The organism is Pseudoalteromonas sp. PA2MD11, assembly GCF_017808125.1.
In the GTDB taxonomy this organism is placed as follows: Bacteria; Pseudomonadota; Gammaproteobacteria; order Enterobacterales; family Alteromonadaceae; genus Pseudoalteromonas; species Pseudoalteromonas simplex.
On the sequence record NZ_JADKNF010000014.1, the window covers coordinates 57,672 to 115,342 of the forward strand.

Sequence of the window (57,671 nt, forward strand, 5' to 3'; positions counted from 1 at the left end):
GCGTTACTAGCGTAGTGTGTGATGAGACTTTATAAATCTACTAAATCTAAAAAGGGTCAGGTCTTTCTTTTTGCCTTTAATCTAGTCCAATATTGTTTATAAGCAATGGTCTAATAGAAGTTCTCAACGTGTAGGGCATTTTACGATGGGCAAGCACAAACTTCAGAATGGATTTAAATCGGCAAAGTGTTACTTCAATTTGGCAAATCTAAAGCGATAGCAAGCCGAAAATTTACGCTATTTGTCGAGCAAAAAAAAGAATTGGGTGATTATTTTCAATTACACTATTCGCGTGTAAGTAAGATAGTGGCAAAAGGAAAGATCTGACCCATGTGTGGAAACATTATATCTCAAAGGGCTATATGAGCGTTCAACATTGCCTTCAGGAAATGTTGAACACAAATACTATGTTGGGAGTACGGATGCTAAGCAAAGTAAAACTTTATATACGCATAAGGACCATCTAGGCTCTACCGTGACGGTAACAGACGCGAATGGCAGTGTTATTCAGCACATAAACTATGATGCGTGGGGGAAACAAAATCGGTTCTATACTAGTAGCTCATTAGTTTCTTTGTTGAATCAACAAAGCCCCGTGGAAAGTAAAGGTTATACAGGTCACAAAGAAATATCGGATTTAGGTATTATCCATATGAACGGTCGGATCTACGATCCAACCTTGGGGAGATTCCTTCAAGCTGACCCACATATTCAGGCTCCGATGAATAGCCAGAACTACAACCGTTATTCTTATGTTCTAAATAACCCGATGAGCTATACAGATCCGAGTGGGTATTTCTTTAAATCTCTCAAAAAGTTTGTGAAAAAGTATTGGAAAACGATTGTTCAAATAGGCATTACAGTGATGACTGCTGGAGCTGGGTTAGCTTGGGCAATTGCAGGTGGTGCATTATCTGGTTATGTTGCAACTGGCTCTCTAAAGGGGGCATTAGTTGGTGCATTTAGCGGGGCGCTTTTCTACGGTGCTGGTGAGTTAATTGCCAATAACGGGATACAAAATATACTTGGAAAAGGGCTTATTCGGGGATGGCTGGGGGAATAAGCAGTGTCCTTTCTGGCGGTAAGTTTGGACATGGTTTTGCTGCCGCAGGCGTATCAAGTATGGCAGGAGGCAAGATTTATGCAGCCTTCAAGGATACGGGTGCAAGAGTTGTTGCTGCTGTTGTCGGTGGTACAGTTATTCAGGTTACAGGAGGTAAGTTTGCTAACGGTGCTTTAACTGCTGCATTCATGAAAGCGTATAATGACGCCAACCACCCTAAGTTTGAATCACCTGATGCTCCACTGGCTAAGTGGTTCAGAAGTATTGCTGATGGAGCGGCTCAACTTAGAAGTTCAATAGAAGGGGTAATGAGCGATATTGGTAACGATATATCTAATACAATGAGTTCTTTAGCTGAAGACCCTGCTAGAACTGCTGTCAATACTGTCGCAATAGCAGGTGCGGGAACTTGTGCATTTACTGCTGGGGCCGGATGTGCCTTAGCCGCCACTGCTGCAACAGTAGGAGCTAGTGATATGCTGGAGCAAACAACTGGGTATGATCCAGTACAACGAGGTACCGAAAAAGCTTTCATGGGGGCTGGCATGGATGCAGAAACTGCGAGGCAAGCTGCGGCTATTGGCGTAAATGTTCCCGGAGCTTTAACTGGAGCTGGTGCTACAACAAATATGTTCAGAGCATTAAGTGTTAACCAAACTATTAGCGCCTCTAGCGCTGCAAACGCATACTTATCAGCTTATAGCGTTAATGCTGCACAACGGGGGGTTCAGGAAATTGATTCGATTAATTACTATAGCTTTATTTGTTTGTTTTATTATCTCTTGTGGAGAAGGTAGGAAGTACTATCTTGCTACAGGGAAAGTGACCGACATATCTTGTGAAGATATTTGGAGGTCAAGTAACGTATTAAATATACGAGTAGTAAGTAAGGAGTTTGAATCTCCAATAAACTTTACTTCAAAATTGTGGAATGTTGATTGCTCTCAAGTTTCGAAGTTAATAAGCAAAGAGCAAGAAATTGAGTTTCAATATGAAAAGGCTGGAAGAAAGGGACCAGTATTGGTTTATTTAAAAGTTGAAGATGTTGTAGTTGTGGATAATAAATAACAGATCAGCAAGGAAACAGTGTAATTAACTTCTAGTTAAGTTGCCCCTTCAACTTGGGAGCAACCTAAGCCAAGCAAACGAAAGCCAGCGGGAGCTGATTTTCTTTTATCTGCTAATTTAACCAATAGGCTCAGGTATTTCTTTTTGCCCTTTAGCATATTGAAGCCTAATTTTTAGTTATTAACTAACCAAGATTGATACGTGAAAGGATGGCTAGGCCACTACGATTAGAGTTTGCAGGTGCTTTGTATCATGTTACACCGTAAGGGAATGAGCGCACACTCAGCTAGCTGAGGTCTAGACAAGTCCCCCTTACAGCATTAAGCAACTTGAGTATTTTCTAGCTCATTTTTAAAGGGTAATGCATTTGCATTGCCTGTTCGTTCGTACTAAAATCAAAGCTAATGAAGCGAATAAAAGACAGAGGTTGTTATGGCACAAGTTGCTTTAGAAACTGAATCAACATTGACAGACCGTTTTCAAACTACGGTGCCTAGCCCTGTTCGTAAGGCGTTGCACTTAGGTAAAAAAGATAAAATTAAATACACGATTCAATCTGATGGCAGCGTTGTTATTTCGCGTGCAGCAGTGCAAGAAAGCGATCCTGTACTTGGCGAGTTTTTATCATTCATAGCGCGTGATATGCAGGCTCACCCTGAAAGAATAGAACCGTTATCGGCAAGTATGCGAGAAAACGTTGATGTGTTGATTGAAGGTGTTGAAATCGATTTAGATGCTCCGTTATTGGATGAGGACGAGTAAGTTTGCAAAAAACGATACCAATGGTCGTAAATGGTTGGACACTTTACACTCATCCATTGTTTAAAGAGCAATACATAAGCCTTAAAGTTCAAGTTGAGGCTCTTCGGAATAAAGATCCAAAGGGCTACCTTAAAAAAAATGCCACGAAACGATTAGCCGCTATTCAACGGTTAATCTTTGAACTCATACCGCACGATCCTACCAGCCCTGAATTTCGCCAAGGAAGCACATTAGGTGATGATAACAAGCACTGGTTTAGAGCAAAGTTCTTCCAACAATACCGTTTGTTTTTTCGATATCATTTAGGGTCAAAAATCATCGTTTATGCATGGGTCAATGATGAAAATAATAAACGTGCATACGGTAGTAAAACCGATGCCTACAAAGTATTCGAAAAGATGTTAAATTCTGGTCATCCACCTGAGGGATGGGATGAACTTTTAAAAGCAGCTAAGGACGAGTTGCTCTTCCCTTAATCAAGGCGCATGTTTTTCCAGTTGTTGAAGTGTTGGGTTCTTTGTTTTTTCATCGCCTAATGCTCTGTATCTGAGCCATCCCCTCTTTTTCATTCAACTGCAACACTAACCACCCCTCAAAAAAGTTAAAAATTTTTCTTTAGCCGCCTTTAACTAACTGCCCAAATCATAAGGGAAAATTTTTAGCTGTGTGCCATTTATGAAATTTCAGTATAAAAGTTATGCAAATATTGCCTATAACACTATTGCGAACTATTACCGTTTAGATTAATATGCTGACCATCAAGAGAAATGAGAGTGGTTTGCATTCATGTATATCTGTTTATGTCATGGTGTGACTGATAAAAAAATCGAACAAACAATTGATGATGGCGCTATGACAATGCGCGATTTATCAAAAGAGCTGCAAGTGGGTAGCCAGTGCGGCAAGTGTTGCGGTTGTTGTAAAAAAATTCTTAATCGCAAACTGATCGAAATTGCAGATATCACTGAGCAAGTAGCGTAATTACTTGCTCTTAAGCATGCGTGCTTAACAATTTTTCCTTCGTTTAATTGTTCTAATTAATCCCCATACTTACGAGTTTTTATTTGCTTTTAACCCCTTCATTTATTAGGGTTATAACAAAGCAGATACGTGTATCACACGGTCATTGGTAGGAAGCCATGATAATAGACTCTTCAAAATCACTTTTTTGTGCAGTACTCATTTTAATCACCGCGGGCTGCGCGCAATTACCTTCACGAGAGTCCATTCAACCAAGCTATGCCATTGCAGCAGATACACCCAGTACCATAGGAGATGCAGTGGGTAATAATCATCCTGGGTTATCAGGGTTTTATCCTTTAGCAGATGGGGTCGATGCCTTTGTAGCTAGGTTGGCGCTCATTGATTCTGCCGAGCACACCATTGATGTGCAGTACTATTTATACCACAGGCAGCAAACCACCATTTTATTTACGGCCTTTTTATTAAAAGCCGCAGATAGGGGGGTAAGAATTCGCTTGTTGCTCGATGACTTATCGCAAGCCGACAGTGAGCTTGATTTAGCCGCACTGGCTGTACATCCAAATATTGAAGTTCGATTATTTAATCCATTTCCTAACCGTCGTTTTAGGGCGCTCGGCTTTATTACCAACTTTAGACAGCTTTCTAGGCGCATGCATAATAAGAGCTTTATAGTCGATAATCGTATTTTTATTACTGGTGGGCGAAACATTGGTAATGCGTACTTTTCGGCTGAAGATCATTCTGAGTTTATTGATTTAGATGTTATGAGTGTTGGTGAAATTGTTCCAAATGCATCAAAAGCATTTGATTTATATTGGAATCATCAATTGTCTTACCCAGTTGAAGATTTACACGGTAAACGTGATGAACAATCACTTATAGATATCACTAAAACATTGTCGAGCTATGTTGAACAAAACCGACAGAGCAATTATGTTCAGCAGCTGTATGAAAGCGAGTTTGTTAAACGCTTGCTTGATGACGAAATTACATTTGACTGGCAAACCTCAGAGCTGTTTTTTGACCATCCTGATAAGGTTTTAAATGAAGTGCGTGAAAAGTCGTCAAATATGTCGCCACGTTTACTTCAAAGGCTGGGGCAACCAGAGCAAAGAGTTATTATTATTTCGCCTTACTTTATTCCCAAAGAGCAAGGCGTTAAGTTGCTAACAAACTGGGTGCGGCAGGGCGTTAACGTTACTGTGCTAACAAATTCACTAGCCGCCACGGATGTCTCAGCTGTGCATGCAGGATATAAAAAGTACCGCAAAGATTTAATTTCTGGAGGGGTAAAACTTTGGGAATTAAAGCCAAGTGACTTGATGGCCGTTAAGCGCAAAGCAGGGCGTAAGGTTACTGGGTCATCACAAGCAAGCCTACACGCAAAAACCATGACCTTTGATGATGAAAAGATCTTTGTCGGTACCATGAACCTTGACCCTCGCTCACTTGATTTAAATACTGAAATGGGTGTATTGATCAACAGCTCTAAATTAAGTCGATCACTATCAAAGTGGGTTGATACTGATATGGCTGAGTATGCTTGGAAAGTTGATTTAAAGGATGATGATTTAGTTTGGCTCGACACAGTGAGTAATGAGCAATTTGATGAAGAGCCACAAACGTCTTCTTGGCGACGCTTTCAAGTGTGGTTTATTTCGTTATTCCCTATCGAGGATGAGCTATAAAGCATTCCTTCAGCATTTACACCTAAGCCCAACTTTTTAGTTGGGCTTTTTATTTTCGGCCCTAAACCACCTACTTCAGTAGGTGGTTATCATCATTTAGGCTTTGCCTGAAAAAATACTCATGTTAATTCCTTACTTGATTTTTAGCGAAGTCATATAAGGAAAAAACATGAGTAGATACGAGAAAGCATCGCATGTGTATTGGCGATGTCAATATCATATAGTCTGGACACCAAAGTATAGGTTCAGAATATTGAAGAACAAAGTAGGCAGAGATGTTTACAGGTGCATACAAGTTTACTGTGAGCAGTTAGGGTGCAAAGTAGTCGAGTTAAATGTGCAGGTTGACCATGTTCATTTGGTAGTAAAGTTACCGCCGAAGTTATCAGTCTCGAAACTAATGAGTGCTTTAAAAGGAAAAATAGCGTTAAAGCTATTTAGCAAATATCCATACTTAAGGAAAAACAAGTTATGGGGAAACCATTTTTGGCAGAGAGGGTACTTCGTAGATACAGTAGGGATAAATGAAGAAATAATAAGACGGTATGTCAGGCACCAAGAAAAGGAAGAGGTACAAGAGCAGTCACAGTTAACACTGCAGTAAACAACGCCCCCTTCTAGGGGGCTAATGCAAAGCCACCTTCTTCAGAAGGTGGATCTTTTACTGTCAGCCTTTAGTTGTTAACCATTTTGGGATAAAAAATAGCGTTTGAGCTTACACGTGTAAACCCATTGTATTCAAGTGCTTAGCATGCAAAGAAAAAATAAATATAAAAAAATGTTAAAAAAACTGGTTGGACCAATTGATCTATTGCTTATTTTATGACGTAATGTAGGTATTACTATCTGGTCGGATGAGTTTATTATGAGCTTACGTACAAAATTAAAAAAAGTATTACCTAGTATTTCAATTACAGAACAAGAAGCGTTAGATGCGGGTGATGTTTGGTTAGAAGGTTCAATCTACCAAGGTAAACCTGATTTCGATGCACTTCGTGACGTGCCAGCAGCTAAGCTGAGCGCTGAAGAGCAAGCATTCTTAGATGGCCCAGTGAAAGAATTATTATCAATGATTGATGATTCTGAAATTCAAAATGGTGTTCATCTTCCTGACTACATTCTTGATTTCTTGAAAAAAGAGCGCTTTTTCTCGCTTATCATTCCTAAATCATTCGGCGGTTTAGAATTCAGCCCATATGCAAACTCAACAATCGTTGCGACTATCGCGACTAAGAGTTCTGCGGTTGCGGTAACCGTGATGGTTCCTAACTCATTAGGCCCAGGTGAGCTATTACTTCACTTTGGTACTAAAGAGCAACAAGAACACTACTTACCGCGTCTTGCAAATGGCCGTGATATTCCATGTTTCGCACTAACTAGCCCAGAAGCGGGTTCAGATGCGGGTGGTATTCCAGATATCGGTGTTGTTAAACGTGGTCAGTTTAATGGCGAAGAAGTATTAGGTTTAGAAATTACCTGGGACAAACGCTACATCACACTTGCGCCAATTGCGACAGTATTAGGTTTAGCATTTAAAGTAGTTGACCCTGATGGTTTACTCGGTGGCAAAGAAAACCTAGGTATTACCTGTGCGCTTATCCCTAAAGACCACCCAGGTGTTGAACTTGGCAATCGTCATGATCCTATGGGTATCCGTTTTTACAACGGTACGACTCGCGGTGAAAAAGTATTTGTACCAATGGATTTCATCATTGGTGGCCAAAAGAATATCGGCCGTGGCTGGCAGATGCTGGTTAGCTGTTTAGGTGCAGGCCGTGGTATTTCGTTACCAGCACTAGGTGTTAGCTCATCACAAGTGGCATTCAAAGGTGCTTCTGAGTACGCAGCAGTGCGTGAGCAGTTTGGTCTGGCGATTGGTCAATTCGAAGGTATTCAAGAGAAGCTTGCTGATATCGCAGGTAAAACTTATCTTCAAGAAGCTATGCGTGTATTAACAACAGAAGGTTTAGGCATGGGCTTAAAACCATCTGTAGTCACTGCGATTGCTAAATACCACATGACAGAAATTGGTCGTAACGTGCTTGATTCAGCAATGGATATTCAAGCAGGTAAAGCAATTCAAAATGGTCCGCAAAATACATTAGCAAGTGGTTATGTTGCACAACCAATCGCAATCACGGTTGAAGGTGCAAACATTCTTACTCGAAACCTTATGATTTTTGGTCAAGGTGTAATGCGTTGCCACCCTTATCTGCAATCTATGGTTGAGTCTATCCACAGCGAAGACAAAAATGCAGATAAAGAATTCAACAGCATTTTACGTAAAACAGTGGGTTACAGCGTAGCTAACAGCTTACGAGCTTTCCGTTTAGGTGTATTACCGTTTACTGCCGGTGCTAAATCGTCACTACCCGAAGTACGTGAATACGAAAAAGCAGCGCATAAATTATCTGCAAAACTTGCAGTTTACGCTGACTTCTCGTTATTGGTACTGGGCGGCAAACTTAAGCAAGCAGAAATGCTATCTGCACGTTTAGGCGACGTAATGAGCTTCTTGTATGCGGCGATGGCATCAATTAAATATTACGAGCAAAAAGTAGCAAGCAGTGAACGTGAGCAAGCTGCGCCTTACTTCCACTATGCGACTCGCTTTGCACTACAAAGCGCTGAAGAAGCATTGCATAAGTTCTTAGATAACTTCCCTGCAAGTGGTACTCGTAAGTTTATGCGTTTCATTACGATGAACTACTCAATGAAAATGCCTAAAATCAGCGATGATTTAATCCGTGAACTTGCCACTCAAGCGCAAATGGATACTGCATTTAAAGCGCAAATCACTCACTTGGTTAATCCAATTGAAGGTGATGGTCATTACATCAATGAGCAAGCGTACAAAGCGAAAATGGCGTGCCTTGATTTACTTGCAAAAGTTAAAAAAGCACTGCGTGCTAAAACTATTAAGCCGGGTGTTCGTTTTGCAGAAACGCTTGATAATGCACTTGTTGCAAGTGTTATCAACGAAGAAGAGTATGCAAAACTGATTGATTACAACAAGAAACGTGAAAAAGCGATTCGTGTTGATGAGTTTGACTTTGACATGAACTTACTGGATGACAATGCAAAGCCAGTAAACCCACTTAAAAGTGTGGTAAACGAGTAATTCAACAATGCAAGTCCTGAGCAGTATTAGGACTTTATCTTCGAAAACCCGTGCTTAGCACGGGTTTTTTATTGCTTATAGGTCGTTGTACCAATAGCCAATATCACCTACCATTGCCATCGGTTTATATAAATTACAGAGCGTTATGGATCTTAGGCAATTTGTTACTTCTCACTTTTCAAACATTACAGAGCTACAGCAAGCGGCATCAGTATGGAGTGGTTGCGGTGAGATTATTCGTTGCCAAATGAATGGTGCTGCTAGGGTAATTAAAGCGATTGAAGTGCCAAGTCAAATTAATCATAGTCGTATAAAACAAAGTGATTTTGCGCTTGCCAGAAAGCGGCAATCTTACTTAGTCGAATTTAATTGGTATCGGCATTACGCTAAGCAATTGCCCCATGAAGCTGCGGCTATTCATTGTATTGAGGCAATCCAAGAGGGCAGTAAGCAAGCGCTGTTATTTAGTGATTTCAGTGCACTTGGCTACCAGCAAGCAAGTGCTACACACCGCGACATTGAAGCAATTATAAACTGGCTTGCACACTTTCATGCTTTTCATTTAGCAAGCTCTGCCGATGGCCTTTGGCCGCGAGGTAGTTATTGGCATTTAGCAACACGGCCCGATGAGCTAAAGCGTATGAGCGATTTAAGCTTAAAAGCGCAGGCACACGCTATTGATACTGCGTTGAATGAGTCACCTTACCAAACATTAATTCATGGTGATGCTAAGCTTGCCAATTTTGCTATTGCGCCACAAAACCAGCATGTTCTTGGCTATGATTTTCAATATGTAGGCAGGGGTGTTGGGGTGATTGATGTCATGTATTTTTTAGGCAGTTGCTTAAATGATACGGCATTAAAATCAGTTGCAGATGACTATTTAAATCGCTATTTTGACACCCTCACACAGGCACTAAAACGTTATCAACCAAATGTAAACCCAGCGCATGTTGTTAGCAGTTGGCGAGCGCTTTGGTGTTACGCATGGAGCGATTTTTATCGCTTTTTAGCAGGTTGGAGCCCTGCTCATGCAAAAATAAACGGCTACATGCAGCAGCAATTTGTAACGTACTTAAAAATAAAGGATTAGCAATGAATAAGCCAATGCGATTTGCCATTATCGGCTGTGGTGCTGTAACCGAAGTGAAAAGCGGCCCTGCTTATCAACAGGCAGAAGGTATTGCGCTTATTGGGGTAACACGCCGCGACTTAGAAAAAGCCCATGATTATGCTAAACGCCACAATGTTGCAAAGGTGTTCGCATCGCCGAGCGAACTCATTAACGATAACAGTGTTGATGCCGTGTATATTGCCACGCCGCCAGATAGCCATAAAGCGTTTGCTCTTGAGGTTGCTGCGGCAGGTAAACCGTGTTGTATCGAAAAGCCACTGGCGCCAAGTTATCAAGATAGCCTTGACATTGTTACAGCATTTAAAGAGGCTAAACAGCCGCTATTTGTGGCTTATTATCGCCGTTCATTACCACGCTTTAATCACGTTAAACAATTACTTGAGCAAGGTGCCATTGGTAAGCCTCGTCATGTAAGTTGGCATTTAAGTAAAGCTCCTAACGCTCTTGATTTGTCGGGTGAATACAACTGGCGCACAGATCAAAACGTGGCACGAGGAGGTTACTTCGACGATTTAGCCAGCCATGGTCTTGATTTACTTGCTTACCTTTTAGGTGATTTTAATAAGGTGCATGGTTTATTTACTAATCAACAAGGCTTATATTCTGCGTTCGATGCTATTACCGCGCACTGGCAGCATCAATCTGGTGTTACCGGCACCGGGAGCTGGAACTTTGCTTCAGCAAATCGTTTTGATGATGTGATGATTTTTGGCAGTGAAGGCGAGCTTAGCTTTAGTGTTTTTGACGAAAAACCGATTTTGCTTAACAACGCACAGGGCAAAAAAGAGTTCGTAATTGATAACCCCGCGCATATTCAACAGTATCATGTTGAAAACATGTCGAACTATTTTCATGCTCAGCAACCACACCCATCAACTGGTGAAACCGCACTACATACAAGTTGGATTATGGAGAAAATACTATCGGGTTGAAGAAGTTATACAGGTATGTTTGCTTTTTATTGAATAAAATTAAGTCATTTAAAAGAATTAATGCAAATGTTGTGCATTTTTTGCAGTAGAGCTCATTAATTTACGCTAAAATAGGCGTAATTTATTTCATTTAGGTTCTACTTATGTCTATCCATGTAATTACTCATCCGTTAGTTCAACACAAACTTGGCCTTATGCGCGCAGAAGGTATTAGTACTAAAAGTTTCCGTGAGCTAGCGTCTGAAGTAGGTACCTTGCTTACTTACGAAGCAACAAAAAACCTACCATTAGAAAGCGTACAAATCACTGGATGGGATGGTTCAACATTAGATGTAGAGCATATCAAAGGTAAAAAAATTACTGTTGTGCCTATTCTTCGTGCCGGCCTTGGTATGATGGATGGTGTAATGCAGTTATTACCTGCGGCAAAAGTAAGTGTTGTTGGTCTTCAGCGTAACGAAGAAACACTTGAGCCAGTACCTTACTTTGAAAAACTAGTGGGTAAAATTGATGAGCGCTTAAGCCTCGTTATTGACCCAATGCTGGCAACTGGTGGTTCAATGATCGCAACTATCGATATGCTTAAAAAAGCTGGCTGTAAAGATATTAAAGTGATTGTATTAGTAGCAGCGCCAGAAGGCGTAGAAAAAACCCTTGCAGCGCACCCTGATGTTGAAATTTTCACAGCATCATTAGATAGCCACTTAAACGAAAAAGGATATATCATTCCAGGCTTAGGAGATGCCGGTGACAAGATTTTTGGCACAGTGTAAGGCGCTCACGTGGAAAATCATCAAACATTTTCGTTAAAAACCATTCTAACTGGCGCGCAAATGCTGTTTGTTGCATTTGGCGCCTTGGTACTTGTGCCGCTACTGACAGGCCTTGATCCTAATGTGGCTTTATTTACCGCAGGTTTAGGAACCTTGTTGTTTCATGTGGTTACCAAAGGCCAAGTTCCTATCTTTTTAGCATCGTCTTTTGCTTTCATCGCACCTATTATCGCCTCGGTACAAATGTGGGGCATTCCCGCAACTATGGGCGGTTTGATGGTGGCAGGCTTTTGTTATGTTGCGCTTAGCTTGATTGTAAAATTTAAAGGCGTGAATGCACTGCACAAGGTGTTACCGCCTGTGGTTGTTGGCCCTGTGATCATGGTGATTGGTTTAGCATTAGCCCCCGTCGCTGTGAATATGGCAATGGGTAAAACAGGGGATGGCAGTGCACAATTAGTTCCTTATGATCAAGCAATTTGGGTGTCTGGTTTATCATTACTGGTTACGCTGATTTTTGCGGTATGGGGCAAAGGTGTATTTAAACTTATTCCTATTCTTGCTGGTGTGGTAGCAGGTTACCTTGCTTCGTTATTTATAGGTATTGTTGAATTTAATGCGGTCACTGAAGCAAACTGGCTAGCAGTGCCTGCATTTACTTACCCTGAGTTTAAGTGGCAAGCTATTTTGTTTATGGTGCCAGTAGCCATTGCACCAGCAATTGAACATATTGGCGACATGATGGCTATTAGCCAAGTAACAGGTAAAGACTATTTAAAGAAACCAGGTTTACACCGCACTTTACTAGGTGATGGCTTAGCAACCTCTGCGGCATCGGTTTTTGGTGGTCCACCTAATACAACGTACTCTGAGGTAACGGGGGCGGTAATGCTTACGCGTAACTTCAACCCTCGCGTGATGCTTTGGACCGCTATCATCGCTATTGTGCTGGCGTTTGTGGCAAAAATGGGCGCGGGTTTACAAACTATTCCGGTTCCTGTGATGGGCGGCATCATGATTTTACTATTTGGCTCTATCGCCGTTGTTGGTTTAAATACCTTAGTTAAATCAGGTGAAGATCTTACCGCGCCTCGCAACTTGACTATCATCGCACTGATTTTAGTGTTTGGTATTGGCGGCATGCATATCGGCGGTGATGAGTTTAGTTTGCAAGGTGTAAGCTTATGCGCAATTTTGGGGATTATCTTAAATGCAGTTCTCCCCAAAGCAGTGCAACAAGCTGATTAGAACTTAAGAACTGCTTGAATATTGCACCAAAAAAGCGCATTAAATATGCGCTTTTTTTGTAACCATCTAAAAAATAAGGAATTATAAAACTGGTCTACTAACTGCATTTATCTCTATGTCATACTGGTAGGAGCGATTATGCAAGAGGCAAATGTTGTGGATATTACCCCGTTTTTAGCGAAGCATCAGTTACCACTCAAGTATCAATACTTAAGTGAGCAGTTTTTTATACCCCTCGCGCACGATATCTTAAGCGCAAAAATGACCGGCCAACCTATGCTGGTGGCGATTAACGGCTGCCAAGGCTCAGGTAAAACGACCCTCGCTGATTTCTTAGTGACCTGGGTTAATAGCAATACCGAATTTAATAGCGTGTCATTATCAATTGATGACTTTTATTTAAGTCGTGATGCACGCAACGAGCTTGCTAAAGATGTTCATCCTTTGTTTGCGAGTCGTGGTGTACCGGGTACGCATGATACGCAATTAATGGAACAAACCTTATCAGCTTTGTTGGCAGGTAAAGTGGAAGTGCCATTACCTCAATTTGATAAACTAACTGATGATCCGGTGCCAAAAGACCAGTGGCCTAGCAACCAAAAACCGATTGATATCCTGTTTTTTGAAGGCTGGTGTGTAGCCAGTACACCTCAGCAGCCTTATCAACTGCAAACTCCGGTAAATGAATTAGAGCAACTAGAAGATGCCGACGGCATTTGGCGTCGCTGCGTAAATAGTTGCTTAGCGAATGAATATCAAAATGTATTCGCAATGGCCGATTACACCATTATGTTAAAAGCGCCTTCATTTGAAGATGTGTATGCGTGGCGCTTAGAGCAAGAGCATAAACTAATTGCCAAAAAAGGCCAGGGGCAGGGCACGTTTGACGAAGTGAGTTTAAAGCGTTTTATCTCTCATTTTGAACGTATTACGCGGGAAAACTTAGCCACTCTTGCGCACAGCGTGGATGCGTTATTATTGCTTGATACCGAGCGTGATATCACCAAGATGGAACTTCTCGCTGACCAGATTGCTCAGCCACTTATTTTTACTGACTTAGACGGCACATTGCTCGATCACGATAGTTACGAATGTGAGGTGATCAAACCATTTTTGGCAAAGTTGAATGATACCGGTGTCAATGTGATTTTTAACACCAGCAAAACCTTTGCTGAAGTCACTAATATTCAAAAAGGTTTGGATCATCACCAGCCCTTTATTGTGGAAAATGGTGCTGCTGTTTATATCCCGAAAGACTATTTCAAAGTAAAGCCGATTGGCTGTGATGAATATAAAGGTTATTGGCGCTTTGCCATGACGCAAAGTACCGATAAATTGCATGAAGATCTTAAACAATATGCGAGCCAATTTAGTCATTGTGTACGTTTGTTTAGCCAATTTAGTGCACAAGAAATAGCCGAGTTAACAGGACTCCCCGTCGATAAAAGTGAATTGGCTCTACAAAGACAATACTCAGATCCGGTTTGTTTTTCGGGTAGTGAGGAAGAAAAGCAAGGTTTGATAAATGCAATGAGCCAAGCAGGCTACGAAGTGCTTGTTGGCGGGCGTTTTATCCATTTAACCAAAGGTAACAATAAAGGACTTGCACAAAAGTGGCTGTTAAATCAATTCAAAAAAGCCTATCGCAATCCTTTTACTGTGATAGCGCTTGGCGACAGTCAAAACGATGTAGCCATGCTAAAGGCGGCCGACACCGCTATTTTAATCAATAACCCTGGCAGCCAAGTGCAATCACAAATATTACAAAAAGCATGGCAGCTCAGCGAAAAACCAGCCCCAGCAGGTTGGGTTCAAGAAGTTTCTGCGTTAACTATCATCAAAGCGCGTTTTGCTGCAAAACAGGAGCAATCTCATGGCTGATTTTTATCAAAATGGCATTATAACTACGCTACACAATATTGCTGATCGCCCAGTAGAAGAACTAGAACAAGAGTTACTGGGCTTTTCAAAACAACGCCCAATGGGCCTAATTTTACCCTCGCTTTACAGTGAACTAGAGGGGCCCGCTTTGCAAAATATAATTGCTGAGCTGAAACATGTGCCTTATTTATCGCAAATTACCATTGGTCTAGATCGCGCTGATGAAAGCCAATATCGCCATGCACTGCAGTTTTTTGCGGAGCTTGATCAACCTCATAAGGTACTTTGGAATGATGGCCCGCGTTTACAAGCTCTTGATAAAGAACTACAAAAATTGGGCGTTGCGCCACGAGAACTAGGTAAAGGTCGCAATGTTTGGTATTGCATGGGCTATAAGTTGGCAACCTCAAAAGTTGAGTCAATAGCGCTGCATGACTGCGATATTTTGACTTACGACAGAGCGCTTTTAGCACGCTTAATTTACCCCGTTGCTCACCCTCGTTTTAACTATGAATTTTGTAAAGGGTTTTACCCACGTACCGCTGAGGGCAAAATTAATGGCCGTGTGTCACGTTTGCTAGTAACGCCGTTATTGCGTTCATTCAAAACAATATTAGGCAGCAACGATTATTTAGAATACATGGATTCGTTTCGTTACCCGTTAGCGGGTGAGTTTTCATTCCGTCGCGATGTACTTAACGATATTCGTATTCCAAGTGACTGGGGCTTAGAAATTGGCGTGTTATCAGAGATGTATCGCAATTACTCGCATAACCGTTTATGTCAGGTCGATATTGCTGATAACTATGATCATAAACACCAAGATTTATCGCTAGAAAACCAAGCGGCGGGCTTGTCGAAAATGTCGATTGATATCACCAAAGCTTTATTTAGAAAGCTCGCTACCCAAGGCGTTACCTTTACGACAGAAACGATTCGCTCATTAAAGGCAACCTATTACCGAATTGCACTCGATTTTATTGAAACCTATCACAATGATGCGTTAATGAATGGCTTAACACTTGATATTCACCACGAAGAAAAAGCCGTTGAAATGTTTGCTCAAAATATTATGAATGCGGGTCAGCACTTTTTAGAAAACCCAATGGAAGCACCCTTTGTGCCGAGTTGGAACCGAGTAGCTTCGGCAATGCCGGAGGTGTTTGCTCGTTTAGAAGAAGCTGTAGAGCTTGATAACAAAGAATATATTTAACGGGGAAGGCACGTGACTTTAGAGCTTTTGCAACAAAGGGTTATTCAGCATTTAACCTGCATCTACGTCGAGGTTGAGCTATCAACAACGCTTGAACAACTCGCAGACAGACTAATTAGTACCATGTTAGGTGATGATCCTGTTCGAGACCCAACGCCGCATAAAAACCGTTGGGATGAGCAAGATATGATTTTAATTGCCTACGGTGATTCGATTATTCGTCATGCTAATACGGATGAAGCCGTTGCCAAGCCCGAAGAACCACCTTTGCATACGTTACATCGCTTTGTAAAAAACCAATGCTTACCTGAACTTAATGCACTGCATATCTTGCCATTTTACCCATATAGCTCAGATGAAGGCTTCGCGGTAATGAACTATGTGCAAGTGAATGAAGCGTTAGGTAGTTGGCAACATATCCGCGATATTTCAGCGGATGTTAGGTTGATGGCAGATTTGGTGATCAACCATTGCTCTAGCCGCAGCGTTTGGTTTGAAAACTTTATTCAGGGCAAAGAGCCAGGAAAAGGGTATTTTAAAACGGCAAGCCCAAGTGACGACCTTGTACAAGTTGTACGCCCGCGAACATCGCCACTTTTACAAGCGGTAGAAACTAAAGACGGTTTGCAACATGTGTGGTGTACCTTTAGTCATGACCAAGTCGACTTTGATTTTGCTAACCCAGATGTGCTCGATGAATTTGTCAGCATTATTCGTCATTATTTAGATAACGGTGTGCGTATATTCCGCCTTGATGCGGTGGCTTTTTTATGGAAAAAACTCAATACCCGCTGCATTAACCTGCCTGAGACACACGAAGTGATCAGGCTGCTTCGCACCCTTATTGAGCATTTTGAGCCTAATGTGATTATTATCACTGAAACTAATATCCCGAACCGCGAAAACCTATCGTACTTTGGTAATGCCAACGAAGCGCATTGTATTTACAACTTTTCATTACCACCGCTGTTATTACATACCTTACTCAGTGGTGACAGCACCGCATTAAAACATTGGATGATGAGTATGCCACCTCCTCAAGAAGGGACGGCATACTTTAACTTTATAGCTTCACATGATGGTATTGGCTTGCGCCCCGTTGAAGGCTTGTTGGAGCAAAGTGAAATTGCCGAAATGGTGAATACTACGGCTAAATATGGCGGTAAAGTCTCATTACGTACCGCCCCAGATGGCACCAATACCCCTTATGAGTTAAATATTGCCTTATTTGATGCTCTGCAGGGCACCCATAAAGGCCCAGATAAATGGGGTGTTGCACGCTTTTTATGTGCGCATGCCATTATGTTTGCGCTTGAGGGTATTCCAGGTTTGTATATTCATAGCTTACTCGGCACTACCAATGATTATGAACGCTTTGAAAACAGCCAACATAACCGAGCGATTAATCGTCACCGCTGGCAAGAGTCAGATTTACTGGCCAAGTTAAGTAACGAAAATGCCCATCATCGTACTGTGTTTAAAGCGATGAAAAACCTAATGGTTATTCGTAAGGCGCAAAGTGCATTTCACCCCAATGCGACGCAATATACGTTACATTTAAGCGAAGGGCTCTTTGGTTTTTGGCGACAAAGCATCAATCGTTCGCAAAGTATGTTTTGTGTTTATAACATTAGTGACGAGCAACAAACGCTTACGCTTGCCGACTTAAATTTGATTGGTACCGAGCAATGGCGAGATTTAATTAGCGGTGAGCAAATTACCGAGCAGACAAAAACAATGTCGCTAACCCCATATCAAGCTGTATGGCTCAGCAATAAATAAACTTATCATTTAGATAGTGCAAATCCTGTCGTTAACAAGTAAGCAAATCAGTTCGGCTTGCTTGTTAACAGGTTATTTTTATTGTAGTACAATACTACCTTTTTGGGTGCCATTCTATCACTCCATCCTAATTTTTAGTGAAATTATCTTAGTGAATAAGACTTATTTGATCTAAATCACCTTTTTCTCAAAAAATATAGTTAACAATATTTACAATGTAAAAAGCAACTATTATCATTCTGCTTTTAATTTTAGGTACGTTTTACAATGAAGAAAGCAGTACTCTCTCTCGCTGTGTCATTGGTTTTGACTCCACTTTACAGTGTTGCAAATGATGACATGCAAGCTCAACTCGAAAAACTTCAACAACAACTCCTTGAACAACAAAAAGCGATTGATTATTTAAAAAGTCAATTAGAAGCAAAAAACACCCAGCAAGTTGCAGTGCAACAAAAAGCCCCAGTTGTTACTGAGCAGGCAGCACCCGTTGCTACAGTCGCAAGCAAAAAAGAGTCAAAACTTACTTTTAAAAGCTACGGTACTTTGCTTTATAAAAGTGACGAAGTGTTTGCCAACGTTCAAGATACTTCTCCAGAGCGCCGCGCCACAACAGATTTAGAGCGTGTTGTTACTGAGTTCGAATATGAAATTGATGATAAATGGAAAGTCGAATTTGAACTTGAGTATGAACATGGTGGTACAGGTACCACGCTTGAATACGACGGCTTTGAAGAATTTGGCGAATTTGAATCAGAAGTTGAAGCGGGTGGTGAAGTTATTGTCGAAAAGCTACAGCTAGAATATGAATATAACCCTAACTTTACAGTCAAGTTTGGTCATATATATATTCCGGTAGGCTTAGGCACAGACTTAAATAAGCCAGATCAATACTTTACCACGACTCGCCATTGGGGTGAGGCAACTATGATCCCGCAAGTTTGGCATGAAACTGGGGTTAACTTAATTTCTCGTTGGTCTGACTTTACACTACAAACATTGGTGACGACGGGTCTTAACTCTGAATACTTCCGTTCGACTAATTGGGTCGCGGGTGGTGCACAGCAACGCTTTGAAGAAAACACCGCAGATGATTTAGCGCTCACATTACGCCTTGATTATGGCAATGTTAAAGCTGGTAAAGGCTTTGGTGTTAGTTACTATACGGCAAATACATCAGATAACCGTCGCAATCAGGGCAAACTTGATGCGGATGGAAACGTGTCTATTCTCGGGTTACATGGTGCATGGACGTTAGAGGATCTTGTGTTCCGTGGTCAGTACTTATATGGCGAGTTAGAGGACTCAGTTGCTATCACTGCTGCGAATAAAACAACGCCGGGTCTACGTCCAGGAAGCTTTGCACAGCTTGGTAGTAAAGCTGAATCTGCATTTGTAGAAGCCGCATATAATATGCAGGGGCTGTTTGATTTATCTTCGCCGCTGTATGTATTTACCTCGTTTGATTATGCCAACCCAATGCTTGAAGTGGCCAGTGGTGCGGCTATCCATCGTTACGACATTCGTGAGCTTAACTTTGGTTTAAATTACCTTCCAAACAAAAACTTAATTCTAAAACTTCAGGGCGGTCAACGTTATTACGCACAAGACGATATCGATGACACGACTCACTTTAGCGCCTCTCTTGGCTATAAATTTTCAACAGAACTATAAAGGAACCTTGGGATGAAAACTGTATTAAACAGCATCACAGCTGTCATTTTAGCGTCAACACTTGTTGCATGTGGTTCGTCTTCTTCGGATGATTCTTCAGACACAAGCACACCCGTTACTGAAGTAACAGGCTTTAGCTATGATGCAACTGATTTAATTGAAAACGTAACTGAGCAAGTAATTGTAGATGGTTACGAAATGCTAAATAGCAAGGCAACGGTTCTACATAACGCGACACTAACATTATTAGAAAACAAAAACGAAGCTGCGCTGGCTGCTGCTCAACAAGCTTGGAAAAATGCACGTGTATTCTGGGAGCAAGGTGAGTCGCATATCTTTGGTCCTGTTGATAGTTTATCAATTGATCCGCATCTGGATACTTGGCCACTTAATACAGCTGATTTAGAAGCACTACTTGCAAGTAACACATCGTTTTCGGCTGATAACGTGAAGAACTTTGACGATGGTGTACAAGGTTTCCACACCATGGAGTTCTTATTATTCGGTAATGGCGTTGAAGATAACGATAAGTCAATTGACGAAATGACAGTACGTGAAATGGAATACTTAATTGCATGTGCTGAAGTATTTAATATTCATACACAAAGCCTTGTTGATGCATGGACTATTTCGGCAAATGCGGATAATGAACCTGCTTATAAAGATTATTTATTAACACCAGGCAATGATAAGTACTCATCCGAATTAGGTGTAATAGAAGAGTTAGTTAATGGTGTTATTGGTATTGTTGATGAGGTAGGTAACGGTAAAATTGCAGAACCATTTGGTACTAGCAAAGACACCGCTGATACATCATTGGTTGAATCACAATATAGCTGGAATTCATTAACTGACTTTAGCAACAACATTGTTGGTGTACAAAATGTGTTTTTAGGCACATTCAGCGATGAAAACGACAGCCCAGGTCTTAAAGCATTTATCAATGCCGGTGACGCTGAACTGGCAGCGAAAGTTGAAACTCAAATTTCAGCAGCGATTGCAGCGATTGATGCCATTGCAGGGGCAGATGATATGCCATTTAGACAAGCGATTAAGGATGATGCTGGTCGCGTTCGAATTCAAACAGCGATTGATGCGCTAGGTGAATTACAAGCGACCCTTGAAGAAGAAGTTGTGCCACTTATCAAAGAGTGGAATTTATAATCGCTGGGGAAGCATCTGCTTCCCCTCTTTACAAGATACCGTCATGAATGTAAAAGCAATTAAACCAATTCTATTTGCTTTCACAGCCTTATCTTTAGTGGCATGTGGAAGTAAAACAAGCGATAAAAGCGCGACCGAAACGACAACATCACCACCGACAAGCAGCGAAATGGATCCAAATTATATTGATGTTGTTGAGTTGGCAGGTGATGCGACAGCCCTTGATACTAATAATTCAGGCCATGGTTTCTCTACACCTATGCCTAATTTAAGTGATTCAGAACTCGATATTCACTTAACTGGCGATGCTAATTTTGAAACATCCTTTACGACAGCCCCGAATGATGCACACCCGGAACTCGATGGTTTAGGGCCTGTTTTTAATAACAATAACTGTAATGCTTGTCACCAACGAGATGGTCGCCCAAGTACCATTGTTCCAACCGCTGAACAGCAAACTGTGAAGTTAGCGAATGATGCAGGGATCTTTTTACGCGTTAGCTTAGCTGATGGCGTGTGTGAAATGCCAAGTAGTGTCAATGATTTTTGTCAGGTTTCAGGCGTTGAAGGGTTTGGGGATCAACTCTTTCACCGGGGGATTTTACAAGCCCGTGAAGACTGGCAAACGCATAATTTTGGCGGCCAAGCTGATGTATATCTAAGCTATGATTACACGGAGTTTAGTTACCCAGATGGTAGTACTGTCACGTTGAAAAAACCGGTATTTACTATCGACAATGCATGGGACTCACCTGAAAACTTCAGTTTAAGTGCCCTTGCCAATGAAGATGTACGTTTTAGTGCCCGTAATGGCATGCCTGTTTTTGGCCTTGGATTACTTGAAGCGATTGAAGAGCAAGACATTCTAGCGCTTGAAGATGTTAATGATGCCGACAACGATGGAATTTCTGGTAAAGCAAACTGGGTATTTGATGCTGTAAAGGCTCAAGCGGGTGATGAAAACCCTGTGTCACTTGGACGGTTTGGTTGGAAAGCCAGTACACCATCAGTCAGACAGCAATCACTAGGCGCACTGCGTGGCGACATGGGGGTAACCAATTCATTGTTCCCTGAAGAAAGCATTGCAAATACGTTAATGCACGAAAGCTATTTATCTCGTACTAATTATCAAGATACCGGTTCTGATGAGCAAGGATTGCCAGAAGCGAGTAATGAGTTTTCTGATACGGTAGTGTTTTACGCAGAAACGCTTGCTGTGCCAGCTCGTCGCAATGTTGCCGACGAAGATGTAAAAGTCGGTGCACGTTTATTCGACGAGTTAAACTGTACTGGTTGCCATACTCCTCGCTTTGTAACCTCAAATGGTGCCGCTTTATTATTGGGCGGTGTTGCAGCGCCTGCGGCAGTTAAAGGGCAAGAAATTTGGCCATTTACCGACATGTTGTTACATGACATGGGTGAAGAGCTTGCAGACAATCGTCGTGATTTTATGGCAACAGGCCGAGAGTGGAAAACGCGCCCTCTTTGGGGAATTGGTTTAACAAAAACAGTTAACCCAGCCGCAGGTTTCTTACATGATGGGCGTGCAGCTACATTTGAAGAAGCGATTTTATGGCATGGTGGTGAAGCTGAAAAAAGTAAGCGTGAATTTACAGAGCTTAGCAGTGAAAAAAGAGCTCAGTTAATTAGCTTTTTACAATCTCTATAGCTTTGAAACCCTTTAAAAACGCACTGTAAACGCCGTTTACAGTGCGCTTCTGGTTGCTTCTAACAGAAGTGAGTCAACACTGAAGGGAAGGGGATTTTCATTTGATTTACTGAAAACGCGAAAGTTAATTGCTAAATTATCACGGTGGATTTGTTCAACCAGCTTTAGTGTTTGTTCGTTATGTTGGCTGAAAATAGCCACCTTATGATGCATAGGTGCGGTTTCGTGCTTGTTTAGTAAATCATAAATATTCACCAAAGCAAATGCCCCCAACGTAACATGGCCACCGATAGTGACGTCTATCTTCTCTGCTACGGCTCTGAGCGGCCAATTTATTGCGCCAACTAATACATCTTTGCGTTTGTTTAACTCATCAAGCGCAGTAATTGCTCCTAATGCCATAGCATCGTTGGCAGCCCAGACAATATTCATGTCTGATTGATGGCTAAAGTAGCCAAGACTATGGCGATACGCTTGTGTTGCTGACCAGTTGGCAACCGTTTTTGCGGTGATATTAGCATTCTCATGCGTTTGAACACTTTGCTCTAAACCTTCTTCTCTATCAAGTGCTGCATGGGTGGTGTAATCGCCATTTATAGCGAGAAAATTGGCCGCGTACTGAGCTTTTTCAATCAGTTTATCTGCGAGTAATTGCCCTGCTTGTTTGTTGTCGGGTTCCACACTACCTGCGATTTTAATGCCATGATCAATCAAACGTTTTAGTTCTAATTCTGATGGGCGGTTAAGGAGAAAATAAATAGGCGTAGAGGTGCTATTTAAGCTTAAAAGTTGTTGGGTGAGCACGCTTTTTTCGTCAACTAAAATCAGCATATCAGGCTTTGCTTTAATCGCCTTAGCTACTAATGACTTCATTTCAATATGATTTCGATTGGCATAATGAATCGTTAAATCGAGATCAAAATCTTTTGCAGCATCACGCATCAACTGCGACACTTCAAACCAAAATGGGCCTGTGACATTCGTATTTTCATAGCCAGGGTTTATAAAAATAATACTTTGTTTGGCAAAAACACTTGGTAAGTAAAATAGGCAAATAATGAAAAATACTGTCTTAAGCATAGTCTTATTAGGTTAAAAGGTTGGTATGGTGAAGTATAGCGCGAATCGTTTGCTTTGAAGTAAATGATTGGAGTAGGCTTTGAGGGCTCATACAAAAAAGGGCTGCACGAATGTACAGCCCCAAGAGAATCAAACCTATTAACGATTAGAAATCGTAAGATAGTCTTAAGTAGCCAAAACGACCGATGTTGTCGTAACTTGCACTACCAGAACCTGTACCTCTTGTACCGAATGGAAGCTCTCTGTTGAAGATGTTATCAACACCAACTTTAACACCAAAGCCGCTTTCGAAGTTATAACCTACTGTCGCATCAGAAATAACATAGCTACCAAACTTCATTAAGCTATTTGGATTTGGGTTATCTTCTAGCTCTTGGTCTGTATAAAGGCTTACCTCATCTAGGTAACGTGTATCAAACGTTGCAAAGAAACCATCACGCTTGTAAGAGATAGTTAAGTTAGCTTGCCATTTTGCCTCACCCGTTGTACCAGCATATTCGATGTAATCTTCAGGTTGGTCTTGGAATGGGAAGTCTTTGCGTTCAATAAGGTATGTACCAATTAAACGTGTTGAGAAGTCGCCATCTAGCGCGTCAAAGTCATATCCTAGCTCAAAATCAACACCCGATGCTTCTTGACCAGAAACGTTTAATACAGAGTTTTGAATTAAGGTAATTTCACTTGATGTGCTATCACGTGTAATTAGATTACAGTATTGGTTATTGATACCGCCTTCAGCGTCAACACAACGATCAAGAATTTCTTGAGAAGCAATCGTCGAGATAGCATCTTCTAGTTCAATTTTCCAGTAGTCAATTGTAACAACTGAGTTTTCTAAGAATGACGGCTGATAAACCAAACCAATTGTTGTACTTGTTGACTCTTCACCCTTAACGTCTCGGTTACCACTAACTAAACCTTCAAGTGTTTGTGAATCGTAATCTGATTCAAAACCTACTGGAACACCTAATGCTGCACAGTTAGCACGGCGAACTTCTGAGTTTTGTAAATCATCTAGATTATCAGCTAAACAAGGGTCATCAACGTTATAGAATGTTTGGCTAGGTGCACCGAAGATTTCTCCAATGTTTGGAGCACGTAGTGCTTCAGATTGTGTTGCACGAACACGTAATTGATCGTTAACAGTCCAATCTAAACCTACCTTCCAGCTTGTTGCATCGCCGATTGTGCTGTAGTCAGCATAACGTACCGCTGTATCTAGTACTAGGTCTTGCACAAGAGGCAAGTCAGCTAATAGTGGGATTGATGCTTCAAAGTAAATCTCGTTTACATCAAAATCACCTTTATCTTCGCCAAGCGCGTTAAAGAACGTACCAACTGCATTATCTGGCTCTTTAGTTTCACTTTCTTCTTTACGGTATTCAACACCGGCAGCAAAACCAATATAACCTGCTGGTAGTTCATAAATCGCTGAGTTTGCAAGTGATGCTGTGACTACTGTTTGAGTAATCTCAGAAGTACCTGTCGATACTGTGTTAATGTAATTAATTGCTTCTTGGCTTGGTGCGCCAAAGCCCATAATGTTTACCGGTACACAACCTTCAGCGCGTGCTTCTTCACTACGACAAACAACATTTCCTTCATCATCTTCAACAGCGTCAAGAGCATTGTAGTAGTTTGCCATGATCATGTTGGCGCCATTTATACGCTCTAATTCAGTTTGACCATGCACAACTGATGCATCTAATTCCCACTCATTGAATACAGTGCCTCTTAAACCAGCAACAAAACGGGTTGTTTCACGCGTATTGTTTTCGATACGACGACCTAAATCTGTCATCATACGGTTAACCATGATTGAGCTAACACCTTCTTCTTCCATTACTGCTTTTACAGTTGGATCTAGGTAAGCGTTATCAATTTTGATGCTGTTATTAGGGTTAAAGAAGAAAAATGCCGGTTGACCAATACTTTCACCTTCGCTGTTAACATATTTTGCTTCGAAATACGCATTCATGTCTTCAGCAACATCATAGTTAACTTTAAAGTTTACGTTGTAACGCTCAAATTCTGGTTGAATTTCATTGAACTGTGCAAGGTTAAATGAGTCACAGTCAGCACATGCTAGGCCATCTACTCGGTCACCTATATAAATATCACGAAGGCTGCCATCAGGGTTGAATGAGTTAACATAGCCATTGCTTGTTGCAAAAACACCAGCGTTATTAATCGCATAATAGCCAGCATTTGGTGTGTAGATTTTATCAGGGAAGTTTGGATCGTCTTTGTTTTCTTCGTTTTGAGCTGGGTTACGCAAGCTAAAGAAAGAGCCATCAGTCCACGGGTGATCAAGCGCATTTAATGTATTTTGGCCTGAATACTCAACAGCAAAGGCAACATTACCACGGTCATTATCGAAGTTTGTACCATATGAAAACGTTGCTTTTTCATTTTTATAGTCACTTAGTTCCGAGGCTCCTTTGGTAACACTAACACTTAAGCCTTCGATATTCTTTTTAAGAATGAAGTTAACTACACCTGTTACAGCGTCGGCACCGTATACAGCTGATGCACCACCTGTGATGATCTCAACACGCTCAACCCAAACACTTGGAATTGTATTGGTATCAACTGATTGAGAGCCTGCTGAGCTAGAAACATGGCGCTTACCATTGACTAGTACTAATGTACGATCAGTACCCATGTTACGTAAATCAAGAATGTTAAGACCGGCAGTACCGATAAAACGACCTGAGTTTGATAATGAGTAAGTATTACCAAGGGCCGGTAACTTATTTAGTGCCTCACCGATATTTACTGCGCCGGTGTTAACTAAGTCTTCACCACTGATAACAGTTACTGGAGCGGGGGCAATAGCACCTTCACGTAAAATACGTGAACCTGTTACCTCGATACGGTCGATAGATTTTGCGCCTTCTTCTTCAGCAGCTAAAGATTGGCTAGAAATGGCGAGGGCCGATGAGCATAGAGCAAGCTTAATGCTAGCACCTAAATAATTATTTTTTATCATTGTTTCACCTGTTACTTTATTGTTTTATCCCTGAATGGGTGTGTTAACGGTAGTTAATAAATGTTAACGATGAAGACTTTATCATTGTTCCTGTTTTATGCAAATAAAAACTTCGTAGCATTTTGTAGTTTAAATAAACTTATTCATTACAATGACTTATAATATAGTGTGGTTTTTTGTTAATGTTGGTACTATTTATAGTTAGTTAATGATCAATGATAATTGTTATCAATTGATGCATTTTCTTTTATGGTAATATTGTAATTTAAATTGGTTTTGTTTTTGAATTATGCCAGTGGCATGTTTCGGTTTATAATGATCGCATGGTTTTTTGCATGAGTATTTTATGAGATTAATTCTTGTTATTTTTTTGTTTTTTTCGAGTGTGAGTGTAGCCTCTGATATTGATCTTGAGGCCAATATGAAAAACATGGGGCTTGCTTATAAAAACTCTGTACGCGCTACTGATTTAGCTACCTTTAATGCCGCTATTGATGAGTTTATTGTGTTGTTAGAGACAGCTAAAACAGCTGATTTTAAACAGCATAGAACAGCGTCTCTAGAAGGGCTTGATAAAGTCATAAATCAAGCAAAGCAAGCGAAGCAACTTGCAACGACTCGTGGCCTTGAAGCTGCAAAAGCGCCGCTTAAATCTATTGATGAGTTACGTAAAAAATACCATGAGCTACATGAGCCGCCAGGCTTTTGGGAGTTGTTATTTGGCAACTAAGCTATTGAGTTAGATTTACTTTATTTAAAAAAAAGGTGCCGAGGCACCTTTTTTAACGCTTTTTCTTTTTACCTTGAACTGCTTTAAAACGCGGGTTGTCTTTATTAAAAACATAGACACGACCTTTACGTTTTACGATTTGGCAGCCCGGGCGGTTCTTAGCGCTTTTTAATGAACTTAATACTTTCATGTTCTTTCCTTAAAGCAACTATTTGCTAGCCAAGTTTTTGAAACGACGATTAAACGCTGCAACTCGGCCATCGCTCGCAACGGCTTTTTGTTTACCGGTATAGAACGGGTGCGAATCGCTTGATACGTCAATTGGTACATAAGGATAAGTTTTGCCTTTAAGTTCGATCGTACGTGTAGTTTTGATTGTCGAACCAATAATAAAATAGCTGTCTGCCGCTGTATCATGAAAAGCGACTTGCTGGTAATCAGGGTGGATATTTGGCTTCATAATGCACCTATATGTTATGTGATAATGTATCAATTATAGGGTGGTTGACTATTTAGATCAAGATAAAAATGATTCTTATTTATATCGTGTAGTCTTAAATTTGTACAAGCTGAACAATCAATAAGCAGTTAGATTTAAAAAGCTGGATATTGTCGATAAGGCTGTTATAACTAGGTATGCGTGCTTATTTTTAAGAGGGATATGGAAGTGAATGATAAAACTAGCCGTGAAGAACTAGATCAAAATGTAATGAACACGCTTCGCGATAAAGACCATTCTGTTTTAGCTAATCATGTAGACACCTTGTCGTGTACTCACAACGATATTATTGAATTATTGGCCCAGTATTTAGCGTTAAGTGAACAAGATGATGATGAGCGTTTCGATACCTGGTTTGATAATCTAAGTAAAGAGCAACACACTGTTGTGAAGACTTTTGAAGTGTATCGAGGTCAGTACGAGCATTTAGATTCTTAATACTTGATCATGTTGTTTTTACATGAAAAAAGCCACCCGAAGGCGGCTTTGCTGATTAGCGCTAACTAATTAATCTAACATGTAAGCTCGCATGGTAATTTGCTCAGCTTGGCTTGAACCATAATCAGAAACAGTCGTACGAATATGGACAAAGTCACCAACGTTTCCAGTATTAGGGATCGTAGCTACCCATTCACCGTCAATGTGTTCAACTTGTGCATCTAACCAGTTTTCGCTTGAGAACTTCGTTGATACAGGGCAATAGATATAAGCAGGCACGTTAGCAATCGTACATTCTTGGCCGTATGCATATTGTAACTGTACATCTGCCAGCGCCACTTCACCTACACCGTCTAGTAAACCCGTTAACTTAACTTGAGCGGCTTCACCTGCTTTCATGCTGTTGTTAATATCAACCGGTAAATCAACCATAGGCACTAAAATTGGCTGAACACCTTGTTGCTGCTCGTCAGCGGTAAATGTATAGAAACCTTGGTAAAGAGAACCTAGCTTATCATTTATTGGAGAGCGCTCACCAACACCACGGGCATAAGAACGCATTTCTAAGGTAATTTGATGAGAGCCCGGCCCAAGTGTTAACGTACCTTGATACGGAGATGCTGGCTCACCATTTACTTTTAAACCAAAGGCTGAGCTACCCATAAAGCCAAAAATACCATCATGGTTTGCGGCATCGCCAAACGAAGCAAGGTTAAAGTAAAGGACATTGGTATCGCGGCTAATAATCGCCGAGCCACTGCTGCCTAAGCTACCAGCACGTGGACCTTTAAACCAAGTGGTACTTTGCTCAGCACCTTCAGTCATAGCGCGTGGACCATCAAAATAAGCGCCTGCGCTTTGAATTTGATAGTTTGGCATAACGACATTCGTCCATGCATTTTTTGCACTTGCTGTGTAATATTCATCACGCTGATGAGGTAACATAATTAACTGTGAGCTACCTGTTGAGTAGAATTCCCCGGTACTGTTGGTCATTGCCATAACATCAGTCCATGCAGGGCGCTCATCATTTTGCGAGTGATAAGACGCACTTATTTTATGCATTTTATGTTCAGCAATATTGATTTGCCCAGATTGAATTCGGCCATCAACAATATGGTTTATTGAATAAGCATAAGGTGAGCGTTCAGCCGCAATGCCAGACCAGCTAACGATATTATTGCCAGCCTCTATTTCTGCCATTAAGGCTTCACCTTGTTCGGTACTAATACCAATCACGGGGACTTTTGGTGTGCCTGTGATTGCCCCTTTATATCGGCCGCCACGACCAGGGCGATAAAAAATCACGCCACTGGCGCCATGTTTCATCGCGTTACCGACCATGTACGACGTGAGGTAATTAGGGTTAACAATAAGCGCAATTTTTCCGGCTAACTCAAATTGGCTCCAATCAGTGCTGTAGCCAGCATCACCTACAGGTACGACTTCTGAAGAGCCTTCACCATGAAAAGACAGTGCTAAACCTTGTTTGATGTAATCAAGTTCAACGCCGTTTTGCATAGTGACGGTTGTTTCTGGAGCCACTGCGCGGGTGGTGATAAATGAGCGAAAGCGATCGTCATGACCTTGTGACCATGCATACATATCATTTACGTAATCAGGAGCCATTTCGATAGCTGCAAGCTTCGCAACTTCTTGATCGTCAATCGCGTAAGTAAAGCCAAACGAATAACCTTGTGGATCAAGAGGCTGGTCAGCTTTAAAGGTAACAGGCTGAGCGTTACGTGCATCAAAGTTAATCTCTGTTTTGCCATCAATCTTACGATTTAATACAGCCATTTGTGCCGCTGATTCAACTAAACCAGAGCTGGTTTGCGGGTTATCGTAAGTCATAATGTTAGCAATCAACGTATAGTAACCAGCAGGTACATCGATATTGGCTTTACCGCCAGTGAGCCTAACAAGACTGCCCCAATCATCTTCTTCATTAATTAGGTAAAGCTTAGATGGAGAGCCTGCTTGATTACCCCAGCGATCAGTCAGGTTAACAGTTAAATTAATGTGAGGCTGGTCAATCCAAAATGACACTGGTACAGTCACTTGCTGATCTGTATTGCCAACGGTTGTGCCTGTGATACGACCTGTAATTGCACCATAAGCACTGTTATTAAGTGCCACACTTGGGTCAATCCACATAGGAACTTGAGCAACACCTTTGGCTGGGATTGTCACAGATTTAATATCTAATCCTGCTAGAGTTGCTGGCAATTGTGTTTTGCCATCTTCGCCAATTAAGTCTAATTTCAATTTTAATTTAATATTTTCATCAGAGGTGTTTGTTAACGTGATCTGTGTTTCGGTAAATGCACTATTGGCATTATCAAAGTAGCCAAGTTCACGGTTTGCGGGGGCTACAATAGCTTGATTGATGGCGCGGTCGATATTCATGGCACCGGCACCTTGCTCAAGTACGTGAGAATCACCACTAAATACAGATGATGTAAGCACGTCTTTAATTTCTTTTGGCGTAAGGTCTTGGCGAGCTTGCATTACAATTGCAGCACCACCGGCAACATGAGGGGCAGCCATTGATGTACCTGAATACACGCGGTAGGCCGTATCACCTAAGCCACCAGAAGCCGCGGCAACCACAGAGACACCTTGCGAGGCAATATCTGGTTTTGCTGAGTGGCCATCTGGCGATGGACCGCGTGAAGAGAACGACGCCGTATTGCCATCACGATCAATAGCACCCACGGTTAATGCACTTGGCGCGCAGCCCGGTGAGCCAATCGTTTCACGGGTAAAGCTATTGCCCGCAGAGATAACAAATAAAGCTTTATCGCTCAGTGCTTCAACCATCTCAACCAGTGGGCCACTACAGGTTGTTGCCGTACCACCTAACGACATATTTACAATGTCAGCGTGCTCAGAAAGCACCGCCCATTGCATGCCATTTAAAATACCGTAAGTTGATCCTCCTCCTGTATTGCCAAGTACTTTACCGATTATTAAATCGGCAGCAGGCGCCACACCGACCCATTTACCTTCTGACTCATGGCCATTGCCTGCAACGGTTGAGGCTGTATGAGTACCATGACCATTTAAATCATCTACACCGTTGCTTGAGTAAGTAAAGTCTCGTGATGCTATTACTCGCCCTTGTAAATCAGGGTGCTCAATGTCGTATCCTGAATCGAGTACGGCAACTTTAATACCTGCGCCATTATAGTTAATCGCTGACTCACCATATGCGCCGGTAAGCGGGACTGTTGGAGTCAGTGTTTCTGACTGGGTAACCTTGTGAGCATGAACGACAGCATCAAGCCAAAGACCTTCAACGTCAGCTTGTGCAACGAGAGTTTGCCAAGTTTGCGCTGCTTTGTCTTTGCTGATTGAAAATGCGGCGCTGTCGATTAGCTCAATTTCACCGGTTAATGACATACCAGCAAGCGTTGCTGGGACTGCCGGTCCTGCAAGGGTACCGTCGCGGTATTCAACAATGACTGGGAGGGCGTCTGTTGATGCATCATCGTAACCAGATTCATATAACTTATTAATGTTAAATAACTCTAAATCAATCGTATTTGAATCAATTAAGGCTTGAGCATGGTTTGGAACAACATAGGTGTTGTTACCACGTTTAAAGATACTGGTGAATGTATCTGAACCATCGGCATTCACTAATCGAATGCCGCCTAGCTTGCCGTCTTTATTGACAACAGCCGATACTTTGTCCCCAGTGATCAAAGTGAATGTAAGGGCATCCGCTTTACTTTGTTGTGTAACAAATGATTCTTCTGCGGTTGCTGGCTGGGCAATCGATAAGCCGAGCATGGCTAAGTAGGTCGCCTTTAAGCGACCAAGCCTTGGAAAAGGTTTCATTTTTTCATCCTGTATTTTGATGTAATTAGTTTGGAAGAAAGAAGTTATTGCTAGGTGTCAAAATAACAAATATGACAAGAGCAATAACTCGACCAGACCAATCTATCGATCAAGCAGATGAAAACCTACAAAACAAAAGTAGCAAATTGTATTAACCTATTTACAACAAAATAAACACAGTTGTAACTTTGTGCGGTCATTCAGTTTCGCTTCATTTTAAGCGCAAAAATGAGAGGTTATTTTATCGATAGATCGTACTTTGCCACTACGTCATCAATATAACGATGGCGTAAGGTATTTTTACCTTCGTTGCCCGTACCATGGCTTAACGCGCGATTTATTAGTTTTAGTGCCTTATGCAAGCTTTGACGTTCATCCATGTTTAAACCTGTTTTAGTGCGCATTTCAGTAATATCATCAATCAATAGCTTGGCCACATCTAGCTGAACGGCTTCTTCAACTAAGCCATTTTGTGTGAGCACACCGTATTTACTGCATAAAAACTGTTGCCAAACTTGCTGTAAGTGCTCGTCAATTTCACTGCCAAATAATTCTTCATTGATAGCAAAGCCTTGCTCGGCAAGCTTACTAAGTTGATTCGAATATTGCTGAGCAAAATAATTAAACGCTTGGCAGGATGAGGTTATGTCATGTTTGATAATTAATTGCCCCCAACTAGCGGCGCCACGAGGGTAATAGTCTTGATATTCTTCGCATTGATAAATGCCCGAATACGAACTGCATTCTAATTGACTCTGCAAACAGTAACTCGGTTTTGGAAATAAACTACTTTGTTGCCATGCCGATAGCGTTTCCTCATCAATTGAGAGGGTATGGCACAGCTCTTCGGTAGTATAAAAGTAGGTTGCCAAAAATTTAGAAAGTTGCATTATCAAATACTCACAATAAATACTGTTAATTTATACAGTATATGATTTTGGCTTAACTTTGATTTTTTCTCAAGTATTTTTATTTATTGCAGCTCATTACTCGGAAAATGCCTGTGTTTATGATACAACTAGCGCAAATTTTCCAAACATTAAAAGTTATGCGCAACCTAGAAACAATTAAACAAGCAAGTTTGATCACCGCTATAAAAACACCGTATTTAACCAATGGTGACATTGATCTTGCATGTTATGACGACCTTGTTGAGCAGCAAATTGCAGCTGGTGTTGATGGCATCATCGTCGGTGGTACCACAGGTGAAGGCCAATTAATGAATTGGGAAGAACACTTAATGCTAATTGCACACAGTGTTAGCAAATTCTCTGATCGTTTATTAATTGTTGGTAATACAGGTAGCAACAACACGCGTGAAGCGATTAAAGCAACCCAGTATGGTTTTGCCACCGGTATGGATGCCGCGCTACAAATCAACCCTTATTACGGGCGCACGTCACTGGCGGGTGTGAAAGAGCACTTTAACCGTTTACTTGATATTGGTCCTGCGTTTATCTACAACGTAGCAGGGCGTACAGGCCAAGATTTAACACCAGATATCATTGAGCCACTCGCTAAGCACGAAAACTTTATCGGTGTAAAAGAGTGCGGTGGCAATGAGCGTATTGCTCATTATGAACAGCAAGGTATTGCTTGTTGGTCTGGTAATGACGATGAAGCACATGATGCACGGCACATTCATAATGCTCACGGTGTTATTTCGGTTACATCTAACATTATTCCAGGCTTATTCCGTCAGTTAATGGATGAGCAAAATGATGCACTTAATGCAAAACTGCAGCCACTTATGGGCTGGCTATTCTGCGAACCTAACCCAATCGCGATTAATACGGCGCTGATGATGACAGGCGCGGTAAATCCTGTGTTCCGTCTTCCTTATGTGCCACTAACAAGTGCTCAGCAAGAAATCGGTTTAGGTTACATTAACGAACTTGATGTTGCTGATATAGTAGGCGAAAAAGCTCAACTTTTAGACGAAAAAGACGTTATTTTACGATAAAGATGAATGGGTGCTTAATTTCACTACAATTAAGCACCATTATTTTACTTTTTTATGCCTTATGGGTAAAATTAGCAATCGTTTGGCGCTAAAAGAATAATATTTGTGAAATTTGTTGTTAATAATTTGTGTGTATGGGTTGCGCCCGAGCAACAAATTGCAGAATTAAGCCATCTTGATCACCCTGACCTTGATTTAAGCTGGGTTGCACCAATGCAGCGCCGCCGTCTAAGCCCGTTTATGAAAATGGCACTTCATACTATGCATCAAGCGCAAGGTGAGCATCAGCAGTTAGCCGTTAATTTTTCATCTCGTCATGGCGACTTACCTAAAACAGCGCAACTATTGCATTCACTTGTTGAACAAGAACCGCTTTCTCCGACCGCATTTGGTTTGAGTGTACATAATGCTGCAACAGGCTTGTTCTCGATTATTGCAAAAAACAAAGCCCCGATGAATGCCATAGCAGGTGGTCAAGACAGCATTATTTCAGCCATGATTGATGGTTTTGCACGTGTCCAGAGTGGTGTTGAGCAGCAAATTTTGGTTGCCCATGCCGAAAGTGTATTACCTGATGAATACTTACCATTTAGCGATGAGCAACAAATTGCTCATAGTGTGTCGTTCATATTATCCAAAGTTCAGGTAGACAAACCGTATTTTGAATTAACACAACTTCCTGAATCTGAACACTCTCAAAGTGACTCGTGTTTACCCTTGAGTCTACAGTTAGCAGCTGCTTTAGCAAGCAAAGGATCACAATCGCTGCTGACACATCAACAATCAGCTTGGATGCTACAGTACCATGGTGGCTAATTTATATAAAAAGCTGAACAAAATTTGGCGTGTATTAGCAACTGGTTTTTGCTTTGCTGTTTTTGGGTTTGGCGGTATTTTACTTACCTTGTTGATTTTACCTATTCAACGATTTTTGGAACCTTGTGAATTTAAACGTAAGCAGAAAGCCCGTTTAACTGTTCACTATAGTTTTAAATTCTTTGTTGCTTTAATGCATTACACCGGTGCTATCCATTTTTCTGTGCAAGATAAACAGAAATTTCATGATCTTAAGGGGCAGCTAGTGCTTGCCAATCACCCCTCATTAATTGATGTTGTAGTGCTGATATCTGTGATTAAAAATGCTGACTGCGTGGTCAAAGCACACCTATTTAAAAATCCATTTATGCGCGGTGTAATTAAAGGCACAGGTTATATTAGTAATGAAGATCCGCAAGAGTTACTGAATGAATGTGAAGCGTCACTCGCTGCTGGAAATAACCTGATTATCTTTCCTGAAGGCACCCGCACAACCCCAGGTGAACAGTTAAAATTTAAGCGTGGTGCGGCAAATATTGCTGCGCGTTGTAAAGCCCCTATAACCTCAGTGCTGATTAGTATGAAACCCAGCACTTTGACCAAAGGCACACCATGGTATTGCGTTGCCGCAACAAAAGCGCATTTTGAGATGCGCTTTGCCACTGATCCATTTACGTTTAACGACACATTTAATAATGAACAACCCGCCATGCAAGCACGACAATTAACCCGTGATTTGCAACATTACTTTTCAGAGGAACTCAGGCACCTATGACTGAACTAAAGAACAAAATAAAACAATTAATCATTAGCAGCTTAGATCTTGAAGATATTACCGTGGATGATATTGAAAATGACCAACCTTTGTTTGTTGATGGTTTAGGCCTAGATAGCATCGATGCGTTAGAGCTTGGCTTAGCCATTAAAAAAGAGTTTAACGTTAAAATTGACGCAAACTCAGAACAAACAAAAGCCCATTTTGCATCAGTAGATGCACTGGCAGAATTTATTAACCAACACCAATCATAATACAGACTTAGAAGTAGGAATAAGCATGAAAACCGCTGCTGACATTTACAACGTTTTACAGGGCATTTTAGTAGATGAATTTGAGATTGATGCTGATGATATCAGCCTAGATGCGCACCTGTATCAAGACCTAGATCTTGATAGCATTGATGCTGTTGATTTAGTTGTAAAACTACGCGAAATCACTGGCAAGAAAATTGAGCCAGATGCATTTAAACAAGTGCGTACTGTGCAAGATGTTGTAAATGAAGTAGAAAAACTCGTTTCATAAACATTACTATGCTCAAAGCGATAACCACAACACTGCTTTTAGTGTGCTTATCTTTATACCCATTTATTGTGTATTTTGGATTACAGCATATCTCAATAAGGCAAGTGAGCTTGGTACTAATGGTATTGTTAGGTTTAAGGCTTTTGCTGAGCAAAAAGCTGCTCACATCTATGCCATGGATAAAGCCGGCCTCAATATTAGCTATTATCGCTTTAGCAACCACGCAGTTTTTTAACAATGATCTGGGCCTAAAACTGTACCCGGTCATTATAAATACAGTAATGGCCATAACCTTTGCTTATTCACTGAAAAGTGGCCCAACAGTCATTGAGAGTTTTGCTCGAATTAAAGAGCCTGAGCTTGATGAGAAAGGGGTTAATTACACGCGCCAAGTTACTAAAGTATGGTGCGCTTTTTTTATTATTAATGGCAGTATTGCGTTATACACTAGCCTATTTACTTCGTTACAGACATGGACTCTGTATAACGGACTAATAGCCTATATTTTAATAGCTCTCTTGGGCCTTGTGGAATGGCTTGTAAGACAAAAGGTTAAAAATAATGGTATCGAGTAACCTGAAATTTCACCCAGATGCTGCATTTGTTATTGCAGGGCAGCCAATAACACACACACAGTTTTTTGCTGATATTGCCGCTTATCAAAGTAAGCTTACGGCGCTTAAAGCTGGCAGTCATGTGGTGTTATTCCACCCCGATACCTACCAATTTGCAGTGCGCTTATTTGCCTTAGCCTGTAGTGGTCATAATGTTATTCTTCCGCCTAATGGTCAGCACGAAACCTTAAGTTTATTGCTTGCTCAGTCTGCTTTTTTTGCAGGCGATGCGACCAATATCGATGATGATGTGCTATTTACCAACCTTGAACTCAGTCTGGGTCACACGCCTTTGCAAACTAACCGTTTACAATGGCCAACAAACACAGCAGTTATATTTTATACGTCAGGCTCATCAGGACAATCTAAACCAATAGTAAAACCGTGGCGGGTACTAAATCGAGAGCTTGCAGTACTTTCAATGTCATTTGACTTACCCAGCCAATTTACGTTTTTAGCAACTGTTTCGCATCAGCATATTTACGGTTTATTGTTTCGCTTACTTTGGCCGTTGGCGAAAGGCCATATAATTGATAGTGAACAAATTCAGTACCCTGAGCATATTGCGCAAAGGCTAAAAAATATTCGTTATGCAGCGCTCGTTTCAAGCCCTGCGCAACTTGGTCGTTTATGTGCTGATAATGTGTTAATTCCTGAACGTGACAAAATTAAATGGTTATTTTCTTCTGGCGGACCGCTCAATAATGAGCATGCCGAAACTTTATTTAACCAGTTAGCTCGCCCTGCTACCCAAGTATTTGGTAGTACCGAAACTGGCGGTATTGCTTATCGACAAGTTACACAAGCCGCGGTTGATGTACCATGGCAGCCGTTTAATGGTAATTTTTTATCGCTGAATCATGAAGGACGCTTGATGCTAGACTCTGCGATTTTAGAGCAATCGAATTTTCCTTTAGATGATAGAGCACTCGTTCATAAAAATGGTCAATTTAAACTGTTGGGCCGTATAGACAGAACGATAAAAATTGAAGAAAAACGTTTAAATCTAGATGAGCTTGAGAGTTATCTGCAAAGCCATGACTGGGTAAAAGAAGTTAAAGTGGTGGTTATTCCAGCTAAGCGCGTGCGCATTGGTGCGGTGGTTGTGCTCAGTGATGAAGCTAATAAAGAGCTTGAACAGCAGGGTAAATTGGCAATTAACCGCACATTACAAGCGCACCTCTCAAACCGCTTTGAACGTATTTGCTTACCGCGTAAATGGCGCTATATCGATGCACTTCCTTTTAACAGCCAAGCTAAATTAAGTTTAAAAACATTGGAGCAGTATTTTGCCAAGTCTGAATAACGTGACCCCAGAGGTGGCCGTTTTATCACAAACAGAAACTAGCGTGAGTTTAGCGTTAACCATTGCGGCTGATTTAGATTATTTTCGGGGCCACTTTCCAGATGCACCAATTTTAGCAGGCGTAGTACAGCTGGATTGGGCAGTAAAATATGCTCAGCAATATTTGGGTTTTGGCAAACTAGTACAAGATTTAGAAGTGTTAAAGTTTCAGGTGGTAACAACCCCCGATATGACGGTAAACCTAACTCTTGAGCGCAATGCAAAAGGCAAGTGCCTGTTTAGCTATCACTCAGACAAAGGCCAACATGCATCCGGTCGAATAGTATTTTGTGATTAAGCCATGAACCAGTTTTGTATTGTTATTCCTAATTACAATCACACCCATGCTATTGCTGCTGTACTCGATGAGCTAAAAGAGCTACAGCTGCCGATAATCATGGTTGATGATGGCAGTGACGCTGATGCCAAGCAAGTATTTGCAAAACTTAACGCTAAGTACGATTTTTTGACCTTGATAAGCCATGCTCAAAATCAAGGTAAGGGTGGCGCAGTTCAAACTGGCTTGATGGCTGCCTATCAGCAAGGGTTTAGCCATGCCATTCAGGTTGATGCTGACGGCCAGCATTCGTTAGCAGATATTAGTAAGTTGATTGAACTAAGTAATGCATCACCTAACAAGGTGATCAGTGGCTGCCCAATTTATGACAGCTCCGTGCCTAAGCACCGTTATTTAAGTCGTTATATCACCCATTTTTGGGTTTGGGTAGAAACGCTCAGCTTTGATATTGTTGATTCAATGTGTGGTTTTCGGGTTTACCCCTTAGCAGCCGTTGAGCAATTAATGGCTAAGCAAACGCTTGGCAAGCGCATGGACTTTGATATTGAAATTTTAGTCAGGCTTTATTGGCAAGGTGTTAAAGTCACGTTTTTGCCAACCCAGGTTATTTACCCTGAAAATGGCGTATCTCATTTTCGAGCCTTACACGATAACGTGGGAATTTCGTGGCTGCACACGCGCTTATTCTTTGGCATGTTGCTACGCTCACCTAAGCTACTTTGGCGTAAGGTGACAGGCTAATGGCTGTAAAGCACTGGTCAAAAATGCAAGAACGTGGCAATCGCTTTGGCATGCAAATATTGCTCGTGTGCTATCGCGTATTTGGTCGAAAAGGCTTGTGGTTGGTGTTGTTTCCGGTGGTATTTTATTTGTTTTTAACTGGCAAAACTGCCCGCCAAGCGTCACATGCATTCTTATCCCAAGCGCGTAAAGTGAATGGCAATAGCAAAGCAGTCACTTGGCGCGATAGCTTCCGTCATTTTCGCTGCTTTGCTGACAGCGCCTTTGACAAAATAGATGCATGGCTTGGACGAATTCAGCAACATAATATTCTTTACACCAACGAAGCGTTGTTTAAACAACTCGATGAGCAACAGCAAGGGGCTATTTTTATCGGCTCACACCTTGGTAACTTAGAGGTATGTAGAGCTCTTAGCCAACATCGAAACAGTAAAACAATTAATGTGTTGGTGTTTACTCATCATGCCGTTGAGTTTAATAAATTACTAAAAAGTATTAATCCGGATGTTGCGGTAAACCTCATTCAAGTAACCGATCTTGGCCCTGATATGGCAATTATGCTCAAAGAAAAAGTCGAGCAGGGTGAAATTGTGGTGATTGTCGGTGATAGAACCAGTACCACCACCGCAGGAAGAGTTATCGAAGCTGACTTTTTAGGTAAGCCAGCCCCTTTTTCACAAGGGCCATTCATTTTAGCTGCGCTGTTAGATTGCCCGGTGTTTCATCTGTTTTGTTTAAAAGATAAAAAGCCCAATGGCGAAACATTTTACCGCGTGATTTTTGAAAAATACGCCGACAAGCTCGTTTTACCGCGTAAAACGAGGCAACAAACATTACAACAAATTGTTAGCGATTATGCGCAAAGGCTCAGTTTTTATGCTGCGGCCTATCCGTATCAATGGTTTAATTTTTATGATTTTTGGCAAAATGACGAGCAAGTGTCTCGTAGTCAAAACAAGGAGAACTAAGGTGTCAGAGCACTCGACTACCGTATTTGGCCAACAGCGGTTATCAATCGAAGATATTGTTCATATTGCATTAGAGCAAGGTGCTGTAGCGTTAACATCAGACCGTCAATTTGCGAATAAAATAGACAGCGCCGTCGCGTTTTTAGATAAGTTGCTTGAAGACGATGGCGTGATATATGGCGTAACCACAGGTTATGGCGACTCGGTAACCGTAAAAGTGCCGCTTGATTTAGTTAATGAGTTACCACTGCATCTTACTCGATTTCATGGTTGTGGCCTTGGTGATGTGTTTAATCAAGTCCAAGGGCGCGCTATTTTAGCGACCCGTTTAACTTCGCTTTCACAAGGTTATTCCGGCGTTAGCTGGGAGATGTTGAATTTATTACGTGACTTTTTAAATCACAATATAGTACCGGTGATCCCGCAAGAAGGGTCAGTGGGAGCCAGTGGTGATTTAACGCCACTTTCATATGTAGCCGGTGCTATGGTTGGCGAGCGTGATGTGTATTACAAAGGCGAAATTAAAAACAGTCTAGAGGTGATGCAAGAACTTGGTTTAAAGCCATTAAAGCTGCGCCCGAAAGAAGGGCTAGCAGTTATGAATGGCACGGCCGTAATGACAGCTTTGGCATGCCTTGCTTATGATAGAGCAGATTATCTAGCTAAATTAACCAGCCGTATAACAGCCCTTGCAAGCCTGGCATTAAAGGGTAACAGTCATCACTTTGATGATATTTTGTTTTCGGTGAAGCCACATCCAGGGCAACAGCAAGTAGCTGCATGGATCCGTAGAGACTTAAACCACGTAGAACACCCGCGTAATGCTGACCGCTTACAAGATAGGTATTCAATTCGTTGTGCTCCACATGTTATTGGTGTGCTGCAAGATAGTTTGCCGTGGTTTAGGCAAATGATTGAAAATGAACTAAATTCGGCAAATGATAATCCAATCATCGATGGTGAAGGTGAGCACGTATTGCATGGTGGTCACTTCTATGGCGGTCATATTGCAATGGTAATGGATAGCATGAAAACTGCTGTTGCTAATTTAGCCGACTTAGCCGATAGACAAATCGCATCTTTAGTTGATACGCGCTATAACAATGGTTTGCCTTCTAACCTATCGGCGAGTAATGATGAGCGTCGCTACATTAACCATGGTTTTAAAGCGGTCCAAATTGGTGCCAGTGCATACACGGCTGAAGCATTAAAACTAACCATGCCTGCAAGTGTATTTTCTCGTTCAACCGAGTGTCACAACCAAGATAAAGTCAGCATGGGAACCATCGCTGCGCGAGATTGTTTGCGTATATTGCAACTTACCGAGCAAGTGGTTGCTTGTACCTTGCTTGCGAGTATTCAAGGTTTGCGTTTACGTATTAATAGTGGCGAGCTTGAGTTTGCTAGTTTAACCCCTGATGTACAAAGTATGTATCAAGACATTAGCGAGTTTTTCCCGCTGCTTGATGAAGACCGTCCTCTAGAGGCTGTTCTTCGCTTTACGGTTGACGCTATTCAAACAAAACGTTGGAGTTTATATGCATAGTCGTGGCTCGTTGCTGAGCACTCATGTTGAGATTGAAATTCCTTTTCATGATTGCGATCCAATGAATGTGGTATGGCATGGTAATTACCCGCGCTATTTAGAAGTCGCGCGCTGTGAATTACTGCGTTTGTTTGATTATGATTATGTGCAAATGCAAGAGTCTGGCTATGCATGGCCGATTATTGACATGCATATTAAGTACGTCGGCTCTGCATTGTTTACACAAAAAATCCGCGTTGATGCCTACTTAAAAGAATATGAAACACGATTACGTATTGATTACGTAATCACTGATTGCGCTACAGGTAAAAAGTTAACCAAAGCAACGACTATCCAAGTTGCGGTTGATATAGAGAAAAAAGAAATGCAGTTTGTTTCGCCGCCTGTGCTACAAGAAAAACTTCAAAAGGTGATTTAATGCGATTAAGCGTGTTGTTACTGAGTGTGCTAGTTTTTTTTCCTGTGTTTGCATCAAGCGCAGTGACAGAGCATGGCACATTTAGCCAAGAGAAGCATTTTAAAGGATTTAGTAAACCTTTTATATCAACAGGTTCGTTTGAACTTGCTGAAGATAGCCTCACTTGGCAGGTTGAATCTCCGGTTAAAAGCACGCTATTAATCAAGCAAGGGCAAGTATATACCCTGAATGACCAAGATAAGCCACAGCTACAAAAAGGTGCAGAGCCTTACGTTAATTTACTGCAAGCGATTTTAAAGCATGATGAAGTAGCACTTACTGAGCAATTTACAATGACAGATCATGCAGAGCCCGGTTGTCAGACTTTATTGCCTAAAGATGGCTTGCTAAAGCAGCTATTTAGTCAGTTCGAATTATGTGTAGCAGCAGAGCAAGTGAGCCGTGTGCGTCTGCAAGAAGCAAATGGTAACTTTACTGTGTTACGCTTTGCTTATCCGCAAAATGAGCAAAAACAGTGAAAGCATGGGGCCTAACGCTCGCTTGGCTGAGCCTATTAGTTAGCGCCTTAGTGGTTGTTTTTATTCTAAAACAGCCTACGTTGAATAATGATATTTTGGCTTTGTTGCCAAAGTCAGAACCGCGTTTACAGCAAGTTGAAGAACACTTTTTTGCGGCTAATAAACAGCAATTAAGCTTTTCTTTTCGTGGTGAGAATGCAGTAAAAGCTTATGATGATTTACATCAGTGGCTGGCGAGTAAACACATTGAGGCTCGTTTTAAGTTACCCGAAATCTCCCAGTTGGCAGCATTTTACGGTCAGTACGCTGGGCATTTAGTTTCAGAGGAATATAAACAAGCAATTGGCGATGCTAATCGCTTTCAACAGTATTACTTTAATCAGTTGAGTAAAGTCGCTGATCCTTTTGTTTCAAGTACTATCAACCAAGACCCAACACTTGCCACTGCGGGGTTTTTATCTGAGGCTATGGCACACATGCAGCAATTTGAGCTGCAAGATGGCCGAATTAACATTAACTATCAAGGTGATGAGTATTTAATGTTATTCGTGCAAAGTGCTGACAATGCCTTTTCAATAAATCAATCAATAGCGTTGAGCAATGAGATAGTTGCCTATATCGCTGAGCTTGAAAGCCGCTATCCCGATACACAAATTCGCTATGCTGGAGCTTTATTTCACACCGCAGCAAATGCGCAGCAAGCCAAATTTGAAATGACCTTGTTTGGTTCGGTGAGCTTGCTGGCGCTTATTGTGATGGTGGTCTGGGTGTTCCGCTCGATAAATGCATTGTGGTTGGCCTCTGTAACCGTTATAAGCGCCGCTATTGGCGGCACCATTGCGCTGATCAGTATTTTTAGTCAGGTGCATGTATTAACCATGGTGTTTGCCGTGACGCTGATTGGTATTGCCATTGATTATGCATTTCATGGCATGCTTGATTTAACCGAGCAGCCGCAAGGTTTTAGTCAAGGGCTTAAGCTGGCACTGTTGTTGTCGTTACTAACCACCACACTCGGTTACGCGAGTTTGTTTTTCTCACCGGTGCAGTTACTCAGTCAAGTTGGCGTGTTCGTTGTTGCAGGGCTAGTTACAGCTTGGCTTTGCACCCGTATTTTATTGCCTTATTGGCAAGTGGGTTTAACCATTAACACTGTTGCGCATCAGTTAGCAAACAGGTTAAGTGGTTATTTAGAACGATTAACGCATTATCGCGTCTCACTCAGCATGCTGATGCTAGTGTTTCTGAGTGCTTTTGCCTTACTAAAACCCCCTGTGATTAATGATGATGTAAAGCTGTTAAATGCAAGTCCTGCTGATTTAATGCAAAACGAAGCTTTGCATATGTCTTTATTAGGTAAAGATAATGGCCAAATCATGATTTTATTTGCCGATAATGCGCAGCAGTTATTAGTACAACAAGAAGCATTAAAAGCAACTATTCTCGGCCTTAATGGCAGTGCAGTGATGCTTAGTGACTTAGTGCCTAGTAAACAATTACAACAGCAAAACTACGAGCAACTGCATTCAGCCCAACAAGCGATGAGTGTAGTTAGCCAAATGACAGGGACGCCCGTTGAGCTCTCAACATCAATGCTTGATTTAGACGCGGCACTTAATTCACCGTTAGCGCCGTTAATCGCTAACCAAGTGATCTCAAACAATACATTGACCGCAAGCTGGTTTATGGTAACGGGTGTAAATAAATCCGAGCTGATGGATTTAGCCAACGCTTACCCAGATTTAATTGTTTACGATAAAGTCGCGATGATAAGCGAAGGTTTAAGTCATTACTCAAATTCGTTACTGGTGACACTGGCCATTGCGATGACCTTTGCGTTACTACTCTTTAGCGTTAAATTTGGTTTTAAAACGGCGTGTAAACAAACGTTAGTACTTGTACTAATTACCGCTGCTGTACTGCTACTATGCAGTGCGCTGCAATCTCAGCTATCGATTTTTAATTTGTTAGGCTGTTTATTGATATTAGCGTTGGCAATCGATTACTTGGTGTTTTATCAAGTCAATAATTTAAGCCCGAGCAATGTACTCGCAATTAGTTTGTCAGCGGCATCATCGATGTGGGTATTTGGCATGTTGGCCGTTTCGAAAACGCCGGCCATTTTCAGTTTCGGATTAACGGTATTAGTGGGGCTAATATGTATCTATATCTTTGCGCCGCTCAGTATTGAATTACCTAAAAATAAGGAAAAATAATAGGTGAATAATCAAGTTCAACAGGCTGATGTTGTTATTATTGGTGCGGGTCCTTCAGGTGCCGTGGCTGCCAGTTTACTGGTGAAAAAAGGTTGGCGTGTGGTGGTGTTAGAGCAGCAAACCTTTCCGCGTTTTTCGATTGGTGAAAGTTTATTACCCCAGTGCATGAGCTTTTTAGCAGAAGCAGGCCTTGAGCAAGCGGTGCAAACACAGGCACAATCGCTTGGTTTTCAGTTTAAAAATGGTGCGGCGTTTCAGCGTCGGGGCGACCACACAACAATCGATTTTACCGAGAAATTTAGTGAAGGCCCTGGTACGACTTTTCAGGTAAAACGCGCTGACTTTGATAAATGCTTAGCCGATGGTGCCATGCAGCAAGGGGCTGAAATACGTTACCAACATAGCGTGTTAGCGTTCACCGATTGTGAGGATGGCGCTTTACTTGATGTTACGGATGAAAACCAGCAAGGCTATCAAATTAAAGGGCGTTTTGTACTTGATGCCAGTGGTTTTGGCAGAGTATTACCTCGCTTACTTGATTTAGAGTCAGCATCAAATTTCCCTGTACGTTGGGCTTTTTTCTGCCATTTTAAAGATAATATTAGCGATACCCAGTTTGACCGTGAAAAAATCTTAATTAATGTTCACCCAGAGCATAAAGATATTTGGTATTGGCTGATCCCATTTAGTGATGGTACGGCAAGCATTGGTGTCGTTGGTAAACCAGAGCAGCTTAATGATAAACAACCACTCGCTGGTTTAAATGAATTTATTGAACAAGATAGCTATTTAAGTGAGTTATTAGCCAATCGTGAAGCAATTGGCGAAGCGCGTGCTATCAAAGGCTATTCGGCTAATGTGTCGAGCTTGTATGGTGAACATTTTGCACTACTTGGTAATGCCGGTGAGTTTTTAGATCCGGTATTTTCATCTGGGGTGACGATTGCATTAAAATCCGCCTCATTGGTCGCTCCTTTAGTTGATAGCTACTTACGTGGTGAGCAAGTTGATTTCAAAAATGATTACAGTGAGCCTTTGCAACAAGGGGTTAATTGCTTTAGAACCTACGTCAGTGCTTGGTATGATGGCTCTTTTCAAGACGTGATTTTTTACAGTGAGAAAAACCAACAAGTGCGCGAGATGATCAGTGCTATTCTTGCCGGTTATGCATGGGACTTACAAAACCCATTTGTAAAACAAAGCAACAAACGCTTAAATACGTTGGTTGAATTATGTCGCGACTAACACGCTCTTTGCTCTTATCTTTGAGCATATTAGTGGCAAGTTGTGCCAGTGAATTTGCAGTAAAAACGGGCGTTGATTTAGCGCCAAATGCAGGGATTTATTTGCTTGATCCACCGCCGTCATTAGTTGCTGATAATTGGCAGCAAGTACTTGAAGTACACCATGGCGATGAGCAGCATACATTACTAGCGCAACTGAGTTTAAACAGTGAAACGGGTATTAACTTGGCTGTTATGACGGCTCAAGGTATGCCGATATTTCAGTTAGAAAAAGCGCCACTAGCGCCGATTAAAAGCGAAAAAATGCTCCCTATCAACGCGGTTGATCCTCGCTATATTCTTGCTGATATTATGCTAGTACACTGGCCGGTTACTGTGCTGAACTCGCAACTTTATGGTTTGAACTTGGTTGAACAAGGCTCGACACGGCGTTTATATCAAGGTGAACAGTTAATAAGTGAAATTCGCTATTTAGACGGTGCAACAGAACTTGTAAACTTTCAGCGAGATTACAAAATTAAATTTCAAAGGGTTAATTGATTATGCCATTTTGGCTTAACGACTTAGGTATTGTAAGTGCATTGGGGGTTGGTCATCAACAAACTATGCAAAGTATCAGCTTGCAACCTAAACAAACACTCACAGAGGTGACGTCGCTTGCATTTGAGCAGCGCCCAACCTTTGTGGGTTTGGTTGATGAACTGCCATTAACAGCATCAATGCGATTTTATCAGCTAATCGATTTAGCGCTTGCGCAAATTGCTGGCACATTAGCAAACATAGACATTCCGAGTAGCCGTATTGCTGTGGTGATTGGTACCAGTACTGCTGCAATTCAAGAAGGTGAGAGAGGCCGAAAAGCCCATGCAGCGAAGGGAAAGTGGCCAGAGGAATTTGATTATTACGACCAAGCGCTCGTTGCACCCGCCAATTATATTGCCAAAAAACTCGCTGCGAAGGGGCCAAGTTACAGCATTTCAACTGCGTGTAGTTCAAGTGCCAAGGCGCTTATTAGTGCGCGTGCCTTACTCAGTGCTGATTTAGCCGATGTGGTAATTTGTGGTGGGGTAGATAGCTTGTGCCAACTCACTATCAATGGCTTTGATTCGTTATCTTCTATTAGCGATGAAATTTGTAAGCCGTTTAGTGGCGACAGAGCTGGTATCAATATTGGTGAAGCCGCAGCGTTATTTATTATGAGTAAAGAGCAGCACACAAAACAAAGTATTGCCTTTTTAGGTGGTGGTGAAAGCTCTGACGCTCACCATATTTCAGCCCCGATTGCAGATGGTTCTGGCGCAGTCGCAGCTATGACAATGGCATTGCAAGACGCGAATTTAACACCTTCAGATATCGACTACATTAATGCCCATGGAACAGCCACACCGCAAAATGATGCCATGGAATCTCTGGCAATCAGTGAGGTATTTGGCAAAGATACTAAAGTGAGCTCTTCTAAACATTTGACCGGCCATACCCTAGGCGCTGCAGGTGCCTTAGAAGCGGGATTATGTTGGCTCTATTTGGCCTACCCAGAGTTTAATCAATTAGTATGTAATCAGGTGAAAAAAGACGACTCTTTGGCTGAAATTGGTTTAATAACACAACCAGAAACGGCAGAAATTAACACCTGTTTATCAAATTCGTTTGCCTTTGGTGGCAATAATGTCAGTGTAGTACTAGGACATCTAAATGAATCACTATAAAATTGAGCAAGTAGTCCCTCATAGTGAACCAATGATATTGCTCAATCGCTTATCTAGTTACAGCGAAGAGTCAGGTTGTTGTGAAGTGGATATAAGTTCACACAGCCCGTTTTATGACGAAAGCTTAAATGGGGTTGCCAGTTATATTGGCTGTGAATATATGGCGCAAACTATCGCAGCTTATGCGGGTGCGCTGGCAAAAGACAAAGGGAATGAAGTACAAATTGGTTTTTTAATTGGCACGCGCAAATATAAAACCTATGCACCGGTATTTAAAAACGAGCAAACGCTTAAAGTCTCGGTGACAAAATTATATCAAGAAGAATCAGGGTTAAGTGTATTTGAGTGTCAAATACATAGCGATGAAACATGCTTAGCAGAAGCAAAAATCAATGTGTTTCAACCACAAGACCCCATGCAGTTTATAAGAGAAAATCAATGACAAAACGTATTTTAGTCACCGGCTCAAGCCGCGGTATAGGCAAAGCAATCGCACTGAGACTAGCTAACGATGGCTTTGATATTGCTGTTCATTGTCGCAGTGGCGTGGCTGAAGCAGAGCAAACCTGTGAAGAAATTAGTGCGCTTGGTCGTCATGCAAGCTTATTGCAATTTGATGTTTGCGATAGAGAACTTGCTAAACAACAAATTGAAGCTGATATTGCCGAGCACGGTGCGTATTATGGGGTGATCTGTAATGCAGGTATCACGAATGATATGGCGTTTCCTGCGATGCAAGGTGATGATTGGGATAAAGTGATCCGTACTGGCCTTGACGGATTTTACAATGTGGTGCATCCAACGGTGATGCCAATGGTGCAAGGTCGTAAAGGTGGCCGTATTGTCACTATGGCGTCAGTATCAGGGATTGCTGGTAATCGCGGGCAAGTTAACTACAGTGCCGCTAAAGCGGGCATTATTGGTGCGACCAAAGCACTTTCGCTTGAGCTTGCAAAACGTAAGATCACCGTTAACTGCGTGGCACCAGGGTTAATCGAAACCGAAATGACAGACGATTTACCGGTTGATGAAATGCTAAAAATGATCCCATTAAAACGTATGGGTTCTGTTAATGAAGTCGCGGGTACTGTGTCGTTTTTATGTTCAGATGACGCCGCGTATATCACCCGCCAAGTTATTTCTGTGAATGGCGGTATGGTGTAATGAAGCGTGTTGTTGTTACAGGCATGTCTGCCATCACTGCATTAGGTGATACCTGGGACGAATTTAAAACCGCTTTGCAAAAAGGTGAAAATGCCGTTCAGTACATGACTGACTGGGATGTGGCGCCAGAACTAAACACTCGACTAGCGGCACCTGTTACTCATTTTACTAAACCAAGTCATTATAAGCGTAAACAAGTTCGCTCAATGGGGCGTGTTGCTATGATGTCGACCCGTACTACAGAGCTTGCTTTAGAAGAAGCTGGGCTATTAGAGCATCCAAGCCTAACCGATGGCTCTACAGGGATTGCTTTTGGCTCGTCAACGGGGTCAACACCACCATTATTGGCTTTTGCAAAAATGATGGAAACCGGTGAAATGACGGGCGTAACGGCCACCAGTTACATCCAGATGATGGCGCATACAGCGCCTGTGAATGTGGGTGTCTTTTTTGGTTTAAAAGGTCGCGTGATCACCACCAGCTCTGCCTGTACATCGGGCTCGCAAGGTATTGGTTATGCTTACGAAGCGATAAAGTATGGCCGTCAAAAAGCCATGGTGGCTGGTGGCGCAGAAGAGTTATGCATCACAGAAGCCGCGGTATTTGACACCTTGTACGCGACCAGCACAAAAAATGATGCTGCGAAAAGCACGCCACGACCATTTGATCAAAATCGTGATGGTCTGGTTATTGGTGAAGGTGCAGGCACACTCATTTTAGAAGAGTATGAGCATGCCCTAGCCCGTGGAGCAACCATTTATGCGGAGCTCGTCGGTTTTGGTTGTAACTCAGATGGTCAACATGTTACGCAACCTACCGCAGAAACAATGCAAGTGGCTATCGAAATGGCCCTTCATGATGCACAGCTTACTGCCGACCAAATTGGCTATGTGAATGCTCATGGTACGTCAACAGATCGAGGTGATATTGCGGAGTCTCTAGCGACTTTCAACGCCCTTGGCAAGAAACCTATTAGTTCATTAAAAAGCTATTTAGGTCATACATTAGGAGCGTGTGGCGCCATTGAAGCATGGGCGAGTATCAATATGATGAATGATGGTTGGTTTGCACCTACTATCAATTTAACGGATGTCGACCCTGAGTGTGCTGATTTAGATTATATCAAAGGCAATGGCCGTGAAATGCAAACAGATTACATTATGAGTAATAACTTTGCGTTTGGTGGTATCAATACCTCGTTAATTTTTAAAAAGTGGCAAGCATGATCAAGCGCTGCATCATAAGTATTTTATTTATTCTAACTTTTAATGCTTATGCTGCAGAAGACAGTGGAGAAAAGGGCACTGCAAAAATGGAGTTCGGTGCAGGCCTTTTTTATGCAGATATCCCGCATTATTTAGGTTCAGATGAAAGTGAGCAATACCTATTGCCTGTGCCTTATTTTCGTTATCAAAGTGACACAATGGCCATAGACCGTAATAGTTTCACTGGCTTTTTGTGGCAGCAAGAAAATCTCCATTTAGATTTATCTGCAAGCGTAGGTCTTGCGGTTGACAGTGAAGATAACAAAGCCCGAGAAGGTATGGATGATCTAGATTGGGTGTTTGAATTAGGGCCTTCGCTTAATTACTACTTAATAGGTGAACCAAATTCTAGACAGCACTTGTATTTAAGCCTGTTTGCACGCAAAGCCATTGCGACAGATTTCTCTGGTATTGATGATATTGGCTGGCGTTATGGGCCAAGTGTGTATTATCGAGTGCCGATCATCGAAAAAGCGGATTCACAATTTTCATTAGCGTTTCGTGGCAATATCAACTTTGCTAGCGATAAATACCTTGATTACTACTATGGAGTGAGTGACTTACATAGCAATGAAACTCGCCAAGCATACTCAAGTCGTTCAGGTTTTTCTGGTGCTGATGTATCAATTGGGGTACATTTTGACACACCAAAGTATTGGTTAGGTGGTTTTGTTAAATATCACCATCTTGCTAACAGTCAACAAGATGCAAGCCCACTCGTGAAGCAAGATTATAATGTTTCGGTCGGTTTTGGCGTTGCATGGAAATTTTATAGAAGGAATTTTTAAATGAAGTTATTGACCCTTGCATGTGTTTTAGTAGCTTGTTTGTTTTCAGCAAACAGTTTTGCACGTGATGATTTACAAACACTACCTGTACAAGCATTACTTGAAACCACCAAAGCGAAACAAGCATTGTTAGATATTCCGCTGTATTTTGCTGATCAAAGTCATAACACGATTAAAACAACTTATGGTGAAGTGATCACCAACAAGAAAACCAATGCATTTAATAAAACTGACCGAGAGGCGTGTGAATGGGTAATGCTCAGTGCTTTAAAAGCATTACAAGAGCGTGCTGTTCGTGAAGGCATGAATGCAGTTGTAAATATTCAGTCGTATTACAAGAAGCGTGAGTTTGTTAGCCAAACAGAATATCAATGTGGTGCGGGAACGTTTATCGCTGGTGTGGCATTAAAAGGCACTTTAGTTAAGTTATAACTAACTAAAGTCATTTTTTTTCTGTATAATTTGCGACCCTTGATATGATGGCCGCAGGTTATACAGCATGAATTTTAAATCATTTAGTTTTTCTTCTGAGCTTTTACAGGCATTAGAAGAGCTTAATTTCGAAACGCTTACTCCCGTTCAACGTAGTGCAATTCCTGCGGTAAGAAAAGGCAAAGACGTACTTGTTAGTGCGCAAACCGGCACGGGTAAAACCGCTGCATTTGCTTTACCACTTATCCAAAAATTATCAGAATCAGCTGTTAGCGAAAATAATGCACCAAGTGCACTAGTGCTTGCACCTACTCGCGAGTTAGCAGAGCAAATTGCTAATAACTTTAAAGCGTTTGCAAAATACACCGAATTAAAAACAGTGTGCTTGTTTGGTGGTATTAATCTAGCGGGTCAAGCTAACGATTTGAAAGCAGGTGTCGATATTGTGGTTGCAACGCCAGGGCGCTTACTTGACCATATTCGTTTAGGTAACATTAGCTTAGCCAATGTTAAGCATTTAGTGCTTGATGAAGCTGACCGTATGCTAGACATGGGCTTTATCAGCGATATGCAAACGGTTATTAATGGCTGTGATGAAGCGCGTCAAATCTTATTGTTCTCTGCCACTTTCCCTGCGGCAATTAAACAATTTGCCAGTAAAGTACTAAAGCAGCCTGAAATCATTCGTGTCGATCAAACAAACAGTACCGCAGAAACAGTGCAACACGTTGTGTATCCTGTAGAAGAGCGCCGTAAGCAAGAGCTTTTATCTGAATTGATAGGAAAGAAAAACTGGCAGCAAGTACTTGTTTTCGTAAACATGAAAGAAACTGCCGATGAGCTTGTAAAGGAGCTTAACCTTGACGGTATTCCAGCTGTTGTTTGTCATGGTGATAAAACCCAAGGTAACCGCCGCCGCGCTTTACGCGAGTTTAAAGAAGGTAAAGTTCGCGTGCTGGTCGCAACCGAAGTAGCAGCCCGTGGTATTGATATTGAAGGATTACCACGTGTGATTAACATCGACCTACCTTGGCTTGCAGAAGACTACGTGCACCGTATCGGCCGTACAGGTCGTGCTGGTAAGCCGGGTCAAGCTATTTCGTTTGTCAGTCGTGAGGAAGAAAACACTTTATTCGATATCGAAAAGCTAATCGGACAGCGCATCAAGCGTGTTGTTTTACCAGGTTATGAAGTAAGCAGCCGTGAAGTACTGATTGATAAAATTGGTAAAAAGCCGTCGCATTTACGCCGTAGCCGTACAAATAAGGCTTCAGGTCAGGCAACGGGTGAAGCGCGTGCGAAGAATCGTTCACGTATCGCAAATGTTCGCAAATCATTGAAAGGCAATAAATTAAGCCTCAAAAAGTAATAAATTTCGATAATAAACAATAAGAGTTTCTATAAGATAGCCCTATTGCTGTTTAGCGATAGGGCTTTTTTGGCTCTGCTAATCGTACAAATGGAGTATTTTGTTAATTTTTATACAGTTAAATGCAAAATTAGATTAACAAATGTACCTTGATGAATTACAATCGCTTTGAAATCAGTCAAGTAGCGTTTCTAACGCGTTAGTGTCTAAATGGATGTTTATGCAGTACATAAAAAGAATAATAAATAAAATAATCGCCCCTACTTTTTTACTCAGTGTTGCTAGTGTGCCTTTTTCTGCTAATGCATTTGATAAGGCTGAGTTCTCCCTTGCCCATATTAAAGAGTCTATTAGCGTTGATGGTGTGATGGATGAGCCACACTGGCAATACGCCACTAAAGTGCCATTAAAATATCAGAACGAACCAACCGAAAAAGGCACACCGCTAGTGCAAACCGATGCTTACATGTACGAAGATGGCAAGTACTTGTATGTGGGTTTTATTGCAAAAGATAATGATCCTTCGCAAATTCGTGCCGCTCTTCGAGATCGCGACACACTTTGGCAAGACGACAATGTTGCCTTAATGATTGACACCTTCAATGATGAACGAACTGGCTATGAGTTTTATGTAAATCCATTGGGTGCGCAAGGTGATATGCGTATGACAGATATTGATGATTGGGTGGAAGACCCATCATGGGATGCTATTTGGGATAGCGCAGGGCAAATAACAGAGGACGGCTATGTTGTTGAAATGCGTATTCCATTCACTGCACTTCGCTTTCCAAAAGACCAGGCCGAATTAACGTGGAGTTTTGCAGTATGGCGAAATTATCCGCGTGATGTGTATTATCAAATGTCGAATGTTGGTTTTGACCGAGATGTAAAATGTAGCTTTTGTCAGTTTGATAAACTCACAGGTTTTGCCAACATGACAGAAAGCCAAAATATTCAGCTTACACCCACTTTAACTGCGCTTCGTCATGATAGCAAAGATACAGTGCCGGGTGATTGGCAAAATGGCGATGTTGATACTGAAGCGGGCTTGGACTTACGTTGGGGTGTGACGCAAGATGCGGTTATCAATGCCACTATTAATCCTGACTTTTCGCAGGTCGAGGCTGATTCACTTGAGCTTGACGTAAATACCACTTACTCAATTTATTATGCTGAAAAGCGCCCATTCTTTTTAGATGGTGCGTCTTATTTTGATACCAGCCAACTAGAGCTTTTATACACGCGAATGATTGCTGAACCTGATGTGGGTTTAAAATTAACAGGTAAAACCGGCGCGCACAGCTATGGCTTTATGTACGCTGACGATCAGAATACCAGTGTCTTACTTCCGACAAATCAAGGGTCGGGCTTTGCTAATCTGGCAGATAAAACGCAAGCAGTAGCGGGGCGTTATCAGTTTGATATTGGCCAAAAAGGCACAATTGGTGTGATGAGCACTCACCGTGAAAATGATGATTACCATAATACCGTGTTATCGATTGATGGTAGTTATTGGTTTAACCAATCAGATAGTTTGCAGTATCAAGTTGCAAGCACAGATACCACTAATTCAGAATTTTTAGTTGATTATTATGGCGTTGATAAGAATCAATCCGATCAAGCTTATGCTATTGAATTTACTAGAACTAAGCGTGATTACGAAGTCTACGCTAATTACGAAAATATAGGTAAAGAATACCGCTCTGATTTAGGCTACCAAGCTAAAGTTGATTACGAACAAGTACAATTAGGTGGTGGGCAAACTTGGTATCGTGATGCTGATGATGCAATCACAGAGTACAGCTACAATGTTGAGTGGGATAAAACGTGGGCACAAAATGGCGATTTACTCGAAGAAGAATACGATGGCTTTATTACTTTTAAAGGTAAGATGCAGTCGCAAACAGAAATTGGCTTTATTCATCGTAATGAGTTTTATGCCGGCGAGTTCTTTAATCAAAATATAGGCTATATCTACGGTGGTTTTAGACCTATTCGTGATGTGCGGTTCTTATTGTATGCTCAATATGGCAGCAAAATTGATTACAGTAATGCAGCTTTAGGTACCATGGTTCGTATTGAACCTGAGATGACATGGGATATTAACGATCATTGGCAGGTTCAACTAGAGCACAGTTACAGCTATCTAGATAACGAACAAAATGATCGTGTTTATACTGCAAATTTAACTGATTTACGTGTTTATTATAAATTTAATATGCGCTCAATGTTAAAACTCGTTTTGCAGTTTGAAGATGTCGATCGAAACAACGAAGCTTATCGATTTGATGTCAGTCAAACTAACCGCGATTATGGCAGTCAGCTGGTGTATTCATACAAAATTAACTCTCAGACGCTGTTTTACTTAGGTTATTCAGACAAAGGATATCAAGACGACTCTTTGAAAAGTCTTGAGCGTGACGAGCGTACCTTCTTCACTAAACTAAGCTATGCATGGCAGCTCTAAGTAATTATAAAAAAGGAAAATCATAATGAAATATTTAAAAATGTCAGCTGTTGCTGCTGCGGTAACTATCCTTGCTGGATGTGCGGCGAAACAAGATGTAAGTCGTTTTGAAGCGGAAAAACCAAAAACTGTGTGTATTGCAGAGCATCAAGCAGTTAAAGAAGGTGTTGTAACATCATTGCAAACAGGTTTTGCAAAACATAACGTGCAAACACGCGTGATACCGGCTAACTATGTTATGAAACACCAAGCGTATCAAACAGACATCTCAACTGCTAACACAGACGGTTGTGATGCAATTGCATTTTATGTTGCGAACTGGCATTGGGATTTAGCTCTTTATATGGCCTATGCCAATATCTGGGTCACTAATGTTGACCAATCTAAAACAATTGCGCAAGCAAGCTATCGAACGGGTGGTGGTTTGGATAAATTTATTGATGCAAACGATAAAATTATCGAATTAGTGGATTCAATGTTCCAGCAAGTTGAAGCCAAGAAACAACAAGAGAGTCAGAAAAAAGCAATATAAACTAATATGTTGGTCAGCTTATGGCTGACCAACCTCTTCGTTAACTTTGCTTCTTACCACCCCTTCAAGGCTTTTTAAGCCCCATTGTTTACCAATCTCAACAGCTTCATCAATTGGCTTTTTCAAGGTGACGGCATTATAAAGCGCAACGAGAGCGCCAACACGGTTGCTGCTAGCACAATGAAGCAAGGTAGTTTGCTGTTGATGTTTATTGAGTAATGCCTGAAGTTTAGTGGCGTTTTCAATGGTAATATCAGCTTTAGATTGCACAGGAATATGGTAATAGTTCATACCAAGCTCAGTGACTAGCTCTTGCTCAGACCAATTCGTTTCGTTGTCACCACGAAGGTTGATAATGTTCACAACACCAAGTTGTTTTAGCTTGGCAAAATCAGTTTGACTTGGCTGCCCTGAAGTTAGCACATTCTCAGACTGCGCCTTAAGATTTAAAATATCCAGTTTTGTAGTAACGGTTTGTGCTGCAAATGCAGAAAAAGACAGCAGCGCAGCACAGGCTAATTGTATAAACTTATTCATGTTACTCCTTGAAGTGTGTTTAATTTTTGCTGTAGACGGTTTCACCACGACTAATGGTTTCTAACACTTGTAAGTTATGTAGCTCTACAGGCTTTATCTTTAGCGGATTCTTATCAAGAATTACCAAGTCTGCTTGCATCCCTTGTTTTAATTGCCCTTTAGAGTTTTCTTCAAAGTGTTGATACGCAGGCCATGTCGTCATTGCTTGTAGGGCAGTATACACAGAAACACGTTGCTCTGGCCCTAATACTTGATCTGTACGGGTCGTACGGTTAACCGTTGCATCTAATACGCGCAGTGCGTTTGGCAGAGCTACAGGCGCATCATGATGGGTGCTAAACATTAATCCTTGTTCGAGAACTGCATGAGTAGGTGAAATAAAATCGGCACGGGGGTGACCAAGCACCGAATTTACATGCCAGTCGCCCCAATAAAAGGTATGCATTGGGAAGAGCGATGGAAATATACCTAATTCTTTAAGACGATTTACCTGATCTTGACGAATTGTTTGACCATGAATGAGTACAGGGCGACGGTCTTTTTTACCAAGCTTGTTATTGGCACTTTCTACGGCATTTAAAAACTGCTCAATGGCGGCATCACCATTTGCATGCGTCATTACCTGCCAGTCATTGGCAAAGGCCGTTTCAATATACTGATAAGCTTGCTCATCATTAAAAGTAGGGTAGCCTGCATAACCTTGCTCTTGGCCTTCGGGGGCTTTTAAGTATGGTTGAGATAACCAAGCGGTTTTACCTTGCGGTGAGCCATCAAAGTTAAGTTTTACACCCCCAATGCGAAAATGATTTGTGTAGGTGTTACTGTTATAGGCTGAGTCCATAAATCCGCTGCTGGTGGCCATATCGGCATAGGCAACTATATCAATCACGAATTTATCTGCCTTTGATGCTCTTACCATCGAGTCATAAGCTTCTTGGGTAGCACGTCCTTCTTGGGCCGTTGTGTAGCCGTATTTTGTATAGAGCTTTTGCCCTTCTTGCAGCATTAAATCTTGTAAATCAGGATCAACAGATTTCATAAGTTTAAACAGTAATCCAAAGTGCGCGTTTTCTTCGAGTACCCCATTGGGCTCTTGTGAGTTTGTCATGCGACGAATTAGCCCGCCGTCAGGATTTTCTGTGTTTTCATCGATGTTAGCCATGGCTAGTGCTTTAGTGTTTGCCACACTTAAGTGCCCTGAGGTATGAATGATGATCACAGGCTTTTCGGTGCTAACTCGGTCTAAGTCCATTTTTGTAGGGTATCTATCAAGCTCAGCATCATCGTACCCAAATCCTAAGATAGCGCCGGTTTTTTCAATAAAAGTGGTGTAATCAGGGTTATTCTGTGCAGCTGTGAGAATATTAACGATTTGTTCAACGCTGTTAGCATCACCATCTGGACTAGGTAATACATTGGCTACCATGGCTTGTAAGCCTACCGCGTACACATGACTGTGGCCATCTACAAAGCCAGGCATTAAGGTCTTGCCTTGTAAATCAATCAGCTTCGTTTTACCAAACTTATGCTCAAGGGCTTTAGTTTTATCACCCACAAAGATAATTTTGTCGCCTTGCGTTGCGATTGCTTGCGCATACTCTGGTTCATCGCCAGTCATTGTAAGAATATCACCACCATAATAAATGGTATCTGCTGCACTCACTTGCAGTGGAAGCGTTTTAGCT

At 41.6% G+C, this 57,671-nt stretch carries 54 protein-coding genes (2 of these 54 cut by a window edge); 46 read left to right on the plus strand and 8 right to left on the minus strand.

All coding sequences use genetic code 11. From position 1 onward, the window contains the following. From ISP07_RS15080 to ISP07_RS15170, 19 genes are all read left to right on the plus strand, one after another. On the plus strand, positions 1–15 hold the 3' portion of the coding sequence (locus ISP07_RS15080) for a hypothetical protein (protein ID WP_209328089.1). It extends 906 nt beyond the left edge of the window; 15 of the gene's 921 nt are visible here — the last part of the coding sequence; its start codon lies beyond the left edge, outside the window; its stop codon occupies positions 13–15. A gap of 319 nt (positions 16–334) precedes the next feature. Further along, positions 335–1,063, plus strand: coding sequence for an RHS repeat-associated core domain-containing protein (locus ISP07_RS15085; RefSeq protein ID WP_324616132.1), 729 nt, complete (start codon positions 335–337; stop codon positions 1,061–1,063). Then, complete coding sequence (locus tag ISP07_RS15090) at positions 1,048–1,860, plus strand: hypothetical protein (RefSeq protein ID WP_209328090.1); 813 nt, start codon at positions 1,048–1,050, stop codon at positions 1,858–1,860. Before ISP07_RS15085 ends, ISP07_RS15090 begins: the two co-directional genes overlap by 16 nt. Positions 1,861–2,563: 703 nt before the next feature. After that, positions 2,564–2,893: a type II toxin-antitoxin system PrlF family antitoxin gene (locus ISP07_RS15095; protein WP_062565737.1), complete on the plus strand. Its 330-nt coding sequence runs from the start codon at positions 2,564–2,566 to the stop codon at positions 2,891–2,893. A 20-nt stretch (positions 2,894–2,913) separates the two neighbouring features. Then, positions 2,914–3,369: a type II toxin-antitoxin system YhaV family toxin gene (locus tag ISP07_RS15100; protein WP_054554597.1), complete on the plus strand. Its 456-nt coding sequence runs from the start codon at positions 2,914–2,916 to the stop codon at positions 3,367–3,369. Positions 3,370–3,679: 310 nt separating this feature from the next. After that, positions 3,680–3,874: a (2Fe-2S)-binding protein gene (locus ISP07_RS15105; protein ID WP_054554573.1), complete on the plus strand. Its 195-nt coding sequence runs from the start codon at positions 3,680–3,682 to the stop codon at positions 3,872–3,874. A gap of 158 nt (positions 3,875–4,032) precedes the next feature. Continuing rightward, positions 4,033–5,565, plus strand: a complete 1,533-nt coding sequence (locus tag ISP07_RS15110; protein ID WP_209328091.1) for a phospholipase D family protein — start codon at positions 4,033–4,035, stop codon at positions 5,563–5,565. Between the two features lie 169 nt (positions 5,566–5,734). Further along, the gene (gene tnpA / locus ISP07_RS15115) at positions 5,735–6,169 is read left to right on the plus strand and encodes an IS200/IS605 family transposase (RefSeq protein ID WP_209328092.1); all 435 of its coding nucleotides are present in this window, start codon (positions 5,735–5,737) and stop codon (positions 6,167–6,169) included. Positions 6,170–6,430: 261 nt separating this feature from the next. After that, positions 6,431–8,686 (plus strand): acyl-CoA dehydrogenase, encoded by a 2,256-nt coding sequence (locus ISP07_RS15120; protein ID WP_209328093.1) that lies wholly within the window; start codon positions 6,431–6,433, stop codon positions 8,684–8,686. A 145-nt stretch (positions 8,687–8,831) separates the two neighbouring features. Beyond that, a complete protein-coding gene (locus ISP07_RS15125; protein WP_187490006.1) occupies positions 8,832–9,779 on the plus strand; it encodes an aminoglycoside phosphotransferase family protein in 948 nt (315 codons plus the stop codon). 2 nt (positions 9,780–9,781) lie between these two features. Next, entirely contained in the window at positions 9,782–10,753 is a 972-nt protein-coding gene (locus ISP07_RS15130) for a Gfo/Idh/MocA family protein (protein WP_209328094.1), read from the plus strand. Positions 10,754–10,896: 143 nt separating this feature from the next. Beyond that, positions 10,897–11,526 carry a uracil phosphoribosyltransferase gene (gene upp / locus ISP07_RS15135; RefSeq protein ID WP_054554568.1) on the plus strand — a complete coding sequence of 210 codons (630 nt, stop codon included), beginning with the start codon at positions 10,897–10,899 and terminating at the stop codon, positions 11,524–11,526. Between the two features lie 9 nt (positions 11,527–11,535). After that, complete coding sequence (locus tag ISP07_RS15140) at positions 11,536–12,774, plus strand: uracil-xanthine permease family protein (protein ID WP_209328095.1); 1,239 nt, start codon at positions 11,536–11,538, stop codon at positions 12,772–12,774. Between the two features lie 138 nt (positions 12,775–12,912). Continuing rightward, on the plus strand, positions 12,913–14,655 hold the full coding sequence (locus ISP07_RS15145; protein ID WP_209328096.1) for an HAD-IIB family hydrolase: 1,743 nt from the start codon (positions 12,913–12,915) through the stop codon (positions 14,653–14,655). Continuing rightward, the gene (locus ISP07_RS15150) at positions 14,648–15,868 is read left to right on the plus strand and encodes a glycosyl transferase (RefSeq protein ID WP_209328097.1); all 1,221 of its coding nucleotides are present in this window, start codon (positions 14,648–14,650) and stop codon (positions 15,866–15,868) included. Before ISP07_RS15145 ends, ISP07_RS15150 begins: the two co-directional genes overlap by 8 nt. Before the next feature lie 12 nt (positions 15,869–15,880). Then, positions 15,881–17,650, plus strand: coding sequence for a sugar phosphorylase (locus ISP07_RS15155; RefSeq protein WP_209328098.1), 1,770 nt, complete (start codon positions 15,881–15,883; stop codon positions 17,648–17,650). 267 nt (positions 17,651–17,917) lie between these two features. Next, positions 17,918–19,321, plus strand: a complete 1,404-nt coding sequence (locus ISP07_RS15160) for a hypothetical protein (RefSeq protein ID WP_209328099.1) — start codon at positions 17,918–17,920, stop codon at positions 19,319–19,321. Positions 19,322–19,333: 12 nt separating this feature from the next. After that, positions 19,334–20,485 (plus strand): imelysin family protein, encoded by a 1,152-nt coding sequence (locus tag ISP07_RS15165; RefSeq protein ID WP_209328100.1) that lies wholly within the window; start codon positions 19,334–19,336, stop codon positions 20,483–20,485. A 43-nt stretch (positions 20,486–20,528) separates the two neighbouring features. Beyond that, entirely contained in the window at positions 20,529–22,154 is a 1,626-nt protein-coding gene (locus tag ISP07_RS15170; RefSeq protein WP_209328101.1) for a di-heme oxidoredictase family protein, read from the plus strand. A gap of 36 nt (positions 22,155–22,190) precedes the next feature. On the opposite strand, the gene ISP07_RS15175 is transcribed toward ISP07_RS15170, so the two are convergent. After that, complete coding sequence (locus ISP07_RS15175; RefSeq protein WP_209328102.1) at positions 22,191–23,234, minus strand: ABC transporter substrate-binding protein; 1,044 nt, start codon at positions 23,232–23,234, stop codon at positions 22,191–22,193. A gap of 145 nt (positions 23,235–23,379) precedes the next feature. Beyond that, positions 23,380–26,226 (minus strand): TonB-dependent receptor domain-containing protein, encoded by a 2,847-nt coding sequence (locus ISP07_RS15180; RefSeq protein ID WP_209328103.1) that lies wholly within the window; start codon positions 26,224–26,226, stop codon positions 23,380–23,382. 346 nt (positions 26,227–26,572) lie between these two features. Here ISP07_RS15180 and ISP07_RS15185 point away from each other — a divergent pair, with 346 nt between their 5' ends. After that, positions 26,573–26,956: a cytochrome b562 gene (locus tag ISP07_RS15185; RefSeq protein WP_209328104.1), complete on the plus strand. Its 384-nt coding sequence runs from the start codon at positions 26,573–26,575 to the stop codon at positions 26,954–26,956. A 52-nt stretch (positions 26,957–27,008) separates the two neighbouring features. Here ISP07_RS15185 and ykgO read toward each other — a convergent pair whose 3' ends face one another. Further along, complete coding sequence (ykgO, locus tag ISP07_RS15190; protein WP_209328105.1) at positions 27,009–27,146, minus strand: type B 50S ribosomal protein L36; 138 nt, start codon at positions 27,144–27,146, stop codon at positions 27,009–27,011. A gap of 18 nt (positions 27,147–27,164) precedes the next feature. Beyond that, positions 27,165–27,416 carry a type B 50S ribosomal protein L31 gene (locus ISP07_RS15195; RefSeq protein WP_054554560.1) on the minus strand — a complete coding sequence of 84 codons (252 nt, stop codon included), beginning with the start codon at positions 27,414–27,416 and terminating at the stop codon, positions 27,165–27,167. Between the two features lie 249 nt (positions 27,417–27,665). On the opposite strand from ISP07_RS15195, the gene ISP07_RS15200 reads away from it, so the two are divergent. Then, positions 27,666–27,893, plus strand: coding sequence for a hypothetical protein (locus ISP07_RS15200; protein ID WP_220095044.1), 228 nt, complete (start codon positions 27,666–27,668; stop codon positions 27,891–27,893). Positions 27,894–27,962: 69 nt separating this feature from the next. Here the strand turns inward: ISP07_RS15200 and ISP07_RS15205 are convergent, their stop codons facing one another. Beyond that, complete coding sequence (locus tag ISP07_RS15205) at positions 27,963–31,739, minus strand: S8 family serine peptidase (RefSeq protein ID WP_209328106.1); 3,777 nt, start codon at positions 31,737–31,739, stop codon at positions 27,963–27,965. A 236-nt stretch (positions 31,740–31,975) separates the two neighbouring features. Next, complete coding sequence (locus tag ISP07_RS15210) at positions 31,976–32,629, minus strand: DUF6058 family natural product biosynthesis protein (RefSeq protein ID WP_054554558.1); 654 nt, start codon at positions 32,627–32,629, stop codon at positions 31,976–31,978. 158 nt (positions 32,630–32,787) lie between these two features. Here ISP07_RS15210 and dapA point away from each other — a divergent pair, with 158 nt between their 5' ends. The 25 genes from dapA to ISP07_RS15335 all read left to right on the plus strand — a co-directional run bounded on the left by dapA (position 32,788) and on the right by ISP07_RS15335 (position 55,449). Then, the gene (gene dapA / locus ISP07_RS15215; protein ID WP_187490015.1) at positions 32,788–33,702 is read left to right on the plus strand and encodes a 4-hydroxy-tetrahydrodipicolinate synthase; all 915 of its coding nucleotides are present in this window, start codon (positions 32,788–32,790) and stop codon (positions 33,700–33,702) included. A gap of 105 nt (positions 33,703–33,807) precedes the next feature. Next, the gene (locus ISP07_RS15220) at positions 33,808–34,518 is read left to right on the plus strand and encodes a beta-ketoacyl synthase chain length factor (RefSeq protein WP_194441355.1); all 711 of its coding nucleotides are present in this window, start codon (positions 33,808–33,810) and stop codon (positions 34,516–34,518) included. After that, positions 34,508–35,293 (plus strand): lysophospholipid acyltransferase family protein, encoded by a 786-nt coding sequence (locus tag ISP07_RS15225; protein ID WP_209328107.1) that lies wholly within the window; start codon positions 34,508–34,510, stop codon positions 35,291–35,293. The genes ISP07_RS15220 and ISP07_RS15225 overlap by 11 nt, the downstream gene beginning before the upstream one ends. Then, positions 35,290–35,547: a phosphopantetheine-binding protein gene (locus ISP07_RS15230; RefSeq protein ID WP_054554555.1), complete on the plus strand. Its 258-nt coding sequence runs from the start codon at positions 35,290–35,292 to the stop codon at positions 35,545–35,547. Before ISP07_RS15225 ends, ISP07_RS15230 begins: the two co-directional genes overlap by 4 nt. Before the next feature lie 25 nt (positions 35,548–35,572). Further along, the gene (locus ISP07_RS15235; protein ID WP_054554554.1) at positions 35,573–35,818 is read left to right on the plus strand and encodes an acyl carrier protein; all 246 of its coding nucleotides are present in this window, start codon (positions 35,573–35,575) and stop codon (positions 35,816–35,818) included. A 119-nt stretch (positions 35,819–35,937) separates the two neighbouring features. Next, positions 35,938–36,393: a hypothetical protein gene (locus ISP07_RS15240; RefSeq protein ID WP_228290638.1), complete on the plus strand. Its 456-nt coding sequence runs from the start codon at positions 35,938–35,940 to the stop codon at positions 36,391–36,393. Then, complete coding sequence (locus tag ISP07_RS15245; RefSeq protein WP_209328109.1) at positions 36,380–37,738, plus strand: AMP-binding protein; 1,359 nt, start codon at positions 36,380–36,382, stop codon at positions 37,736–37,738. Before ISP07_RS15240 ends, ISP07_RS15245 begins: the two co-directional genes overlap by 14 nt. Next, positions 37,722–38,075 carry a thioester dehydrase gene (locus ISP07_RS15250; protein ID WP_119853021.1) on the plus strand — a complete coding sequence of 118 codons (354 nt, stop codon included), beginning with the start codon at positions 37,722–37,724 and terminating at the stop codon, positions 38,073–38,075. Before ISP07_RS15245 ends, ISP07_RS15250 begins: the two co-directional genes overlap by 17 nt. 3 nt (positions 38,076–38,078) lie before the next feature. Next, positions 38,079–38,816: a glycosyltransferase family 2 protein gene (locus tag ISP07_RS15255; protein WP_209328110.1), complete on the plus strand. Its 738-nt coding sequence runs from the start codon at positions 38,079–38,081 to the stop codon at positions 38,814–38,816. Beyond that, on the plus strand, positions 38,816–39,784 hold the full coding sequence (locus ISP07_RS15260; protein WP_209328111.1) for an acyltransferase: 969 nt from the start codon (positions 38,816–38,818) through the stop codon (positions 39,782–39,784). Before ISP07_RS15255 ends, ISP07_RS15260 begins: the two co-directional genes overlap by 1 nt. 1 nt (position 39,785) lies before the next feature. Continuing rightward, positions 39,786–41,330, plus strand: a complete 1,545-nt coding sequence (locus ISP07_RS15265) for an HAL/PAL/TAL family ammonia-lyase (protein WP_209328112.1) — start codon at positions 39,786–39,788, stop codon at positions 41,328–41,330. Continuing rightward, positions 41,323–41,748: an acyl-CoA thioesterase gene (locus tag ISP07_RS15270; protein WP_138616499.1), complete on the plus strand. Its 426-nt coding sequence runs from the start codon at positions 41,323–41,325 to the stop codon at positions 41,746–41,748. The genes ISP07_RS15265 and ISP07_RS15270 overlap by 8 nt, the downstream gene beginning before the upstream one ends. Next, positions 41,748–42,266 carry an outer membrane lipoprotein carrier protein LolA gene (locus tag ISP07_RS15275; protein WP_209328113.1) on the plus strand — a complete coding sequence of 173 codons (519 nt, stop codon included), beginning with the start codon at positions 41,748–41,750 and terminating at the stop codon, positions 42,264–42,266. Before ISP07_RS15270 ends, ISP07_RS15275 begins: the two co-directional genes overlap by 1 nt. Further along, complete coding sequence (locus tag ISP07_RS15280; RefSeq protein ID WP_209328114.1) at positions 42,263–44,482, plus strand: MMPL family transporter; 2,220 nt, start codon at positions 42,263–42,265, stop codon at positions 44,480–44,482. The genes ISP07_RS15275 and ISP07_RS15280 overlap by 4 nt, the downstream gene beginning before the upstream one ends. A 3-nt stretch (positions 44,483–44,485) precedes the next feature. Then, the gene (locus ISP07_RS15285) at positions 44,486–45,727 is read left to right on the plus strand and encodes an NAD(P)/FAD-dependent oxidoreductase (RefSeq protein WP_209328115.1); all 1,242 of its coding nucleotides are present in this window, start codon (positions 44,486–44,488) and stop codon (positions 45,725–45,727) included. Further along, positions 45,715–46,266, plus strand: a complete 552-nt coding sequence (locus ISP07_RS15290; protein ID WP_209328116.1) for a DUF3261 domain-containing protein — start codon at positions 45,715–45,717, stop codon at positions 46,264–46,266. The genes ISP07_RS15285 and ISP07_RS15290 overlap by 13 nt, the downstream gene beginning before the upstream one ends. A gap of 2 nt (positions 46,267–46,268) precedes the next feature. Then, the gene (locus tag ISP07_RS15295; protein WP_209328117.1) at positions 46,269–47,432 is read left to right on the plus strand and encodes a beta-ketoacyl-ACP synthase; all 1,164 of its coding nucleotides are present in this window, start codon (positions 46,269–46,271) and stop codon (positions 47,430–47,432) included. Further along, positions 47,419–47,874 (plus strand): hotdog family protein, encoded by a 456-nt coding sequence (locus ISP07_RS15300; RefSeq protein WP_063707668.1) that lies wholly within the window; start codon positions 47,419–47,421, stop codon positions 47,872–47,874. The genes ISP07_RS15295 and ISP07_RS15300 overlap by 14 nt, the downstream gene beginning before the upstream one ends. Next, positions 47,871–48,596 (plus strand): 3-oxoacyl-ACP reductase FabG, encoded by a 726-nt coding sequence (gene fabG, locus ISP07_RS15305; protein ID WP_063707666.1) that lies wholly within the window; start codon positions 47,871–47,873, stop codon positions 48,594–48,596. Before ISP07_RS15300 ends, fabG begins: the two co-directional genes overlap by 4 nt. After that, complete coding sequence (locus tag ISP07_RS15310) at positions 48,596–49,822, plus strand: beta-ketoacyl-ACP synthase (RefSeq protein WP_209328118.1); 1,227 nt, start codon at positions 48,596–48,598, stop codon at positions 49,820–49,822. Before fabG ends, ISP07_RS15310 begins: the two co-directional genes overlap by 1 nt. After that, positions 49,819–50,649, plus strand: a complete 831-nt coding sequence (locus ISP07_RS15315; protein WP_054554539.1) for a MipA/OmpV family protein — start codon at positions 49,819–49,821, stop codon at positions 50,647–50,649. Before ISP07_RS15310 ends, ISP07_RS15315 begins: the two co-directional genes overlap by 4 nt. Then, the gene (locus tag ISP07_RS15320; RefSeq protein WP_054554538.1) at positions 50,650–51,081 is read left to right on the plus strand and encodes a hypothetical protein; all 432 of its coding nucleotides are present in this window, start codon (positions 50,650–50,652) and stop codon (positions 51,079–51,081) included. Positions 51,082–51,148: 67 nt separating this feature from the next. Next, positions 51,149–52,450, plus strand: coding sequence for a DEAD/DEAH box helicase (locus tag ISP07_RS15325; RefSeq protein ID WP_138599447.1), 1,302 nt, complete (start codon positions 51,149–51,151; stop codon positions 52,448–52,450). Positions 52,451–52,670: 220 nt separating this feature from the next. Beyond that, positions 52,671–54,917, plus strand: coding sequence for a carbohydrate binding family 9 domain-containing protein (locus ISP07_RS15330; protein WP_209328119.1), 2,247 nt, complete (start codon positions 52,671–52,673; stop codon positions 54,915–54,917). Between the two features lie 25 nt (positions 54,918–54,942). Beyond that, the gene (locus ISP07_RS15335) at positions 54,943–55,449 is read left to right on the plus strand and encodes an Sbal_3080 family lipoprotein (protein ID WP_138599449.1); all 507 of its coding nucleotides are present in this window, start codon (positions 54,943–54,945) and stop codon (positions 55,447–55,449) included. Positions 55,450–55,467: 18 nt separating this feature from the next. Here ISP07_RS15335 and ISP07_RS15340 read toward each other — a convergent pair whose 3' ends face one another. Both ISP07_RS15340 and ISP07_RS15345 read right to left on the minus strand, forming a co-directional pair. After that, positions 55,468–55,986 (minus strand): protein tyrosine phosphatase family protein, encoded by a 519-nt coding sequence (locus ISP07_RS15340; protein WP_209328120.1) that lies wholly within the window; start codon positions 55,984–55,986, stop codon positions 55,468–55,470. A gap of 19 nt (positions 55,987–56,005) precedes the next feature. Continuing rightward, a protein-coding gene (locus ISP07_RS15345; protein ID WP_209328121.1) for an amidohydrolase crosses the window boundary here: on the minus strand, positions 56,006–57,671 show its 3' portion. It continues 71 nt past the right edge of the window; the window shows 1,666 of its 1,737 coding nt (coding positions 72–1,737); its start codon lies beyond the right edge, outside the window — the gene reads right to left on this strand; its stop codon occupies positions 56,006–56,008.

Bases quoted from the DNA above. Each gene is read 5' to 3' on its own strand.
- ISP07_RS15090 (WP_209328090.1), top strand. From the start codon at position 1,048: ATGGCTGGGGGAATAAGCAGTGTCCTTTCTGGCGGTAAGTTTGGACAT.
- ISP07_RS15095 (WP_062565737.1), top strand. From the start codon at position 2,564: ATGGCACAAGTTGCTTTAGAAACTGAATCAACATTGACAGACCGTTTT.
- ISP07_RS15100 (WP_054554597.1), top strand. From the start codon at position 2,914: ATGGTCGTAAATGGTTGGACACTTTACACTCATCCATTGTTTAAAGAG.
- ISP07_RS15105 (WP_054554573.1), top strand. From the start codon at position 3,680: ATGTATATCTGTTTATGTCATGGTGTGACTGATAAAAAAATCGAACAA.
- ISP07_RS15110 (WP_209328091.1), top strand. From the start codon at position 4,033: ATGATAATAGACTCTTCAAAATCACTTTTTTGTGCAGTACTCATTTTA.
- tnpA (WP_209328092.1), top strand. From the start codon at position 5,735: ATGAGTAGATACGAGAAAGCATCGCATGTGTATTGGCGATGTCAATAT.
- ISP07_RS15120 (WP_209328093.1), top strand. From the start codon at position 6,431: ATGAGCTTACGTACAAAATTAAAAAAAGTATTACCTAGTATTTCAATT.
- ISP07_RS15125 (WP_187490006.1), top strand. From the start codon at position 8,832: ATGGATCTTAGGCAATTTGTTACTTCTCACTTTTCAAACATTACAGAG.
- ISP07_RS15130 (WP_209328094.1), top strand. From the start codon at position 9,782: ATGAATAAGCCAATGCGATTTGCCATTATCGGCTGTGGTGCTGTAACC.
- upp (WP_054554568.1), top strand. From the start codon at position 10,897: ATGTCTATCCATGTAATTACTCATCCGTTAGTTCAACACAAACTTGGC.
- ISP07_RS15145 (WP_209328096.1), top strand. From the start codon at position 12,913: ATGCAAGAGGCAAATGTTGTGGATATTACCCCGTTTTTAGCGAAGCAT.
- ISP07_RS15150 (WP_209328097.1), top strand. From the start codon at position 14,648: ATGGCTGATTTTTATCAAAATGGCATTATAACTACGCTACACAATATT.
- ISP07_RS15160 (WP_209328099.1), top strand. From the start codon at position 17,918: ATGAAGAAAGCAGTACTCTCTCTCGCTGTGTCATTGGTTTTGACTCCA.
- ISP07_RS15165 (WP_209328100.1), top strand. From the start codon at position 19,334: ATGAAAACTGTATTAAACAGCATCACAGCTGTCATTTTAGCGTCAACA.
- ISP07_RS15170 (WP_209328101.1), top strand. From the start codon at position 20,529: ATGAATGTAAAAGCAATTAAACCAATTCTATTTGCTTTCACAGCCTTA.
- ISP07_RS15175 (WP_209328102.1), bottom strand. From the start codon at position 23,234: ATGCTTAAGACAGTATTTTTCATTATTTGCCTATTTTACTTACCAAGT.
- ISP07_RS15180 (WP_209328103.1), bottom strand. From the start codon at position 26,226: ATGATAAAAAATAATTATTTAGGTGCTAGCATTAAGCTTGCTCTATGC.
- ISP07_RS15185 (WP_209328104.1), top strand. From the start codon at position 26,573: ATGAGATTAATTCTTGTTATTTTTTTGTTTTTTTCGAGTGTGAGTGTA.
- ykgO (WP_209328105.1), bottom strand. From the start codon at position 27,146: ATGAAAGTATTAAGTTCATTAAAAAGCGCTAAGAACCGCCCGGGCTGC.
- ISP07_RS15195 (WP_054554560.1), bottom strand. From the start codon at position 27,416: ATGAAGCCAAATATCCACCCTGATTACCAGCAAGTCGCTTTTCATGAT.
- ISP07_RS15200 (WP_220095044.1), top strand. From the start codon at position 27,666: ATGAACACGCTTCGCGATAAAGACCATTCTGTTTTAGCTAATCATGTA.
- ISP07_RS15205 (WP_209328106.1), bottom strand. From the start codon at position 31,739: ATGAAACCTTTTCCAAGGCTTGGTCGCTTAAAGGCGACCTACTTAGCC.
- ISP07_RS15210 (WP_054554558.1), bottom strand. From the start codon at position 32,629: ATGCAACTTTCTAAATTTTTGGCAACCTACTTTTATACTACCGAAGAG.
- dapA (WP_187490015.1), top strand. From the start codon at position 32,788: ATGCGCAACCTAGAAACAATTAAACAAGCAAGTTTGATCACCGCTATA.
- ISP07_RS15225 (WP_209328107.1), top strand. From the start codon at position 34,508: ATGGTGGCTAATTTATATAAAAAGCTGAACAAAATTTGGCGTGTATTA.
- ISP07_RS15230 (WP_054554555.1), top strand. From the start codon at position 35,290: ATGACTGAACTAAAGAACAAAATAAAACAATTAATCATTAGCAGCTTA.
- ISP07_RS15235 (WP_054554554.1), top strand. From the start codon at position 35,573: ATGAAAACCGCTGCTGACATTTACAACGTTTTACAGGGCATTTTAGTA.
- ISP07_RS15240 (WP_228290638.1), top strand. From the start codon at position 35,938: ATGGTATTGTTAGGTTTAAGGCTTTTGCTGAGCAAAAAGCTGCTCACA.
- ISP07_RS15245 (WP_209328109.1), top strand. From the start codon at position 36,380: ATGGTATCGAGTAACCTGAAATTTCACCCAGATGCTGCATTTGTTATT.
- ISP07_RS15255 (WP_209328110.1), top strand. From the start codon at position 38,079: ATGAACCAGTTTTGTATTGTTATTCCTAATTACAATCACACCCATGCT.
- ISP07_RS15260 (WP_209328111.1), top strand. From the start codon at position 38,816: ATGGCTGTAAAGCACTGGTCAAAAATGCAAGAACGTGGCAATCGCTTT.
- ISP07_RS15270 (WP_138616499.1), top strand. From the start codon at position 41,323: ATGCATAGTCGTGGCTCGTTGCTGAGCACTCATGTTGAGATTGAAATT.
- ISP07_RS15275 (WP_209328113.1), top strand. From the start codon at position 41,748: ATGCGATTAAGCGTGTTGTTACTGAGTGTGCTAGTTTTTTTTCCTGTG.
- ISP07_RS15290 (WP_209328116.1), top strand. From the start codon at position 45,715: ATGTCGCGACTAACACGCTCTTTGCTCTTATCTTTGAGCATATTAGTG.
- ISP07_RS15295 (WP_209328117.1), top strand. From the start codon at position 46,269: ATGCCATTTTGGCTTAACGACTTAGGTATTGTAAGTGCATTGGGGGTT.
- ISP07_RS15300 (WP_063707668.1), top strand. From the start codon at position 47,419: ATGAATCACTATAAAATTGAGCAAGTAGTCCCTCATAGTGAACCAATG.
- fabG (WP_063707666.1), top strand. From the start codon at position 47,871: ATGACAAAACGTATTTTAGTCACCGGCTCAAGCCGCGGTATAGGCAAA.
- ISP07_RS15310 (WP_209328118.1), top strand. From the start codon at position 48,596: ATGAAGCGTGTTGTTGTTACAGGCATGTCTGCCATCACTGCATTAGGT.
- ISP07_RS15315 (WP_054554539.1), top strand. From the start codon at position 49,819: ATGATCAAGCGCTGCATCATAAGTATTTTATTTATTCTAACTTTTAAT.
- ISP07_RS15320 (WP_054554538.1), top strand. From the start codon at position 50,650: ATGAAGTTATTGACCCTTGCATGTGTTTTAGTAGCTTGTTTGTTTTCA.
- ISP07_RS15325 (WP_138599447.1), top strand. From the start codon at position 51,149: ATGAATTTTAAATCATTTAGTTTTTCTTCTGAGCTTTTACAGGCATTA.
- ISP07_RS15330 (WP_209328119.1), top strand. From the start codon at position 52,671: ATGCAGTACATAAAAAGAATAATAAATAAAATAATCGCCCCTACTTTT.
- ISP07_RS15335 (WP_138599449.1), top strand. From the start codon at position 54,943: ATGAAATATTTAAAAATGTCAGCTGTTGCTGCTGCGGTAACTATCCTT.
- ISP07_RS15340 (WP_209328120.1), bottom strand. From the start codon at position 55,986: ATGAATAAGTTTATACAATTAGCCTGTGCTGCGCTGCTGTCTTTTTCT.